This is a genomic window from Halorubrum sp. B52 (assembly GCF_059752555.1).
In genome coordinates this window covers 1,107,879-1,164,404 of record NZ_MWTG01000009.1, presented here as the reverse complement: position 1 = coordinate 1,164,404, position 56,526 = coordinate 1,107,879, and the positions used below count along the sequence as shown (strand labels likewise).

The 56,526-nt window shown below is 56.7% G+C and carries 56 protein-coding genes and 5 pseudogenes; 38 read left to right on the top strand and 23 right to left on the bottom strand.

Annotation, left to right across the window (positions count from 1 at the left end):
• Positions 1-33 precede the first annotated feature (33 nt).
• The 10 genes from B4V04_RS14475 (at position 34) to B4V04_RS14430 (ending at position 5,206) form a co-directional block, all read left to right on the top strand.
• Positions 34-468, top strand: a complete 435-nt coding sequence (locus B4V04_RS14475; RefSeq protein WP_123622905.1) for an SWIM zinc finger family protein — start codon at positions 34-36, stop codon at positions 466-468.
• 22 nt (positions 469-490) lie between these two features.
• Positions 491-742, top strand: coding sequence for a hypothetical protein (locus tag B4V04_RS14470; RefSeq protein WP_311173314.1), 252 nt, complete (start codon positions 491-493; stop codon positions 740-742).
• Positions 743-802: 60 nt separating this feature from the next.
• On the top strand, positions 803-1,267 hold the full coding sequence (locus B4V04_RS14465; RefSeq protein ID WP_123622907.1) for a hypothetical protein: 465 nt from the start codon (positions 803-805) through the stop codon (positions 1,265-1,267).
• The gene (locus B4V04_RS14460) at positions 1,264-1,533 is read left to right on the top strand and encodes a hypothetical protein (protein ID WP_311173313.1); all 270 of its coding nucleotides are present in this window, start codon (positions 1,264-1,266) and stop codon (positions 1,531-1,533) included. The genes B4V04_RS14465 and B4V04_RS14460 overlap by 4 nt, the downstream gene beginning before the upstream one ends.
• A 79-nt stretch (positions 1,534-1,612) precedes the next feature.
• On the top strand, positions 1,613-2,155 hold the full coding sequence (locus B4V04_RS14455; protein WP_498232419.1) for a hypothetical protein: 543 nt from the start codon (positions 1,613-1,615) through the stop codon (positions 2,153-2,155).
• A gap of 48 nt (positions 2,156-2,203) precedes the next feature.
• Positions 2,204-2,689 carry a hypothetical protein gene (locus B4V04_RS14450; protein WP_123622913.1) on the top strand — a complete coding sequence of 162 codons (486 nt, stop codon included), beginning with the start codon at positions 2,204-2,206 and terminating at the stop codon, positions 2,687-2,689.
• Positions 2,690-2,701: 12 nt separating this feature from the next.
• Complete coding sequence (locus B4V04_RS14445) at positions 2,702-3,088, top strand: hypothetical protein (RefSeq protein ID WP_123622915.1); 387 nt, start codon at positions 2,702-2,704, stop codon at positions 3,086-3,088.
• 70 nt (positions 3,089-3,158) lie between these two features.
• Complete coding sequence (locus B4V04_RS14440) at positions 3,159-3,557, top strand: hypothetical protein (RefSeq protein WP_311173311.1); 399 nt, start codon at positions 3,159-3,161, stop codon at positions 3,555-3,557.
• Positions 3,558-3,560: 3 nt separating this feature from the next.
• On the top strand, positions 3,561-3,983 hold the full coding sequence (locus tag B4V04_RS14435; RefSeq protein ID WP_311173310.1) for a GNAT family N-acetyltransferase: 423 nt from the start codon (positions 3,561-3,563) through the stop codon (positions 3,981-3,983).
• Between the two features lie 482 nt (positions 3,984-4,465).
• Positions 4,466-5,206, top strand: a complete 741-nt coding sequence (locus B4V04_RS14430) for a DNA methyltransferase (protein ID WP_498232418.1) — start codon at positions 4,466-4,468, stop codon at positions 5,204-5,206.
• Between the two features lie 7 nt (positions 5,207-5,213).
• On the opposite strand, the gene B4V04_RS14425 is transcribed toward B4V04_RS14430, so the two are convergent.
• Both B4V04_RS14425 and B4V04_RS14420 read right to left on the bottom strand, forming a co-directional pair.
• Positions 5,214-6,809 (bottom strand): AAA domain-containing protein, encoded by a 1,596-nt coding sequence (locus B4V04_RS14425; protein ID WP_498232417.1) that lies wholly within the window; start codon positions 6,807-6,809, stop codon positions 5,214-5,216.
• Positions 6,806-9,628, bottom strand: coding sequence for a hypothetical protein (locus B4V04_RS14420; protein ID WP_312620625.1), 2,823 nt, complete (start codon positions 9,626-9,628; stop codon positions 6,806-6,808). Before B4V04_RS14420 ends, B4V04_RS14425 begins: the two co-directional genes overlap by 4 nt.
• A gap of 299 nt (positions 9,629-9,927) precedes the next feature.
• Here B4V04_RS14420 and B4V04_RS14415 point away from each other — a divergent pair, with 299 nt between their 5' ends.
• The 3 genes from B4V04_RS14415 (at position 9,928) to B4V04_RS14405 (ending at position 12,431) form a co-directional block, all read left to right on the top strand.
• The gene (locus B4V04_RS14415; protein WP_498232416.1) at positions 9,928-11,010 is read left to right on the top strand and encodes a hypothetical protein; all 1,083 of its coding nucleotides are present in this window, start codon (positions 9,928-9,930) and stop codon (positions 11,008-11,010) included.
• Between the two features lie 56 nt (positions 11,011-11,066).
• The gene (locus B4V04_RS14410) at positions 11,067-11,831 is read left to right on the top strand and encodes a CPBP family intramembrane glutamic endopeptidase (protein WP_498232415.1); all 765 of its coding nucleotides are present in this window, start codon (positions 11,067-11,069) and stop codon (positions 11,829-11,831) included.
• Between the two features lie 87 nt (positions 11,832-11,918).
• Positions 11,919-12,431, top strand: coding sequence for a hypothetical protein (locus tag B4V04_RS14405; RefSeq protein ID WP_498232414.1), 513 nt, complete (start codon positions 11,919-11,921; stop codon positions 12,429-12,431).
• Between the two features lie 9 nt (positions 12,432-12,440).
• On the opposite strand, the gene B4V04_RS14400 is transcribed toward B4V04_RS14405, so the two are convergent.
• Positions 12,441-12,815, bottom strand: a complete 375-nt coding sequence (locus B4V04_RS14400; RefSeq protein ID WP_311173303.1) for a hypothetical protein — start codon at positions 12,813-12,815, stop codon at positions 12,441-12,443.
• Between the two features lie 105 nt (positions 12,816-12,920).
• Here B4V04_RS14400 and B4V04_RS14395 point away from each other — a divergent pair, with 105 nt between their 5' ends.
• The 3 genes from B4V04_RS14395 to B4V04_RS14385 all read left to right on the top strand — a co-directional run bounded on the left by B4V04_RS14395 (position 12,921) and on the right by B4V04_RS14385 (position 14,900).
• Complete coding sequence (locus tag B4V04_RS14395; protein ID WP_311173302.1) at positions 12,921-13,802, top strand: hypothetical protein; 882 nt, start codon at positions 12,921-12,923, stop codon at positions 13,800-13,802.
• Between the two features lie 5 nt (positions 13,803-13,807).
• Positions 13,808-14,161, top strand: a complete 354-nt coding sequence (locus B4V04_RS14390; RefSeq protein WP_498232413.1) for a hypothetical protein — start codon at positions 13,808-13,810, stop codon at positions 14,159-14,161.
• A 67-nt stretch (positions 14,162-14,228) separates the two neighbouring features.
• Positions 14,229-14,900 (top strand): hypothetical protein, encoded by a 672-nt coding sequence (locus tag B4V04_RS14385; protein WP_311173300.1) that lies wholly within the window; start codon positions 14,229-14,231, stop codon positions 14,898-14,900.
• A 67-nt stretch (positions 14,901-14,967) separates the two neighbouring features.
• Here the strand turns inward: B4V04_RS14385 and B4V04_RS14380 are convergent, their stop codons facing one another.
• Positions 14,968-15,780 carry a hypothetical protein gene (locus B4V04_RS14380; RefSeq protein ID WP_498232412.1) on the bottom strand — a complete coding sequence of 271 codons (813 nt, stop codon included), beginning with the start codon at positions 15,778-15,780 and terminating at the stop codon, positions 14,968-14,970.
• Positions 15,781-15,932: 152 nt separating this feature from the next.
• Here B4V04_RS14380 and B4V04_RS14375 point away from each other — a divergent pair, with 152 nt between their 5' ends.
• The 5 genes and pseudogenes from B4V04_RS14375 (at position 15,933) to B4V04_RS14355 (ending at position 18,443) form a co-directional block, all read left to right on the top strand.
• Positions 15,933-16,817, top strand: a complete 885-nt coding sequence (locus B4V04_RS14375; RefSeq protein WP_498232411.1) for a hypothetical protein — start codon at positions 15,933-15,935, stop codon at positions 16,815-16,817.
• A 143-nt stretch (positions 16,818-16,960) separates the two neighbouring features.
• A complete protein-coding gene (locus B4V04_RS14370; RefSeq protein ID WP_311173363.1) occupies positions 16,961-17,200 on the top strand; it encodes a hypothetical protein in 240 nt (79 codons plus the stop codon).
• Positions 17,161-17,445, top strand: a pseudogene (locus tag B4V04_RS14365) (transposase); the annotation flags it as partial. The gene B4V04_RS14370 and the pseudogene B4V04_RS14365, both read left to right, overlap by 40 nt.
• A gap of 86 nt (positions 17,446-17,531) precedes the next feature.
• On the top strand, positions 17,532-18,131 hold the full coding sequence (locus tag B4V04_RS14360) for a DUF7995 family protein (RefSeq protein ID WP_497257513.1): 600 nt from the start codon (positions 17,532-17,534) through the stop codon (positions 18,129-18,131).
• A gap of 6 nt (positions 18,132-18,137) precedes the next feature.
• On the top strand, positions 18,138-18,443 hold the full coding sequence (locus B4V04_RS14355; protein ID WP_497257515.1) for a hypothetical protein: 306 nt from the start codon (positions 18,138-18,140) through the stop codon (positions 18,441-18,443).
• A gap of 965 nt (positions 18,444-19,408) precedes the next feature.
• Here B4V04_RS14355 and B4V04_RS14350 read toward each other — a convergent pair.
• Positions 19,409-20,806: a Cdc6/Cdc18 family protein gene (locus tag B4V04_RS14350; RefSeq protein ID WP_123539434.1), complete on the bottom strand. Its 1,398-nt coding sequence runs from the start codon at positions 20,804-20,806 to the stop codon at positions 19,409-19,411.
• Positions 20,807-21,707: 901 nt separating this feature from the next.
• On the opposite strand from B4V04_RS14350, the gene B4V04_RS14345 reads away from it, so the two are divergent.
• A complete protein-coding gene (locus tag B4V04_RS14345; protein ID WP_498232410.1) occupies positions 21,708-22,472 on the top strand; it encodes an N-6 DNA methylase in 765 nt (254 codons plus the stop codon).
• Between the two features lie 170 nt (positions 22,473-22,642).
• On the opposite strand, the gene B4V04_RS14340 is transcribed toward B4V04_RS14345, so the two are convergent.
• The 4 genes from B4V04_RS14340 to B4V04_RS14325 form a co-directional block, all read right to left on the bottom strand.
• Positions 22,643-24,226 (bottom strand): transposase, encoded by a 1,584-nt coding sequence (locus B4V04_RS14340; RefSeq protein ID WP_123623101.1) that lies wholly within the window; start codon positions 24,224-24,226, stop codon positions 22,643-22,645.
• A 192-nt stretch (positions 24,227-24,418) separates the two neighbouring features.
• On the bottom strand, positions 24,419-24,919 hold the full coding sequence (locus tag B4V04_RS14335) for a hypothetical protein (protein WP_123623064.1): 501 nt from the start codon (positions 24,917-24,919) through the stop codon (positions 24,419-24,421).
• A gap of 89 nt (positions 24,920-25,008) precedes the next feature.
• Complete coding sequence (locus B4V04_RS14330) at positions 25,009-25,635, bottom strand: hypothetical protein (RefSeq protein WP_123623067.1); 627 nt, start codon at positions 25,633-25,635, stop codon at positions 25,009-25,011.
• Complete coding sequence (locus tag B4V04_RS14325; protein ID WP_164471140.1) at positions 25,635-26,522, bottom strand: twin-arginine translocation signal domain-containing protein; 888 nt, start codon at positions 26,520-26,522, stop codon at positions 25,635-25,637. The genes B4V04_RS14330 and B4V04_RS14325 overlap by 1 nt, the downstream gene beginning before the upstream one ends.
• Before the next feature lie 344 nt (positions 26,523-26,866).
• Between B4V04_RS14325 and B4V04_RS14320 the strand changes: the two genes are divergently transcribed.
• Positions 26,867-27,649 (top strand): helix-turn-helix transcriptional regulator, encoded by a 783-nt coding sequence (locus B4V04_RS14320; protein ID WP_123622727.1) that lies wholly within the window; start codon positions 26,867-26,869, stop codon positions 27,647-27,649.
• 464 nt (positions 27,650-28,113) lie between these two features.
• On the opposite strand, the gene B4V04_RS14315 is transcribed toward B4V04_RS14320, so the two are convergent.
• Positions 28,114-28,578 carry a hypothetical protein gene (locus tag B4V04_RS14315; protein WP_498232409.1) on the bottom strand — a complete coding sequence of 155 codons (465 nt, stop codon included), beginning with the start codon at positions 28,576-28,578 and terminating at the stop codon, positions 28,114-28,116.
• Positions 28,579-28,707: 129 nt separating this feature from the next.
• Positions 28,708-29,786 (bottom strand): annotated as a pseudogene (locus B4V04_RS14310) (pyridoxal-phosphate dependent enzyme).
• Positions 29,787-30,004: 218 nt separating this feature from the next.
• Between B4V04_RS14310 and B4V04_RS14305 the strand changes: the two are divergent.
• The 4 genes from B4V04_RS14305 (at position 30,005) to B4V04_RS14290 (ending at position 34,261) form a co-directional block, all read left to right on the top strand.
• Entirely contained in the window at positions 30,005-30,289 is a 285-nt protein-coding gene (locus B4V04_RS14305; protein WP_498232408.1) for a hypothetical protein, read from the top strand.
• A gap of 690 nt (positions 30,290-30,979) precedes the next feature.
• Entirely contained in the window at positions 30,980-31,786 is an 807-nt protein-coding gene (locus B4V04_RS14300; RefSeq protein ID WP_498232407.1) for a DNA polymerase domain-containing protein, read from the top strand.
• Positions 31,787-32,184: 398 nt separating this feature from the next.
• A complete protein-coding gene (locus tag B4V04_RS14295) occupies positions 32,185-32,856 on the top strand; it encodes a hypothetical protein (RefSeq protein WP_498232406.1) in 672 nt (223 codons plus the stop codon).
• Positions 32,857-32,863: 7 nt separating this feature from the next.
• Complete coding sequence (locus B4V04_RS14290; RefSeq protein ID WP_498232405.1) at positions 32,864-34,261, top strand: sodium:solute symporter family protein; 1,398 nt, start codon at positions 32,864-32,866, stop codon at positions 34,259-34,261.
• Positions 34,262-34,315: 54 nt separating this feature from the next.
• Here B4V04_RS14290 and B4V04_RS14285 read toward each other — a convergent pair whose 3' ends face one another.
• The 10 genes from B4V04_RS14285 to B4V04_RS14240 form a co-directional block, all read right to left on the bottom strand.
• Positions 34,316-34,948: an SAM-dependent methyltransferase gene (locus tag B4V04_RS14285; protein ID WP_498232404.1), complete on the bottom strand. Its 633-nt coding sequence runs from the start codon at positions 34,946-34,948 to the stop codon at positions 34,316-34,318.
• A gap of 93 nt (positions 34,949-35,041) precedes the next feature.
• A complete protein-coding gene (locus B4V04_RS14280) occupies positions 35,042-35,293 on the bottom strand; it encodes a methyltransferase family protein (RefSeq protein WP_498232403.1) in 252 nt (83 codons plus the stop codon).
• Positions 35,294-35,623: 330 nt separating this feature from the next.
• Positions 35,624-36,256, bottom strand: coding sequence for a helix-turn-helix domain-containing protein (locus B4V04_RS14275; protein WP_498232402.1), 633 nt, complete (start codon positions 36,254-36,256; stop codon positions 35,624-35,626).
• 230 nt (positions 36,257-36,486) lie between these two features.
• Positions 36,487-37,197, bottom strand: coding sequence for a class I SAM-dependent methyltransferase (locus B4V04_RS14270; protein ID WP_498232401.1), 711 nt, complete (start codon positions 37,195-37,197; stop codon positions 36,487-36,489).
• 71 nt (positions 37,198-37,268) lie between these two features.
• Complete coding sequence (merB, locus tag B4V04_RS14265) at positions 37,269-37,949, bottom strand: organomercurial lyase (protein ID WP_498232400.1); 681 nt, start codon at positions 37,947-37,949, stop codon at positions 37,269-37,271.
• Positions 37,950-38,119: 170 nt separating this feature from the next.
• Entirely contained in the window at positions 38,120-38,263 is a 144-nt protein-coding gene (locus tag B4V04_RS14260) for a DUF7347 domain-containing protein (protein ID WP_498232399.1), read from the bottom strand.
• A gap of 225 nt (positions 38,264-38,488) precedes the next feature.
• Positions 38,489-38,917 (bottom strand): cupredoxin domain-containing protein, encoded by a 429-nt coding sequence (locus B4V04_RS14255; RefSeq protein ID WP_498232398.1) that lies wholly within the window; start codon positions 38,915-38,917, stop codon positions 38,489-38,491.
• Between the two features lie 24 nt (positions 38,918-38,941).
• The gene (locus tag B4V04_RS14250; RefSeq protein WP_498232397.1) at positions 38,942-40,192 is read right to left on the bottom strand and encodes a ZIP family metal transporter; all 1,251 of its coding nucleotides are present in this window, start codon (positions 40,190-40,192) and stop codon (positions 38,942-38,944) included.
• Complete coding sequence (locus B4V04_RS14245; protein ID WP_498232396.1) at positions 40,193-41,452, bottom strand: multicopper oxidase domain-containing protein; 1,260 nt, start codon at positions 41,450-41,452, stop codon at positions 40,193-40,195. It abuts the gene before it with no gap.
• Between the two features lie 141 nt (positions 41,453-41,593).
• Positions 41,594-41,908, bottom strand: coding sequence for a metal-dependent transcriptional regulator (locus B4V04_RS14240; RefSeq protein WP_498232395.1), 315 nt, complete (start codon positions 41,906-41,908; stop codon positions 41,594-41,596).
• An 11-nt stretch (positions 41,909-41,919) separates the two neighbouring features.
• On the opposite strand from B4V04_RS14240, the pseudogene B4V04_RS14235 reads away from it, so the two are divergent.
• Positions 41,920-42,695: pseudogene (locus tag B4V04_RS14235) on the top strand (HAD-IC family P-type ATPase); the annotation flags it as partial.
• 86 nt (positions 42,696-42,781) lie between these two features.
• On the opposite strand, the gene B4V04_RS14230 reads toward B4V04_RS14235, so the two are convergent.
• Positions 42,782-43,057: a helix-turn-helix transcriptional regulator gene (locus B4V04_RS14230; RefSeq protein WP_498232394.1), complete on the bottom strand. Its 276-nt coding sequence runs from the start codon at positions 43,055-43,057 to the stop codon at positions 42,782-42,784.
• 179 nt (positions 43,058-43,236) lie between these two features.
• A pseudogene (locus tag B4V04_RS14225) lies at positions 43,237-43,417 on the bottom strand (IS5/IS1182 family transposase); the annotation flags it as partial.
• Positions 43,418-43,633: 216 nt separating this feature from the next.
• Between B4V04_RS14225 and B4V04_RS14220 the strand changes: the two are divergent.
• The 10 genes and pseudogenes from B4V04_RS14220 to B4V04_RS14175 form a co-directional block, all read left to right on the top strand.
• The gene (locus B4V04_RS14220) at positions 43,634-46,897 is read left to right on the top strand and encodes a GAF domain-containing protein (RefSeq protein WP_498232393.1); all 3,264 of its coding nucleotides are present in this window, start codon (positions 43,634-43,636) and stop codon (positions 46,895-46,897) included.
• An 81-nt stretch (positions 46,898-46,978) separates the two neighbouring features.
• Complete coding sequence (locus B4V04_RS14215) at positions 46,979-47,866, top strand: sensor histidine kinase (protein WP_498232392.1); 888 nt, start codon at positions 46,979-46,981, stop codon at positions 47,864-47,866.
• Between the two features lie 722 nt (positions 47,867-48,588).
• Positions 48,589-48,805, top strand: a pseudogene (locus B4V04_RS14210) (hypothetical protein); the annotation flags it as partial.
• A gap of 11 nt (positions 48,806-48,816) precedes the next feature.
• Complete coding sequence (locus B4V04_RS14205; RefSeq protein ID WP_498232391.1) at positions 48,817-49,239, top strand: DUF7985 family protein; 423 nt, start codon at positions 48,817-48,819, stop codon at positions 49,237-49,239.
• Positions 49,240-49,267: 28 nt separating this feature from the next.
• Positions 49,268-51,004 carry a DUF8186 domain-containing protein gene (locus B4V04_RS14200; protein ID WP_498232390.1) on the top strand — a complete coding sequence of 579 codons (1,737 nt, stop codon included), beginning with the start codon at positions 49,268-49,270 and terminating at the stop codon, positions 51,002-51,004.
• Positions 51,005-51,007: 3 nt separating this feature from the next.
• A complete protein-coding gene (locus tag B4V04_RS14195; protein WP_498232389.1) occupies positions 51,008-51,844 on the top strand; it encodes a hypothetical protein in 837 nt (278 codons plus the stop codon).
• A gap of 2 nt (positions 51,845-51,846) precedes the next feature.
• Positions 51,847-52,962, top strand: a complete 1,116-nt coding sequence (locus B4V04_RS14190) for a TrbL/VirB6 family protein (RefSeq protein WP_498232388.1) — start codon at positions 51,847-51,849, stop codon at positions 52,960-52,962.
• Between the two features lie 2 nt (positions 52,963-52,964).
• Positions 52,965-54,086, top strand: a complete 1,122-nt coding sequence (locus tag B4V04_RS14185; protein ID WP_498232387.1) for a TraC-like domain-containing protein — start codon at positions 52,965-52,967, stop codon at positions 54,084-54,086.
• Positions 54,079-56,286: a VirB4 family type IV secretion system protein gene (locus B4V04_RS14180; protein WP_498232386.1), complete on the top strand. Its 2,208-nt coding sequence runs from the start codon at positions 54,079-54,081 to the stop codon at positions 56,284-56,286. Before B4V04_RS14185 ends, B4V04_RS14180 begins: the two co-directional genes overlap by 8 nt.
• Positions 56,252-56,526 (top strand): hypothetical protein (locus B4V04_RS14175; protein ID WP_498232385.1); only part of this gene is annotated, 275 nt, incomplete at its 3' end. The genes B4V04_RS14180 and B4V04_RS14175, both read left to right, overlap by 35 nt.

The following is a 56,526-nucleotide window of genomic DNA, read 5'->3' as shown; positions in this document are numbered from 1 at the left end:
GACCGACGTGACGAACGCGCTCGTAACGAAACGATGGATGTCGCGCTCCTCAAGCAGGGCGGCATCTACTCAGTCACTGGCGAGTCCGGGGAGACCTACACTGTCGACCTCATTGACGAAACGTGTACTTGTCCGGATTACCAAGACCGCGATCCAGAGGGCGGCTGTAAGCACGTCCGACGCGTCGCTATCGAAGTCAACGAAGAGACGGTCCCCCGCCCCGACGGGAAACTCCCGACATCGGCACTCACCACATCAATCCAAGAGGACGACGACAACGACGTCCGTGAGGACGCTGACTATCAGCAGGCAGAAGCCGCTATCATCGACGCCATCCAAGACCGCGAGGAAGAAATCGCCCGGCTTCAGTCAGAGATTGAGGCACTCGAATTCGTCACCGACACGCTCGATGCCATCCGCAACCCTGGCGAGGACTTTAGTCTCGACGCGATTCGCGACCAGCGATAAATAACTTACAGCTCCACACGCTATGAATTCGTCCACTCACCACGATCGAACAGTAACCATCGACATACAGATTCCCCTTGGTGCAACAGAGGACCTCGACGAATCAATTCCAGCCGACATCTACGCCGACTGGCTTCAAGAACGCCTCAATGAGGGACTTTCCGATCTCTCTGCCACCCCTGACCATCCCGGTGTTCTCGAGGTCGACGTCGACGCCATCACGGTAACCGAAGTCACGAGGCACGAATCGGGCCCCGCTTACCGCCCCAAGTAACTACTATTTCGAGCCCAATTTTTCTTCTCCGTTACAGGCGCGAAGAGGTTTCAATAACAAATGACAGACAGCACTCGAGACGAGGACTCCGTTGCCTCACTCCTCGTCCCTGACGACACCTCACAAGCCGCACTCATCGAACTTTTCGACACGCTGGAACGTGCCGGCTTTGGTATCGCCCTCCGCGATGGCTACGACTCCCAAGACGCCATCGCGTACGACCTCACCAAGACCAGCTCGCTCAACGATATTGTTCCGTCTCCCGGCTCGCCCGAAGACTACGACGCGGCCTATCGAGAGATGCAAACAGGCATCCTCAGTGGCCCAGCCTTTGAAGCCGCTATCGCCGTTCTCGCAGCCCATACGGCAGTCGCAACGCAACACCTCATCGACGGCGAGCGCGCAGATCCAGACATCGACGATCTAGATGAACGCTCACTCGAGTCGGCAATCTCTGAAACCGAGACGCAGATCACTGATGCCCTGTACGAACGGGCCCTAGAGAACGTGGAGGTCGACGTATGACGTCTGAAAAGAACACGCCGGTTCCGATGACCTGCCCGGAGTGCGGCGGCCGGTCGTTCTCTTGGATCATCGAAGAAGTCCAGTTCGGCGACATCCAGAAGTACGAGGACGGTACTTTCGAAGAGGTCGGTATGAAGCGCGGTGAGGTTGTCGGAAGTGACGTTGAAAATGAGGGCGTCTACTGTACGAACTGCGATGAGCGCCGCGATCGCGACGAGCTCGTTCCGGACGACGAGGTGACCGCCATCAACCAAGAGAGCGCGTGATTATCCCTTTCATCCCGTCGCCGGAGTAGTCCTGACTCACCAACACCCCCGGACTTCCGTCGTAACCTGATCTGATACTATGTCCAACGCATCCACCACGCCATCCGACGACACCGATTCGGCCGCACCGTTCGCCACTCTCAGCCGGCTTGCGTACGCCCACGTAACGCACGCCCCACTCCACGAACGCTATATGCCCTCGGGCAACTTCGAGGCTGTCGGCAAGCCCGGCGAATTCGGTCCGGTAGACCCCGAGACTGGGGCTGAATATCGCGCTCTCGGTGGCCTCAATCATCAGTACAACCGCGACTACAAGGTCGGTAGCTCATATCCAAAGACTGTCTTCGTTTACGCCGAGGATGCCTCCGGTGAATCCCTCTCCCACAATGCACTCGAAGCCATCCTTGATGATCGGAATCTCTGGTCGGATGCACTCACAACCGTCCTCCTCCCGAAAGGTATCGAAGAAGACCAAGCAACCTGGTACTCCGCGTTCCAATTCCGTCCCCCGGAGCGCGCACCGAGCCTCCGCCGGGTCAAGCGCCAGCTCGACCACGTCTTCGACGACGCAGAGATCTATCGCGAAGGCCCGTTCCTCGATGCTCGAATCTGGCACGAGTAGTCGCACCACCTGTTGTTTTTCGCCCCCATCAGAAGTGAGGTGCACAAAATGCGATCGTTCCTTCCACCGTCAGAATTCGATCTCTCGGATCTCCCCGAGAGGCTCGATGTCGAACAGCAACTCAAAAACCGACAGGGAGTCCATATGGCGTTTGCGACGACAGCCCTCACGGTCGACATACTCGGTCGTGATCAAGGCGAACGCCACGATGCCCTGAAGGGACTCATCCAAGCGTGGGACTACATCGCCCGCCAACACGGCGAGGACGTCCACGTCGAGTACACCGGGAAGCCGTGGCAGTCACTCAACATCGACGTCGTCGACCGCACCGACGAGCCCGCAGCAGGAGGCGAGATCAAGCAATACGGTGTGCTCAACACGGAACGAGACGTCCTCCTCAAGCTTGGTCAGTTCGGCCCGACACTCACAACGAACCGTGAGAAGGCGGCCAAGCAGGCACGGGCGGACAGCCACCTCGAACTCGTCGAGGTCAAGAGTATTCCGTTCGATCAAAAGAACCCACTCTCGCACTAACCAAAGGAGAATATGACCTCAGAACCCCAGCGCCAGCTTCCCACCGAAACGTCCGACGCCGTCTCCGCACACATCGCCGCTAGTGAAGAGGCCAGTGACCTCACCTTCCAAGACGCCATCGAGGCGCTCCGAGAAGGGATCGATGGCTACGGGGACCGGGTTCACGCAACGGCCGAAGTCCTCCGTGCCGTCGACGACCTCGGAGTCCCGAACAACATTCTAACCCACCCCCGTGTCGAACAAGGTATCTGGCGATACAGCCACGACGCAGACACCGTCCGCCGCGAGATCGAGATCACCATCGAGCGCGAGGCAGACGACGACGTCACCGTCGACGAGATTGTCGCCGCTTATCGCGTCGCCGCCGCCCGTCTCGACACGCCTATCGACGTGGACTAACCCACCACGTCCTAATCCGCTAGTAGCCCCGCGGGGTGTCAAACCCAGCAGCTCCCTTCTCAAGCCTTCCATGACCGTCATCGTCATCAACATCAAAGAAGAGCGAATCGACTCCGAAGATCAATCTCCCTCAGACGTTCTTGAGTCACTCCTCATCCCCACCAAATCGCCGGACGATGATACTGTCGGTTCCGAATACGTCCAGAAACTCCTCCGACAGCTTCCGTCCGACGCACTCAAAATCCGGCAATCAATTCATGAACCGGACTGGGGATTCGGAGAGCCCTGTCCCGTCTGTGGGACCGAAGCCCTGAGCGCTATGACGGTCAGCGAAGACATTTACAACTCGAGTCACGGCGAGTTCGAGTTCGTCGAGACTGGCGACGCGAACGGTCCCGTCCTCTCGGTTATCTGCCCCGAGTGCCGGACGTACCTCTCGCACGTCCCATACCAAAATCTGACCACTTGACCGATGGCATCCATCGACACCGATCCCGATATTACCGTCGGATACTCACGGCTCTCGCCAAACGCCGTGTGGTGCTTCTTCGACGAGATCGACGATGTCCCGAATCTGACCGCCGCCGAAGAACAGGGAGAGGCGTGGGAGGCCCTTCTCGACGGCGACCGCATCGGAACGGCAGTCGTCGGTACCGTCGGAACGTCGTTCCTGAGTCGAATCATCATCACACCGAACGCGCGACGGATGAGCGTCGCGACCGCAATCTTCGACCGCCTCCAAGACGTGTATTGGTGCCTCCGCTGCCGCGTTCACAAGGATAATCAAGCTGGCATCAGGCTCGTCGAATCCACCGGATTCCACCGGAAACGGAAGGGTCGCTACGGCGAACTTTGGTGGTACGATACACAACTCGACAACGTCGACGACAAGTAACCCCTGGGTGGCTTTCTCCCGTCCCAGGACCGTGCAGACGTATGAATCCAGAACTCGTCCATCCATGTGGGAACATCACGGCCGTACTCCCGCTGCTTGACCCAGCCCAGCAGCGCCGCTATCAAGACGCCCTCAAGCGACGGGCCCGCGGCCACCTTCCACAGCGGTTCGACGCTTGCGCCGGCCGCGACGAGGCTCGCACATACTACGAGGGAAAGCCGACACCCCCATCCGGACGGCTAAGTGTGCCTCACCGTTACGGATGCCGATGAAACCCCCGTTGGGCTGGTACTCCCCACTTCCGCTCGAGACGCGTTTAGGGTACACTCTGAGGCGTTACAGAGGTCCCAGTCACTTATCCAGGGGGGGGTGACCATCACCTAGTTGGGGTTACCAACGTCTGTCCCGATTCCGTGTTTGCGCTGGGACCAACGAAGGAGACCACCAACGACTATAACTCGTCGCGATGTTTCGACAAGTAAATGCCGAACAATCTTGAAAATGAGTCAGCGGAAGAGTCATCCGCAGACTCAGAGGATATCGTACTCTCCTCGTATGTTGCGTATAATCGGAAGGTCTTTCCAAAAATAGTTGACCTCCACGTTGAGGACGGGGCAACTATTGCTGACGTGACTTATGGACGCGGGAACTTCTGGACCGACGTGCCGGACGAGAAGTACAAAGTATACAAGACAGATATCGACCCTGAAAAATCACCAGATAGTGAAGAGGGAGTCGATTGCCGTGACCTCCCCTACGAAGATGGTGAAATCGACTGTGTAGTGCTAGACCCTCCCTATGCAGAAGGATTCTTCCGGCGAAATAAAGACCACCTTGCAGGGAATGGCTCACATTCCAATTTCCGATCGAATTACTCTACAGGTGATGTGCATACCGGGGGGTCGAAGTATCACCAAGCAGTCTTAGACCTCTACTTTGAAGCGGGGAGGGAAGCCAAACGAGTACTTAATGATGACGGTGTTTTTGTGGTGAAAGTTGGAGATGAGGTGAGCTCAAACACTCAATACTTGACACACATCCAGATAACAAACTTTTACGAGAGAGAGCTGAGGTTCTACACGAAGGATTTGTTCGTCGTAGAACGTCACAACAAACCCTCTGTTTCCGGAATGCACAATCAAGTTCACGCACGCAAGAACCACTCTTTCTTTATGGTCTATAAAATGGATGGAGAGCCACAGAATATCCTCGAAACAAGTTGAAGACAGTTCAGCGGACCGTGAAGATCTCCATCCCGGTATCGAGGGGCATCGGGCTTACCGGGATCTGGAGTAAGTCGGTCACGTCCCCTCGTAGTGTTGCTTCCCCGTCGCTGGAATTACTCACTTCAGAGAACAACATCTTCCAAAGACGCGCATTGTCGTAGTCGTCAGAGTGCGATGGGATAAACTCAATCAGTCGTTCGCTCACGATAACGATGAGCTTCTTTTTCATTCGGCTCAACGCGACATTGAGTCGGTTCGGACTGAGAATGAACTCCGCTTCTCTTCGGATGTAGTCAGGGTCGCTTACTGTACTCGATAAGATGATCACGTCGCGTTCACTCCCCTGAAATCTATCGACTGTATCAACCACACCTTCGCTAACTTTGCTTCCCAACGAGTCAATCAGACGACCCCGTTGGGCGTTGTGAGGAGTGATTATCCCGATATTTTCCTTTGAACGGTCAATCGGGGTGATTAGGCTATTTACAATACCCGCCTCAAGTGCGTTAGATTGCTGACTCTCGCTGTCTTGATGGACGACAATCGAAATTGGACAATCTGGATTGAGTACTGTGTCGATCGCCTCATTTCCCGTCTTGTTGACCGCAAGAGGGTCCCGGTGGGCTCGAAGATGAGGATCATCCTCGGTGAAGGAACGATATCTCACCCCATCACGTTCGTACACCAGCTTTCGCAAAATGCGAGCTACTTCCTCATCACATCGGTAGGTGATCTCCAGCCGATCTATCGGATACTCTACCGAAGTCGGCACCTCAACCTCGTCGAACTGCTCATCATCGCCAAACTGGTTCTCCCCACTCAGCAGCCGAAATAGGTCCATTACCGAAAGATACGGAACCAACTCTCGAATGGTTCGGCGGTCTTCTCGTTCCCAATCGTGCTTCTGGATGGGCGATAGTTGTCTGTGATCGCCTACGACTAGAGTCCTTGCTCCGTCTTTGGTAGATGACCCTGACATCAAGAAGTCAGTGACGGTCATCATACTGGCTTCATCAACCGCAAATAGGTCGAAGGTGGGTCGTATCGTCTCGTCAAATGCTTTCTTGATTATTCGATTTCCACCGCTCGGAGTTCCAAAAATGACGAAGCTGTCTGACCCTGCCCCCCAGTTGCTCAGTTGTTGTTGCCCCTCTAAGTCCCTTTTCAGGTCCTCAACCTTCGACTTCTCCGTATTGTAGTTGACCCGTTCAACATCAGTTTTAGTGGGGACAGAGTAGCCACGGTCACGCGATAAAGCGCGAATCAGGCGGAGCGAGTCTAGCTCGTCACACCCCTCTTCAGCCATAAGCGTATACTTGAAATCATCAACCTTCTTCAATATCGCGTTAACTGCTCGATGTGAGGGGGCTACAACTAACGCGCGAATGCTTCCTCCATCGTTCATCTGGTCATATGAGGCACGCAGGAGCCCATGGGCAAGCGCCAAGGATTTTCCTGTTCCCGGGGGACCCTGAAGGATAGCAAAGTCATCCTCTTGGCGAGTGATGAATCTTTCTTGGCGGTCGTTTGGATAATCAAGTGAAGAACTACTCTCGACAAAGTCGAGGTATCCACGGTTTGGCTCTCCGTCATTGCTCATACATCATCACCCCGAATGAGGCCGTCCAAGAGGTGATAATAATGGTATCTCGGATTTTGACTGGGGCGATTTGATTGCAGTTCTTCTAGCACGTCGTGGGCGTGTGTTGAGGTCCAGTCGTCGGTCTGTCTATCCAAAATGTACCTATCTCCGGGTTTGAGGTGAACACAGCGGACGCCATAGCTATAGCCCGCATCTGCTTCGTTTTGTACCCACACGTCGTGCCTGTGAACGTACTCAAACGTGTCTGGATTCGTGTTTGGTATGAAATTGCCATCTGTGTTGAATTCACTACAGCGGAGTGTGATGCTGCGGTCACCCGTATTCACGCTCTGGACTTCAACGGGGAGCCCCGACTCGATATCCGCTGGCTTCTTCTTGTCATCCTTATGGACTTGTTGAGAGACGTCCCACGTGACAGGATTTGCAACACGATGAGACCCCGAAGATTCGTTTTCAGCCCCCTTCAAACGGCAAGTATACGCAACTTTTGAGGGGTCACTGAATTCATCAGGTTCGTACACAAGTCGTCCTGTTACAACAAGGTCGTCGCCATCTATTTCAGTCTCTTCCACTTCCACGATTGCCGCATGGCCCTTCTGTACACGCTCACGTGGTGCTTTTGCGTATTCTCGATACTTTTCTTGACGGTCAGCGTAGTGCTCTAGGTCGAGATAGTCGTTGAGAGACCGAGCCAAGTCGATGTCTCCCAAATTAAACTCAGGAAGTTCTGGGAGGTCGATTTGTTCTTTGCCGAGGAAGGGATTCTGATGGGACGCAGTACACGACTCCAGATGGTGAAGTGCGTGGGACATTTTTTCTCCCAAGAGACCCACATCTTCCGGTGTGATTCTCTCGTCTTGCTTGTCAGCATCGTGGTATCTGTACTTCTGAATTTCCCACCTATCACGCCCTGAATCTGCCCAGTCTAGGTTTAGCTTCCCTTTTGCGGCCCAGATATACTCCAGAGGGATTTGATTGTCGAAACGTGCTTTGAGCGGGTAGAAATCGTCTGGATTCTGGATATCCGATTTACTGTGTAGTCTACCATTGCTGTCGGCTTCTACTGGCAGTTTGAAATTGAACAGGTTGTACTTGAATGCATCATAGCAGTTGAAGGTCAATCCCCCACCGGACCGTGTCACCTCCCAGTTTGACTTCTTGAATAGACCGTCACAGCCGCAGTCACAATACTGCGAAGTCGCTTGGTCAAGAATCGGTAGAATACCACTTCCGGGATACCGGAGAGCGAATCGATCCTGAAGTTCGTCCTGTACTATACTGACCATCGGTTGGTCGATCGCCTTTCGATACCCTAGGAGGTCCCGAACCGCATCGAACGAGTCCTTGTCATATCGAGGCATCTGACGGAGAATGCCATCTACCAGAGCATCCCGCTCCATCCGGCTGAAGAAATATACATGCAACGCTGACCGTGTATCTCCTTCAGCCACGTGTTCTATGGCCGGGAATAGTTTGGAGAAGAAGTCCTCGAGCAAGTCGCCTTCAACCTCTAGAACCTCTTCTCGCTGGTCGTTATCTGGTAATCGGTCTACTACGGAACTAAATGAAAGTGCTCCAATGGCTGAATTGTTTCTGACAACTCGCCCAGCAAGCATAGCCAAGGAGTCGCGCATGAAGTCCTCCCGTACATAGAGATACACTCTGATGAGTTCGTCGGGATCGTAGTCCATCTTCTCTCGGGCATTTGGTGACGCGCTGGTTGATGGAAGGGTACTGTCACCTGACCCCTGAATCGGCGTGGCGTATAACGGCCCAGTTCGTGCCTGAGAGTCGTTCTGTGCTGCTTGTCTGGTTTGTATCCCACCCAACATAGCCTGTGCCCTCTGAACCATCCGGTCGACTTTCCCGCCAATTGTAGGTTCACTCAAAAGCTGCTTGACGGTATTCTCGTCGCGTGAAGGAAGTTCGTCGTAGACGTAGGGTTTCGGGTCTTCAATTTTCTCTTTCAGACCCGCGAGGTCCTCAATATCCTCGATATCATGTTTGTTGAGGATTCGCTGTTCACCCTCCGTGAGACCGAGTAGCGCCAAGTCCAGATTGTCCAGCGCATATTTGAAACAATCCTCATTATACAGACAGGTGTTGCACTTACCAGTCAGAGAGAAGTTAACTTCGGCCTGTTTGTAAACAGAGTCTATCGTGCCATCCTCACGCAGAAGCCTTCGCACGTCTTCTCTGACGACTTCGGGTTCGGCAATAGTTTGAATTGATTCTGGGTCAGTGAAGTCTAATGAATCGCTTTCCCGATGGACTATGCTGATTCGAACCTCTAACTCCTCTACGAGCGGCTGTAGGATGTCTTCAAAAATTAGTGCGTAGATACCCGCCTGAATCTGGTGATATGGCTGTACATCACTAGAAGCCTTGATTTCGAAGATATGCGCGATTATACCGCTATCGGGCGATTCCCAGAGAGCCAGCATATCCCCGCGTCCCTTGATTCCCCATACGTCGATGTAACCGCGGGCAGGTGGTTGCTCAATAACAACAGGGTTCTGGACAGTCGCCTTGTCAACAAGACTGTCTAATTCTGTACGTACTTCCTGTTTTCCTATGTCTGGTTTATCGCTTACGTCCCAGTCAGAACCATCGTAAAGGCCGACTGAGTCTTGTTTGATATTTTCGGTAATATCATCCTCGAACCGGTTGCCAATTTCACTAAGGAACACGCCCAATTCGTCCTCATTCCCGGTGATTTTGCCGAGACTTTGTTGGAGGTAGCGAGGGCACTGTTCAAACCCAATAAAGAGGCCAATATCCCCCGGACTGAGAACAGGACGTGAAGATCCAGACATCAATAGTCGATTGGTAGCATACCCGGTATGATAATATTACCCCTGTCTATCATATTCACCAATTCCATCTCTCTTGGCAAGCCAATGGACTAGTCATAGAGATGTTCTCGCTCTAAAAGCTCAGAACTCCCAGTTTTCGTCTGTCCAATTACGGAATAGAAATCCTATGAAATGCCCCACGTCAACCAAAGAGATCACGCCTCAGCTTGGACAAAAAGTAGCTCAAGGCATATACGCGGAAGTGTGTCGCACCACCAGAAGTAGATTTCTTCGTCGCTGATAGACAGCGAGCGCCTCTTATGACCGACTCGACCAGAACTCCTCAAGCGCAGCTCACCGAGCTCGACTACAAGGGACACGTCCTCGAACAACCTCATACGGAACGAGTAACGGCTTCCGTAGAGACAGCCGAAGACCTCTACGCGACAGACGAAGGCGACCTTCTCTGGATCGATGGCACCGAATACGCGGTTGTCAAGCGAAACTTCGGGATCTTCCACAGACCGCTCTCAGTCGTCGCCGAAGACGGCACACAAGGGCGGCTCATCGGAGGCACCATCAACCAGCAGTCGTCGATAGCCGGCATCGCATGGATACACGACCTCCCCGGAGACGACGAGTGCGCCCCGCAGCCGAGTGACTTGCTTGCGCGGTTCGACCGGGTCTACCGCCTCGAGGAAGACCGCCTCGACTGTCTCCACGCCTGGACGCCCGATAGCGACCATCGCGTCTGTCCAGCGTGTGAAGAACGCAGTGGCGAACCGATACGTATCGAACAGCAGGCCGGCAAGACTGTCGAACTCCGACAGTGTACGAACACCGACTGCCAACACATCTATCGGTACGTTCGACCCTTCCCCGAACCGGATACCGCAGCCCTCCTCATTTCTACGGGCACAGTGGACTCTCCCGTGCTCGGATCGGGATACACGACGAGTGAAACCGTCGACGAGTATGAACTCTCAGGAGTCTTCCGCTGTACCGAGCAGGACGATTTCAAGTTTCCCGTCGAGACGAACCGTGGTCGCGACGACGGCTTTTACTCAGGCTCTGAAGTCGCCGCGTTCTGCAACCCAAAGCTCGATCACGACGATCCCGACGACCGCTTCGGTACCGTCACCGTCGACACCAACGACCGCACTGGGGGAACAGTCATTCGATGGCGCGACGCACCAGGAAGTCAAGCGAAGATGACCGTCGAGTTTCAGGAGCTCGTCGGCGGAACGAGCTCGCCCACGCCGGACTACGACCGCGCTCTCGACTGGAACCTCAACCGAGACGCATTCACCGCAATTGTCGATCAGACTGGCCCAACCTATACCGACACGTATCCTGACATTTCCTCTCAACAGAGCGCACCCAACGATCACACAACTGCCTGAATCACCGACCGTTAATACCAGCGAGCCTGCAACCGATACACACTACGCGAACAGCGATGGCCACAGATAGTACATTCGAGGAGGACGTCATCTACCTCTGGCGAACGCTCCGCTCTGTCGTCCTCGTACTTGTCTTCATCTTCGGCGCGATCATTACCAGTCTCATCGTCGGCTATGTGGGCATCGTCGTTCTCGATCAGGCCTACCCAGTTGCCCAGCAGTCAGAGACGGCACGCTTCCTCGCTTCCGCCGCGTTTAGTGAACTCGGATACGCGATCTTTGTCGGTGGTCTCCTCTACTGGAAAACGGACCTCCTCCCCGCGGGCCTCCGCTTCCGTCGTCCGACCCGCCGCGACGCCCGCTGGATACTCGGCAGCATTCTCGTGATGATTGTCACAGAATACGTACTCACATCCCTCTTCACGTTTTTCAACGCTCCAACCGCACAGAACGCGACTGTGATCGAGGCCACCAAACACGCCTCCCTCCCTATGTTCGGCGGGCTCATCGTCGTATCCCTTCTCATCACTGGACCCTGCGAAGAAATCCTGTTTCGCGGCCTCATTCAAGGGTATCTCCGCAGGTACTTCTCTGCCATCGGAGCAATACTCCTCGCCAGCTTCTTTTTCACGAGCGTGCATCTCTTCGCCCTGCAGGGTTCTTTGAGCGGCATCCGAAACGTCCTCCTCTCACTCTTTGCGCTATCACTCATCCTGGGCTTCGCCTACGAGCGTACCGACTCACTCTTCGTCCCGATCCTCATTCACGGTAGCTATAACGCTATCCTCTTCGCCAGTCTCGGTCTCACTAGCCTCTACTAACGGCCGTCCCGATCTCACCCAAGCCATCCCGCTGTTCACACCTATTCTACCGGTATTTTTTAATATCGGATATGCGACGAGTGGGCTATGCGTTTCGCATTAGCAGAAGCGAACTGGGGAGACGACGACGGCACCACGTCGCTCGCAATCGTCACGCCAACAGGCCTCGATCGGCCCTCGGAGTACGGCCGGGCCGCAACGGGCTATCAAACCGCTGAAATCGGCTACGAATTCGACTCCACATACGATCCAACCGTCAACGACCACCCCGATCCGACTCCCGTCATCTTCTACCCCAACGAACTCCGCGACATCATTACGGAAGTCCGGAATACGCTCCCTATTGATCCATTCTCACCCGCGAACTTCGATGTTCTCGTCGACTGGGCTGACGACCAGGAGGGTGGAGAAGGACTTCTCGCGGAGATCGGTACAAACAAAAAGGGAAAATGGTGTAAGCAGCTCAAAATGCTCCGAAACGACGGCGGCCACCCCTATCTCAAAGTCCAGCGCGGCGCCCACCACACTTGGCTCCGCGGATCGCCGACCCTCGGTCGCAAAGAGTTCGATGGTGTCTTCGGAAACGTCACCGTCATCTAACCACCAGGATCAGTCCCCCTTCGGATTGACAGGCGCGATATACTCGTTCTTCCAAGTGTCACCGTCCCGCCATTGCCAATAATAATACCTGTATCCCTGTTTCGGCTCCTTCACCGTGATGTAGGCCCCTGTAGCGGGGACATCATCGTAGTCGTCGGGATCCATCGAGACACCCTGCTCCTCGAGATCTTCGACGACATCATCGTCGACGGCATCCTCGGGAGCGGTATCTGGAGACGCAGGTGGTTGCTCCCGCTTCCAATCGGCGAGAGCTTGTGCGTAGTCAGCCAAATCCTCCAGCTCCTCGACCGATAATTCGTCTACCGCGTCTCGAACGTGTGCCGGAAGGTTAGGTCCAGAAGGTCTCTCAGTGTCGCCCGTCATTAGTTACCCCACAGAGGGGCATAGCCATAACTTTTGTGGGGTAACTCGTGGTGAGCACTCTCCGGTTGGTTTCTCGCCCCCCACAGGTGGTGGAGGTAACTACGCATGTCTACCCACCAGATCACCCCGGCGGACGAGCACCTCCCACCCCTCGAACTTCCCCCAGGCGCGCTCGACGCATCGCACCCTGACTATGAGAACACCACGGGTAGTGACCCACCGGAGATCGAGCCTATCGAGCACCGCATTCGTCTCGACATCATCGAGGCTGGCGGGCTCTTGTCTCACGACACCCACGCCCCCACCCCGCTCGCCCGGCAGTACATCCAGAAAACACTTGTCGATACTTACGAGAGCGAACGCCGGTTCTTCCCCTCCTACGACCGCCTCGATGACTTCCTGGACGAGGCTCCTGCCTTCCTCACAGGTGAGCTCGAACCACATTACCGTGAGCTCGAACAGATTCGTGCCGATCGCCGAAAGTGGTACACGGAGCTCATTCCGAAAAACCTCGACACTATTCAAGGAACAGCCGATTCCCTTCTTCCCCTCCACGCAAACACTTTCCACGGAGTCGTCATCGTCGACGGGAACACCGATCCAATCGGGTATGCCGACGGACACGATCTCGATGTAGACGATGTCATTCGGGAAGCCCAGCTCGATAACCACATCCTGCCCTCCGAATACGGGATCACTCTCCCGGCGCCGCTCCTCGTCGGGGAATTCGCCAGCGGGTCCACTTACGCGTTCCTTCCCTGGTCGGACGCCGTCGTCTGTGGTTGTCCCTATAAGCAGACGAACAAGTGGGCGGTGATGTGCAAACACGAACTGGCGGCTGCATCCTGTCTCGCCACCGCTCACGAAGGAGACGTCGATGCCAAGTACGTTCTCCCGATCGACGTCGGTGTTGACATCCCGCAGCGCGCCCGCCGGTTCGTCAGCCCGACCGTCGCAGCCACTCACACGCCCCGGAAGCAACGGTGATCACGATGACGCCTTCCATCACAGACCCGGGGAGCCACCCCCAGCTGCAGTGGCTCATTCGCGGGTCGCCCGCGATTACGCTCACTGAAGCTCTCCACAACGCCATCCCTGTCGAGGTCCTCGACAACACCGTTGTCGACGCTGACGCCTACTATCACGTCGCGACAGACACCATCATCGTCGTCCAATTCGATACGGTCCAAACCATCCTCGAACGGGACGGTGCTCCTCTCCGCTGCCCACACGACAACGACCCGGCTTCTTGTCCGTCGTGTGCTACTCAAGGAGACACGACCGATTGCGATTCACTCGATAGCACCGACCACCATCCACACGATCCGTCACCAGCCTGTTCGTGAGTTCCGATATCTCTCATATTTCACCCGTTCGACAGGAGGCTACTCGAGCACCCCACTCCTCCTAACTATGCAGATCGACACAAGCACCCTCACCCAGATCCAGACGTATCGCGTAACCGCAGACCCGGTCATCGCGAGTGACCACGCTGCCGGCACCGCCAACCTTACTGACGGTATCTACGAGGAGCGCCGCGCACTCGTCAAGGACACACCTCCAGGTGAACGTGTGCCCGTCGCAACGTGGGGCGAGCTCACAGTACTCTGTTCGACGGCCTCCCTCACCCACGCGGCATTCACGAACACGGAGTTCGTCAGCCTCTATCAGTACGCCTTCCGCCAGTACCTCGACGGAATCGGTGACGATGACCAAGATGCGGACGCGATGCTTCCCTCAAACTTCACGATCCTCCCCGCAGACGACGAAATTCGCGATCAAGCCCGTAACCTCCGCGAAGTGCTCAAGCGCGACCGCGACCGCTGGTTTACCGAGCACGTCGATGATCTTGACGTCGAAACCGGTGACGTCCCCAAGGCGTTCTGGCTACACGATTCCACGACGACGGCAGCGGAACGTCTTGCCGAGGGGTTCGCGGCCGGTGAGATCTCCGACCAGCTTCTCCAGAGTCTCCCCTGTCTTCCTGGACAGGCTCCCGGGGAGAATCCCGATACAGCCGAGAGTACAGCAACACAGATGATCAACGAGAGCGATTCAGCACAGGCCGGTCTCGATATGTTCTAACTGACTCTGTGAGATCACCAGATTGTGACAAGTGTTCCACCGCCGTCGATACATACAGCGGGTTGACTTACTCCTCAGCCAGCGTGGTCTCTTCCATCATAGACACTAACGTCGACTGTAAGCTACTCTCATTCTCAACGATCTCTTCACCGAGGAGCCCAGTTGACACGCTTTCGTCCGGCACCATACCACCGACGAGCAGAAACTCTTCTCCAGAGCTTTCGAGGGAAAGGAGACCTCGGAAATCGATGTTTTCCAATTCGTCGTTGTCACCAGCTTCCCACTCTACCTCAAATGTGAAGCCGAAGTGGCGGTACTGGGGTTTCTCATACCCGAATTCCCTGATACAGCTTATGGACCAATCTTTCTGTAACCCATCCTGTATAGACGGCTCACCCCCATAACCATGCAACTCGCGCGTTTGTTGTGTATATACCTCCTGGGCGAAATTAGTGGTTGTCTCACTATAGGGGTTCTCTCCGCAAGTATTCTCTCGAAGAATCGTCATCGGGTTATTGACCGATACAGAAAATGGGACTGGACCACCACCGATTGTAATTCGTGATGAGGTATCCTCTTCATCATTCTGAATCATCTGTGTAGGGGTTGCACGAATAGCTAGGAAGGACGCAATAGACGGTACATTTGACGCGAATTCGTCAGCGGTTCCCCCAAGCTCTGCTTGCTCTGCTCGAACCCCCTCCCAATCGAAGCTATACGCTTCTTCGGATATTTCCTCGTCATCCCACTGATCGCCAAACTCGGGGAGAGTTATTCCGTTAATTGTGTTTTCATTAGCAGATGTTACCGCACTGCCAACCGACGAGAAACCAAATGTGAGCACCGCAGTCGAACTCAGGAGAAAGTCTCTTCGGTCCATACCAGATTATATTGATTAAGGAACATACGTTTATCGCCAATACAAACAGTTTGTGGATGTGTTTGATATGCTGGAAGGGGGAAATGTAGACTATATAACAGCTGTTTTCACTATGAAGAACACCAATTTATTGACCGCAGCCGAAAAAGAATGTGTCATCAGCTGATGATTTCAACAAACCCGATTATTTAGGCCTTGAGGGGATGTTTCGTTCTATGACGTGGTTTGGTGATTTTCGGAGCGAAGTAAGAGAGAAAGCACGGGTTTCGGATTTGGTTTTGATTTCTTCGGTGCCAATCCTTCTCTTGCTGATCTTCCTGCTTCCTGAATCAATTCAGAACGCTTTGATCCTGGACTACGGTGATTACTCTATTTTCAACCTCTGGAGCTCTGCCTTTGTACATCGAGGATTCGATCACTTCAGCAATAATTTAGCGGCTTACTGCGTCCTGATCGGCCCAATATATCTGCTCTTTGTGCTGGCGAATGAACGGAAGCTGTTCCGATACACGTTTCTGTCACTTCTCTTCATCCTGCCGTTCGTGATAGCCCTAATCAACATAGCCGTCCTTGGCTCTGGAACCGGAGCAGGCTTCTCCGGAATCGGCTCCGCATTCTTTGGCCTTCTCCCCGTCTCGCTATTCCTATTCATCCACAATAAAGTCTCAGAGAAGATAGAACCAACCCACGGAGTCGTACTGTTTCTAATAGCCGCCGGAATCATCGCACTAACCTACTCCAGCGTTACTGCAGCAGCCGGAATCCTGCTGATCGCAGTACTCCTTACCATCTACGACATATACCAGATAGGTCTTGACGAAGCAAAGAATGCTGCTGTCGAGCTAACTTCGATGGAGGGATATTTTGAACTGGTTATGATCACCAGTCTCCTGTTCCTGATCTCTCCAGTACTGCTCTTTCCTCAAGATATTGCCCAAGGCGATGGCGCAGTGAACATTCTATCCCACTACTTAGGGCTTGTCTTCGGATTCTTCGGACCCACGACCTACCTAGTCTATCGAAGACGTCGACAGTAGCTATCTGACGGAACCAAAGTACGAAGATGACCGGTATCAATCAAAAGGCCTCATACAAAACCGTGTGACTCCTCGTTAGCAAATCCACTTTTACAGGTGTTGGCAGTTCTATTTAACAATCGAGTTTTATTTGTTAAGGTAGGATGGCTGGAGAGACCGATTCAGAGCTCATCGAGAAAATCAGGGCTGTTGTCGATCGAGTCTATAGTGAGCAGTTAAGCGACGGCGTGAATGCAGTTGAGAGCCTCCGATTGGTGGGGAACCCTGAGCCTGATGTTGGGATCTTCCAGTATGAACCGAGACAGGTAACATGGGCAGTAAATCCCTTCGCGGGCAACATCGATATATCCTCGCGTTGTGTGAAGAATTCCAAGGAAATTTGATCATTATTCTTGACGGCGCGCCGTACTTCAGGGCGTCGGCCGTCACGGACCTGGCGGCCCGTGACGACCTCGAATTCGTTCAGTTACCAGCGTACACACCCGAGCTAAATCCAGTCGAAGAGTGTTGGCGACAGCTGAAACAGACGCTCAGCAACCGGTTGTTCGACTCACTTGATGAACTTACGTCGGCGATCGACCACGCTCTTGAACAGCTTTCTGCCCCAGATATACGTAATTACTTCTAACGATTACTATAGTTTACCCCCACAATACGACACGCTCTCACCGTGTATTTCTCACCCTCCACTAAGAGTGGAGGTTCCATCGATAGATGCACCAGCTTATCCGCGTACTTGTTCCCGGTACCACTCAAGACGACGCCCTCGCCCGCGCTCACAGCGCCCTCGACAAACTCGTCGGTGTCGGCGTCGATACTGCCAGTGTCTACGACTACTACGGGACGTTCGATCAATCGGACTCACGTTACAAGCCGCACGTCGCGAACGTCATCAGTGATGGCAGCTCTGAGACTGTCGACGAGACAACGGTCGCTCCAGCGTTCCCACTCGACAGCGACGAGGGGCAAGCACTCCTCGATGACGCGCTCGAGGAACAAACAGAGGAGTTCCGAGATACGTTGTCGAGATTCCAGTCGAAAGTCGAAGATCTCTCCGTTGAGGACGTGATGAACAACGTCGACGGAGTACGATTCCACCTGGGACAGCTCGCCGAATGTCGAGGACCGTCAGTGTACATCTATAACGAATACGGAGGCGGTCTCGTATCACCGACGGCCGTCGACAAATACGTCGATCGCCTACACAACGCCTCGTCCGGTACTGTCGGCGGCGACGGTGACGCCGCAGCGGCCACAAAAGAAGATGAGCAGATGTCCCGGGGATGGCTCGTCCCCGCCGACGTCCATTTCTAGCGCGTTATGCCGAGTGAGTCACACCTCTTCGAAACGCTTAACGACCCGAATCGGATAGCCTTCCGGGTAGAGCTCCCTGACGGGAAATCAACAGCGTTCGCGACGACTGGACGGACCGACGTTGCAGTCGGCGAGCGGTACTGGAATTCCTACGACGGCGAACTATACCGCGTCACGATCGTCGACGACACGACGGTTGAAGCAGTCCTCGAATTCGGCTGTGGAGATATCCCCCGATCAGTCTCCTTCGACTGTGAGTGGTTTACCCCAGACGGTCACTCCCTCCACCACATCGCTCCGGAGACCGAGTAACCGCCATCACTCTGTCGACCCATCAGTATGTCATCACTTGCTTTTCCCGTTCGTGACGGGTCAAAACCAGCACCTCTTGACCATTCCTCGCTGGCCAGCAACAAACCAACCGAGCTCGCATCGACGATTCGCGCCGGCGATCACATCTTTGAGCGAACCGTCATCGACTCTCGAAGTCGATTCCCCATTCCCGAGGTGAAGGCTGTTTACCGACGTCGCGTCATCACTAACGTTCAGCTCACTCGAGGAGGCCGTTCATTGGTCGTTCACTTCCAGGAACGGCTCCCTGCCGATGAGTCGATGGTCGCAGCGCTCCATTCGAGTGATCCTGAGTGGCGTACATACCCACCAGCGGGAATCCCGGATTTCCCACAGATGGACGTCGAACCTGGTGAAAAACCGGACTGGAGGGTCTCCCATTGGGAACCCAAGCGTGTCACGCCACCGCCTCTCGAGGACGTCACCGACCTCACAGTCCACCGCGTTTGTGGACGAGGGAGTCGGCAATTCGTCAATCACCTTCTTATCGGTGGTCCGGACGGCCGCATCGACCACCGCCTCGGCGGTGTCGCGAAATGGAAGGCCGGATTCATCGCTACCCACGAGGGGCATTCGTACTCAGTGGCGGTACTCGCACAGCCGTACACATACAGTTACGACGGGGCTCGTGAAGAGCTGTATGTTACACGGCTTGCGAATCACCCGAATCGCCCACCGAATACGTCGAGTTGGATGCTTGCGCGTCTTCGAGACTGGGTACGTGAGAATACCGACCGAAAGCGGCTCGTCGCGATCGCCGGCGTCGACGACAACACTGGAGTCTGCTACCGAGCCGCTGGGTTCGAACTCGATCGGATCAAACCCGTCTCTAGTACTGATTGGGAGAACCGTGAAGGACGTACTGTGCCCCGTCGCGACGAGTGGACTAAACGAAGGTACATCTCATCAGTATAACATCTAATTAGTCAGGCGAACCGTTTCAGCGAGGATTTAGAGATATCTCCGAATCGAGAATCCTCCATTACGATATCAAGGATAGCCTCAGGATTGTGGAGTAACCGATGAGAGTTGTGGCGGCCACCGCCTTTTCCCATATTTACCTCCTTAGTTTCGATTACCTGGCTGAGCTGCATCTCATCAAGAATATCCCGGAACCGCCGTATCCCAATCGTGTCCATATCTATCGCGTTAGTGATCTGCTGGTACGCATCGTAGAGTTCACCTGTGATGATGTAATCATCACGCGAGTAAAGTGACTTAGCAGCGATCGAGAGACAAGCCGCTTTCATTTGAGTGGGGGTTCCCTGGAGGAAGTCGCGGAATCGATCCTTTTCAAGTGCGTCTTGGGCTCTTCGCACGTGGTCTTCTTCGACCATGTCAGCTCCCTCACGATCGGCTAGCTCTCCTGCGGTCCTGAATAACCGCATTGCTTTCCGTGCATCTCCGTGTTCCTGGGCTGAGAAAGCCGCGACAAGAGGAATGACCTCATCAGTAAGAACACCATCACGAAATGCGTCATCACGCCCGCGAAGAATCTCTTGAATCTGATTTGCATTATATGGGTCGAAATTGAGTTCTTGAGTCTGGAAGGCACTCTTGGTGCGTGGGTTCAACTCGTCGAAGAAGTTGATTTGATTGCTTATTGCTATAATTCCGATTTGACACGACGTATCATTTGATTCGACTGCCTTCGCGAGACTCATCAGAACGTGGTCGCTCTTGAGAAGGTCGACTTCGTCGAGAATGATGATAGCCGAATCGTAGTGATCGAGAATCTGCCAGAGGCGTTTGTAGAACTTGTCTTTCGGTAGCCCGGTATCGGGCATTTTCACGACGTCCTCATCCTCGTCATAGATATCCTCGTCGTTCAGCTGTTGGCCGATTGTCGAGATGACTTGGACTTCAGTTGAGGATTTCGAGCAGTCTAGATACGTATGGCCTATTCGGATATCATCAACTGCCGCATTGACAGCTCGACGAGTGACGTATCGGGAGACAAGAGATTTTCCCGTTCCTGTTTTCCCAGTAATTGAGATGTGATTTGGGGCACCACCATAGACAGCGTCGTTCAGACAGCTGCTGATAGTGGAAATATAATCGTCACGTCCGACAATTCGATCGCCATCAGGTACCCAACCGACACGGACCATCTCCTTATTTTGGAAAACTCCCTTCCGTTTAGAAAAGAGCGGGTCGTCAACCTTGAATTGTTGACCGTCCCCGTCGCTTGATGGCGGTTTTCCATTCTCGTCTGGACTCCCCTTCGGTTCCGATGTTTGGACGCGAGATTGGTCGTCTTGACCGTCTGAAGACGTAGAATCCAAATCTCGACTTTCATCGGAAGTCGAGGTGCCGTTTGACATAGAGGCACCGACGAAACCCGATTACTTAAAAGTATTCCCACCTCGACTTCCGACGTAAATCTACCACGAAAGAAGGTCTACTGGAAGGACTATCTCGATCTTCGAACAATCACGGAACCCAACACACACACCCCTTCGGTTCCGTCGTTACCGATGAACGTGTACCCCCCACGGGAAGGATACGTACAATCGCGGTTTAGTGGATAGAACGCGTCTCTACGGCGTTTCTGGACGTTCCACCCCGTTACTGATTTTCATCTCGAACCTACCAGTCGCTCCGCTTCCTCCTCTCTAGTATTTCGTCCCGCGGAGTTATTCAAGCTGTATTGTAATAAATCTAGGGTTAACTAACTCAACTTTTACATATTCTTATCGTGGGACAGAATACAGACGGCTTCTGCTATTCTCAGTCTAGTTACCGCTTTTCACGGCCGCTAACGTCGGAACCGGTGGGGTGTGTCTGGTCATCGTGATCTTGAGCTGCGTTGCCCTTGTCTATCTAACGACGGAACCGAAGGGGTGTGGGTCCGTCATCGAGTAGTGATAGGATTTTCCCGAGACCAATTCTCGTCTCTAATCTGTCCGTGGTATCCTGAAGTATTCATTCTTGACGAGGGTTCTGGAGCTATTCTTCCGTCTTTTGGTTCCACTCATCCCGCTCTTACTTTCATCTAAAGAGAGTAAATTCGCACGCTAACGCCGGAACTGGTGGGGTGTCCCCTCCCGAGATCTGGAGACTTCATACGATTTGTCCCTCGTTTACGACGGAAGTCTAGGGGTGACCCCATTGCGATAACGCCGGAACCGGTGGGGTGATTTTCGCCTCTCCTTACGCCGGAACTGGTGGGGTGTCCCCTCTCTGGATTTTTCCCTCCCCATGTTGAACTGAGGCGATTCGTCGATGGCTTCCATCCCTGACCCGAGTACATACGAACCAATCACCGAGCATCTCGATGAAGTCCACCAGAAAACGGGCCTTCGCACATACGACATCTTCACGAACTGGCTAAACTTCATCGTCACCGCTCTTAGTCGAAACGACGACGACTACCTTGAACTCGTTCACGACCTCACAGATCGTCTCCACGATGACGACGATCTCACCAGAGATGTTCTCGAGACCTATGGGACTGCACTCGGAGCCCTCGTCAATACAATGGAAGAAACGACCGTTCCGGGATACACGCACTCGGCGGAACTCCTCGGCGGGATTTACGAACACTACGGAGCTAACAGTGATGCCTTCGGCCAGCACTTCACACCCCAGAATGTCGCCATCGCGAAGGCTCAGATGCTCTTCAGCACCCCCGAGAGTATTCGTGATGCCACTCCGGAGGACCCTATCACGATCAGCGATCCGGCGTGCGGGAGTGGTCGACTCCCATTCCACGCTGTCCAGCAGCTCCGTCACATCTCCCCTAACACGCCCACCGTCGTCGTTGCACGCGACATTGACAAGACGTGCGTTTATATGGCCGTCATCAACTTTGCACTCCACGCCATCCCCGCGTATGTCGTCCACGGAAACTCTCTCACCTACGAGACGTGGCACGTTTGGCGAATAAACCATCCCACGCGAATCCTTACCGACTCAACCGTCAACGGAGCTATCACCGAACTCGACCCTGACAACGCACCCATCATAACGCACAGTTTCGGAGGATAGGCCAGTTTTGGAGTAAATCTGCGTTGGCTCGTGGTTTTCTCGGCGGTCAACGGCCGATATCGAATCGATATAGGCGTAATTCTCGGATAAGCGTGAGAAATTGCGTGGATTCTGGAGATGCAAAGCAGCGTTGCCACTCCCGAACAGCGGACTCAGCGGGAGTCAACCGGTTAGTCGGGCGGGATCAACGCCGAGACGACGATCTCGACGCATTCGCCCGCGGTCAACACGGGCGCATACTCCATCTCGCCATCGACCCCCGCTTTCAGCAGGAAGTCCGTGAGTCGCCAGATATTGTACAAGAGTACCGCGAACACGAAGTAGAACAAGCGAACGCGGTAGTCCTTCGAGGACGTCTTCGCGAGGAAGTCTCCCTTGATGCTCTTGTACTCGTTTTCGATCTGCCAGCGACGACTGTACCGGCGACAGAACGTCTCGGCCTCATCCGGCCCGACTCGGAGATTCGTCGCGAAAACGGTCGTCCCCTCGCCGCTCGTCGACGGCGCGTACAAGAATCGCATCGGGTGTGAGCCTGCTTCGACGTGCACGGACGCCGATTCTACAGCTACATCTTGGTCGTCTTCGTCCATTCGCTCGATTACTTCGCGTTCGGAGCTGGTGACCCGTTTCGGGATGAGGTAGTTCACACCGAGGTTCGAGAGGGTCTGGAAGACACGCATCGAATCAAATTCACGGTCACAGAGGACCGTCTCGATCGGAACGTGTTCCTTCGCCCGTTGAACGAGTCGCCGCACGGTACGATGGATCTGATTCGGCGGGTTCTTATCCCACGCTGAACTCTCGCGCACTGGCTCGACCGCAAGGACAAGTGGGATGTTCCGCCCGATGATCGAGAGGGTCGCAAACTTGAACGCCCGCCCCTCGCCGTCTTTCGTGCCGCTCACCATTGGCATCTCCTCGACATCCCCGTAGTAGGGAACAGTCGTGATGTCGATCGCAGCGGTCACTGGCCGGCGGAACGAGGATTCGGAGGCGATGACCGAGAGTAAGCGATCAGTCGTTTCATTAAACCCATCCACAAGTTCTTCAGGTTCGAATTGTTTGACAGCGCGGAGGTGAGTGTCCCCATGCGGCCCATACTCCTCACCGCGTCGATACTGAAAGCGTGCGGCTCCTTGTGCGGTGCCGCACCGAACCATCCCCATGAAGGTCTGCAACTCGAAGAACTGTGTGTCCTCGTAGGACGCGTTCGCACCACGCCCAGAGTCGAAGTAGCCAAAAGCGTGATCGCGCGCGAGCCGTGTCGTCTGAAGAATTTCGTCCTGGGAGAACAACTCTTCTTTTACTGAGTCTTCCTCTACTGGAGCTTCTTCGACGATCTCCTTCTTAGGGCGCACTTCGTGCGCAGGGATGTCGAAATCATGGACTTCTTTGACGACGAAGTGAGCTGCAGTCTGCACGAACTCCTGGACAGCGTCGTCGAATCGATTCCGCCACGCTCGCGAGAACGCTGATTCGCCGGGCACGCGACTGAAGCCCAAGCTGGAAGCGACTTCGGGGTGCCGCGTCAGCCGTCGAGTGAATGCGGCGTACGACTCACCCGTAATCTCCATGAAAACGAACGAGAGAACCATCGCACGAAAGGAGAGCGGGCCAGGGTGCCACGCCGGATAGCCATCTTCAACTGAATCAATCGAATGGTCTAGGTTCTCGAACGCGGTGACGAGGTCGGACTCATGGAGATCGTTTCGAATGGCTATCCCGAGCTGGTACGCTTCACACAGATAGCGCATTCGCGGACTCTCACGAGAATGCGAACCGCTAGAACCACTCATGCGAGGTACTGAGAAAGATTACAAAATCAACGCTTCGAGAGCTTGGTAAGGGTTTGCGGGTGGTCTGTAACTGAGCGTTTCAGGTCATCACATACCTATGGGCGAGACGGATTGCAGAAATGAAAAAGAATCATTCGTGTGATGGTACCCTCAGCAAGTGATGTTCGGGTTGAACTTGGCAAACTGTCCGTTAGGATTCTCGGAGAATAACCAACCGTGGAGTCCGTAATGGCGTGGTTGGTCTGGGTAGTGGCCTTCCATTGGCCCCTTGAGGGTCATCCGATCTTCCTCACCGAACAGTTCCGGAGGCTCATCGGTCGATTCAGCCGGTACAAACCACTCTGCACCGGCCAGTTCAAGTTCTCCGCTGGTAGTCTTTTGGTAAAAGAGAACTTGAGGTTGGTCGTAGGAGAGCTCCGTAAATTCAGGATTGACAAACGGTTTTCCTAATTTGTCTATACACACATCTAAATTCTGATAACCATCATCTAACGCTTTCTGGGAAGACTGGTACTTCTCCAGAACAGATTTGGTGGTCTTGATGTTCACACCTGAACCGCTTTGGGCATTACTATTCGAAGCATCAGTACATCCAGCAAGGCTAGCAGCAACTGTACTTCCGATAACACGTAGGACGTTTCGACGCTTCATGATTAGAGTATCGTATCGCTGTTCAAAATAATGTTGGAAACCACAAGAGCGGTTTTAGTGATGAAAAGATGAGGGGCGTTACTGGTAAATTAGCACTCATTAGTCATGTAGTCGTTGATCGTTGACACCGCACAATTAGAATACGTAGACACGGATTCTTGTGGAGAACCGGAGTCCTCACACTGAGGGCCTTCGTTGTCAAACATGTAGGTCACGAGGCCGTCCACAGTGTTCACGGAATCTTCCGGGTGTTTTGCACCGTAGATATGTCCCGGTTCCATGCCGAGGTAATGTCGGATACCGATTCCGTTGGTGTCGAAGGAAGGAAGATGACCGCCGGTCGCAGCCTCGTAATCAACGAGAGCCGTTTTGTTGTCCTCGGTCCATCCATTAATGCCACCGACGAAGGCACACCCATAGTAATCGCCATCCCAGTAGTGATCTAGGACGACACACCCATCGTTACTTCCGTAGTAGTCGAAGTTGTTCTTGAGCCACTCGTCAGCCTCCACGAGCCGGTCACCCGACTGTCCGCAGGTAGTGGTAGCGCTGACTGGAACCTCGAGGTTCCACGTGTTTGCTACGGGATCGGTACTGACCTCGTTCCAGACGTTGTTCTTGAACCACGCAGCTTCTTGATCAAGCTTTGACTCAGCGTTACTTCCGTAGTGATTGTAGAAGTCATCCGTGCCGAAGAAATCCCAGATGCAGGTCATTATTGGCACCTCCTCTGACCGAAGAGCGGACCATGGTCGTAATTACGATGCACGACGAACAGATCGCTGTTTGGGACGGATTCGACTTTCATATTGTCTGCTGCGATGTTTCCTTTGAGAATCCCGAGTATCGGATACTCCGGGATGTCCGGTATGACGGCTACCTTCGGCGCTCCGAACAGATCAAGAGTTCCGTTATTTCGAACGGTAAGCTCGGGAGTTACTGTGGTCTTTTCGGTCCCAACGACAGGACGGACTGTGTAAGTCCCCTCATGGCCGGGACGTTTGATCTCTCGTTCTACCGGATCCCCGTATTTCTTGACTGTCACAGTCTGTTCAGAAAGTCCCTGAGTTGCTTCCGACTCCGGGGAAACACGTAGGACTGGATTGCCATCCTGGGACACGACTGCGGTCCCTCCCTCCATCTTGACGTCGAATGTGAATGGAGTGTAACCTTCGACGGGCTGAAGCTGAGTTACGCTTTTGCCGTCGTAGTCGCTCTGCTGGTAGAGCATCTCTGTCTGTTGGAACCCAGTCTGATCAGAGAACCGGGTGATATTCAACGGACTTCGGAGGAGGGCGTTGTGGGGGCCTCGAAGCTCCGCTGGATCGACTCTCAGAAGGAAAAGCCGATTCTTGTGCGTGTACGTGTTTGGAACCGCATTCGCAGGACTAACTCTCGGGATTCGATCTGATGCCGCAGGGTGGTTGATCTTTAGGTCAACCACCGTTTTCTTGCCTTGCTTAAGATCGGATTTACTCCGATCACCCTCCCGAAGGTCGAACATCGGTAAGGTAGCGAACGCGCCGGCCATCCCGGACTTCTTGAGAAAATCACGGCGTGTGTTTTCTCTATTGCCTTTCATTGGTGTAGATTGCTGTGTCATGTCTGTGTCTCCTTTCCCGGTTATGAGTTGGTGTCGGACCCAACTGTGGGCGGACTTCAGTTTCGTTGTTTGAGGGTTGTGCGTGCACGTGGTTGTCATCTGGCATGTGGACACACCACACCCGGCACATAACCGGCGGTTGTATTCATCTCACCGACTGATGAATTCTTCATGAGATGAGGGGTGCCCCCAGTTGATTGTACCCCCTCCCAATCCATACCCCCCTCCCCCACAGGTTGACCCCCACCCCCACACCGTGAGTAAACCCCCGCATCTGCTACTAATGAATCAACCTACTCAGCTATAGGGAGAATTTAACCGTCGCCTATGTGTAAATAGTTAACATGGCTCTCTCATCCGGCGACGATCTCGACGCCGTCCTCACCGAGCGCCACTCCTACCTCCGCGTACTCATCGAACACCCACGCTCGAAACGCGATTTAGAAGACGCGGTGGATGTCTCGCGCTCCACGCTGGACCGTGCCCTGCGCGACCTCGCTGCTGCTGATCTCGCCCGGTATGAAGACGGCGTCTGGATGCCTACGCTTCTCGGGTGGTGTAGCTACCGAGCGCAGGAAGCGTATCGTGACCAGCTCTCTACACTCGCCGAAGCCGCCCCAATCCTCAACCACCTCTCGATCGACGAGCCGATTGGCTGTGCGTTCCTCGATGGCGCTGACGTCTACGAGGCCGACCCATCGATGCCGGACGCAGTCATACAGACACTTCTCGATTCGGTTGAGCACGCAACGGAGGTGTATGTCGCTACTCCAGTCGTCGTGACTGGCTTCGCCGAGGAATTCTACGAATGCGTGAAGATTAGCGAACGCTACTCGCTCGAGATGATCCTGCCAACCCAGGTGTTCGAACAGGTCCATACCGCGTTTCCGACGCTCACGAACGAGTTGATGAACGACGGGAACGTGCACCTGTATCGAGCATCGATCCCGTTTTCGTTCGGGCTCTGGATTGCGGATGCGGACGAGGTTGGAATCGTGGTCTTCACTGAGCAAGGGCTGGGTGGCATTTTGGTGAACGATACCGACGACGCGCTCGACTGGGCGACAGACCAGTATGAACGCGCGAAACAGGAGGCTGAGCCGGTCTTCCTCCGAGGCCGCCTCTGAATAGGAGAAAATCACCCCTCCAATTTTTGATTCAGTTCTCGATATTTTGAATAGAAGGTACGCATCAAATCCATCCTCCGAGATTGTGCACGCCCCAGACATTCCGCGTTTACGAAACTACAAATTGGGATTTGAGTTGGCAACCTCTCTATAACGCTCGTGCACTACCACAGATTTGAGAGGATTTGATCCGATCACTACTATTGTATCGGAAATTCCGGAAGTTGGGTTGTTCCAACTCCCGAATTGTTTTGGTTGAAATGTCCATACGGTACGGTATGGGTCGAGGAAGGCGAACTGCTAATTATGCGGTTGGAACAGCAACGAATCCTACTTCGATTGGGCTCTGTTGAAATCCTATTCTTCAGACATATTCTCGTCTGAAACAGCTGGTCGCTGAAGAGTGCGTATCGATCTCTATCCACTCTGTAGTCAAGCACCCCGATTATAGCTGCAGTCAGAACTCACCGAGCGACAAGAATTTGATCAAAGGCAGTCATCAGTTCGATAGGATAGTACTTGTTCCCCACTTGGATGACAATCGATAGTGGTCGATCATCGTGTGTCTCTCGATACGGGTCAGTCCCGTACTCCTTGAGATTTCCGAGAAGACGACCAAAGGCAGATCCACCCGCATCATCACAGGTTTTTGCGGATCCGTGTTGAGCGGCAAAACGAACGATGAGTTTCGAGTCTGAGGAGAACCGTTCGTATTCGGCCACAGCGACGGTTTCGCCCATGGACTCTGTTCGCTCCGAAAGCTCCAACGAACCTTTCGGGACGCACTCAACGTTCTTATTAAGCCAAGGAGGTGGGTTCTCAACTGGCGGTAGTTCGTTATTGGAACCTATTCGGTCTGTTACTGGTGATAGATAGCCGGCAACTGCTACTGTAAGGCCTGAAGCTAGAATAGAACGACGGGAGGGCATACCCAAATCATTCGTCAAGATGAACATATGTCTTGGGGGCCCTGTTGATATCATATTCTTCAGATATGTTCTCGTCTGAAACAGCTGGTCGCTGAAGAGTGCGAACGTATCGGTGAGCGTCCCGTCTGGTTACGTCTTTAATCCGTGCCCCGTGAGTGGCATCACCACGTCCGCATCTGGCCCGAGCGTTCCGCGTTCTCGATACGCCGCCAGTGACGCAGGCGCGATCGCACAGGTCGGCTCCACGTAGAACCCGTGCGAGTGGAGCCGGTCTAACTCCGTTTGCACCGCGTCTTCCGTGATCGCAATCGCATCACCGTCGGTCTCAGCGATCGCATCCAGGAGTTGGCGTTTCCGTGTCGGCTCTCGTATGTGGACGCCGTCAGCGACCTCGTTCACGCTCTCGGGGACCGCGTTGAGTTCGCTCGCAATCGGGGCGTATCCGCGGCCTGCGCGCCGAGCAGACGCGGCATCGTATCGATCCACCCCGCTTCGGACAACGCCTTGAATCCACGGTACGCGCCCAGGAACAGTGTTCCGTGACCGAGCGGCATCACGATCGCGTCAGGGACGTTCCAGTCGCGTTGGAGCGCGACTTCGTACGCGAACGTCGCCGTCCCGGCGGAGAACGCCGGACTCCACGAGTGACTCGCGTACCACGCATCGCCCGATTCGACGGCCTCGATGCATGCGTCGGTCGCAGCTTGGCGTCCGCCTTCGATCCGAACGGGCGTCGCACCGACCCGTTCGATTCCGCGGAGCTTTCCGTCTCTGACAGAGGCTGGAACGTAAATTTCGGCGTCGAGTCCGGCGCGAGCCGCGTACGTTGCGATGGCAGCCCCTCCGTTCCCTGATGAATCTTCGACGACTCGATCCGCGCCACACGCGATCGCATGGCTGATCGTCGTGGTCGCCCCCCGATCCTTGAAGCTGCCCGTCGGGGAGACGTATTCGAGTTTGAACTGCGCGTCCCACGTCGACGACGAAACCAGCGGCGTCATTCCCTCGCCGAGAGAGGGACCTTTCTCGACCGGAATGAACGCGTCGAACGACCAGAGTCCGTCTCGGGTATCGAACTGACCGGGGTCCGGCCGGCCGAATTCCGGAAGCGGTTGGTGAGCGAAATCGAGGACGTCGCCGCACTCACACCGCCACTGATCGGTGTACGTCCGCCCGCACGACGAACAGACGAGTTCTGGGGTATCCATGGACTCCCTTGGTCACATATCACAGAGAAAGGTTTCGGTGGTAGCAACGCGGCTCTCACTGCGCGGCGGTCGTTGAGTGCCCTGTATCGACCGCTCAGAGTGATCGGCCGGTGTTGTGACTGAGACATGCGAGCTACTTCGCGACAATCGAGGGCGTCACCCCCGTACAGGCACTGCTGCTCGATCACGTCCTCCGCGGTGACGGCCGGGCATACTGGGTGGACGGCGCGAACCGAGCGAACACGACGCGGCTGCGCGAACTAGCACCAGCCGACCGGGTGCTCGATCGAATCGACGTTGCTCGGGGGTTCACGGTCCACCAACACACGTCGCTACTCGATCGGCTCGCCGGGCGGCTCGACTCCCGTGACTCGCCGTCGCTCGTCGTCGCGATCGGCCTCGACGGGATGTACCGTGGCGCCGATATCGAGGGCGAGCTCGCGACCCAGATGTTCATTCGCGCGATCGCGTCGATCGGGACGTCCACGAGGAGTATCAGCTGACGCTCTTGGTCGGTGACGCCCCGGGCGGCCTCTACGGGCAGACGGGCGGACCGAACCCGACACCGCCGCCCCGCGAGGGGCTCTCGAACGCGCTGCGTGAGCTCCGATCGTTTCTGGACGGACAACAGGCAGTCGCCGAACTCAGTGTGGAGTCGCACCGGCAGACGTTCCGGACGGACGCCTGCTCCTCCGCGTCGACACAACGTCGATCGAGGCCGTCCGGACGATCGCAAAGCGGGTCCGGCAGTTCGATCAGCCGGATACGTTTACCTGCTACAACGTCGATCTGACACGACAACTGCGGTTCTGCCTCGAAACAGACACGCCGGGAGGTCCCGATCGGGAGGTACGCGACCTCCGAACGCTTCGGCTGGAGTTTCCCAGCCACAAATCCGGATCGAGTCCCTGCCGAAGCTCGGCGTCGACGGCGAGCGTGTCGGATCGTCACTGCGTGAGGTCGTCTCCGACGTCCAAACGGCGCTTGACGAGTGCGATCCCGACGTACACCTCCTACGGCAACGTGGGTCACTCTCCGGCCCGGTACACGGTCCCCGGACGCGTCATCATCGATGAGTCAACTCGTCTTTCTATCACGAGTCTGGGCTGGAGGGATGTCTTGACCTCGTTGCACGCTTCGGGTTGCCGCTGCAAGAACTCGGCTGGGCGTCTATCGGTCAGATTTTGACGGCCATGCAGATTCGGGAGGCCCGACAGCGGGACGTTCTCGTTCCGTGGCGAGCGTGGCGGCCGGAACTGTTCAATTCGGCGTCGACGCTCGATGAAGCCGATCGCGGTGGGACGACTTTCGCTCCTGACGTCGGTCTTCACGAAGACGTTCATGAGCTCGACTTCGCATCACTGTACCCGAATATCATCCGAACGCGGAACATCTCACCCGAGACCGTCCGGTGCGGGTGCTGTGAGACCTCGGACGTGCTGGGACTCGGCTACTCGATCTGTGGACGGGATGGGTATCTGCCCAACGTACTCGGCCCGCTCATCGACGCCCGGAGTGAGATTAAAGCGCAGATCCCCGATGCCGAGGGAGACGAATTGGAACGGCTGGAGGCCGCTTCCTCGGCCTTCAAGTGGATACTCGTTTCGTGCTTCGGATATCAGGGATGCAGCAACGCCAAATTCGGGCGGATCGAGTGTCACGAAGCGATCAACTCCTTCGCCCATGAGATCCTCCTTGACGCGAAGGTCGCACTGGAAGACGCGGGATGGCGGGTTGTCCACGGTATCGTCGACTCGATCTGGATGACGCCCGCTGAAGGTCGCGATCAGCGCCCACTAGAAGAGGTTGCCAGCGAGGTGAGCGTTGAGGTTTGCATCGAGTTGGAGCACGAGTATGCGTTCGAGTGGGTGGTGCTCTGTCCAATGAGGAATTCGGAGTCTGGATCCTTGACACGCTACTTCGGGAAGCGCCGCGGTGAGGAGTATCCCGAGGCCGGGCTTGGCGACGCGATCAAGACACGGAGAATCGAGGAACGCTAGCGGTCGACGCCGGCGTGGGTCGAGGACGTACAGAGTAAGGCATTCCGTGTCTTCGACGAGACCAGGTCGCCGGAGGCGGTGTGTGACATGCTCCGGCAGCAGCTCCAAGCGTTACGAGATGACGACGTCGATTTGATTATTCTCCGGGTGGTGTGGCCTTCATTAGAATCGATGAGCAGGTTGTTAAGAATTAGCATGAGCGGCCGAAATTTCGTATCCTCTGTATAAATTGTGTGTTGGGATTCACTAGGGACTCGGGGTCGCAGAGCAGGAATCGGCGAACGCCTTGATCCGCGATGAATATCTCGGCCGGATTGGGCGGGGTGATAAACGTATCCAGCGGGCTGGGAGTCAGTCCGATTCATCGTCCCTCTCTTGGTGGTTATGAGGTGATACGTATGGAAAATCAGTCGTCAGAAACAGTCGTTGAAAACGAGATCGAAACGAACCACCTCCCGTGGAAATGGCTCGAACAACGACCCGCTCGGGCGTTCACGCTCGGTGGGGCACTCCTAGTTGCGAGCGTCCTAGTCCCGATCGCGCTCGCTTCGGTTACGGAGTGGTCATGGGCGACGGGGCTCATCCTCGTCGGAATGAGTGTGGTTGCGATCGGCGTGGGACTCCTTGGGACGGTCCCACAGGTACGCGATCAGGCGCCCTGGCTAGCGTGGACCGGTGCCCTGTGTGCGACGGTCGCGGGAGTGGCAGCTGTCGGATTGGTCGTACTGGTCGGAACGGCGGTTACCGCTGCCGTCACTCTCGATATGGCCCTTCCGAAGCCGATGGGTGTGTTCCAGGTCCTAGCGCTTACGATGGCGGGCGGACTGACGCTGGGATTCGTACTGCTCGGTGCCGCACGGGTACGGACCGGCGGCGCCTCGGACACCCTTGGAAGCCTGCTAGTCATGGGCGGTGTCATACTCCTAGTGCCGGTCCTCGGTGAACTCTTCCGGATGGTCGTCGGGATCGGCACGCCGCCGTGGATCCTCTTCGGTGCTCTCGTAGTACTGGCTCTTGACACGCTGGCAGTCGGATACAACTTCCGGACCGCATCGTTGCCCCCTCGGTGACAGGATCATGATGATGGTTATCGATTCCGTGGTCATCGTCGGGTACGCCCTGTTGATGGTGACCGTCGGCAGCTATTTCGTCCGACGACAGGAGAGTTCGGAGACGTTCTTTCTCGCCGACCGAACACTTGGTCCGTTTCAGGTGTTTGGAACGACGTTCTCGACGTTTTTCGGGACGGGTCTGGTCTTCACGCTCGCGTCGTTCGGCTACCGCTACGGCGTCGGCGCGTTCGTCCTGCCCGGTGCGGCAGTCATCGGATTCCTGCTTCTCGCTCGAGCAGCCCCCCAAATCAAGAAGATGAGTGATCGACAGGGAGCCGTCACACTTCCCGCGCTGTTGGGGCAGCACTGGAGCACCCGAACGAGGGCACTCGCCGCAGTGATTACTGTCGGGTTGTTCACGGCGACGCTCGCGGCCAACTTCCTTGCTGTAGGCACTGTCCTCAACGCTCTGGTCGGACTTCCGCTCGACGTGGGAATCGTCGCTTTCGGGGTACCGGTCATCACGTACACAGCACTCGGCGGGTTCCAGGGTATCGTGTGGACTGACATCCTGCAGACGGTCGTGATTCTCGGTTCTGTGGTCGTGGCCTTGCCCGTGTTCGTGATCTCGGCGCAGGGGCCTGCTCTCGTTGATTCGCTCCCAGCCTCACATCTCGATCCGTCGTCGCTTCCGGTCCAAATCCTCGTGGCATACCTCCTCGTCGGTGTGTTCGCGTTCTTCGGGAGTCAGGATCTCTTCCAGCGGATCTACGCTGCACGAGACGGTGAAGAGGCGCGACGCGGATTGCTACTCTTCACCGGAGCACTCGTCCTGATGGGAATCACTGCTGTTGGTCTCGGGATCGCTGCGCGTGCGGTCGTTCCCGATAGCACCGCCGGAACAGCCTTAGTGTCCCTTACCGGTACCGTCGTCCCGGCCGGTCTCGTCAGCCTCGTCCTTCTCGGGTTTCTCGCGCTGGCGAACTCTGACGCGGATTCTCAGCTGTTGACGAGCACCTCGAACGTCACGCACGATCTCGTCTCCGCGCTCGGCGTCGAACTCCCACCGGAGCGGCAAGTGTGGCTCGACCGGGCCGCGCTCATAGGCATCGGGACGAGTGCGCTCCTGGTCGCTGTAGCAGCGCCGACTCTGACAGCCCTGTTCAACGCAGTCGGATCGTGGTTCGCGATGCTGGGATTTGTCATCTTCGCGGCGTTGTTCTGGCAGCGGACGACCGGCACGGCGGCGTTCGCTGGACTTGCGGTCGGTTTCGTGCTCCCGATCGTGTTCGTTCTCACGACCGGGAACCTCCAGGCTGCGACGGTTGTCGGATTCGTCCCGACGGTCGTAATCGTGGGAGCTATCTCGATCCTCTCCGACACGGACTTGGGGTACGTCGTGCCCCAAATCTTCCGTAGGTGACTCTATTGACGTCGTGTGACCACTCTCCTTACCGATGTTTCACCCACTACGCTGCTACGTTCGTTCAGCGAGAAGCAGCGTCATATTCCGACCGGTGAAGTCGTGCCGCCCGGTCCGTCTGAAGCCCGCATCATCGAGCCACTCGGACACCCTGTCGGTATGATACGTACGGCCACCGAGCGAGACGAGATAGGTCAGGTCGAGAAACCGGGTCCCGGTATTGGCGATCGAGACCCTTGCCCCGTCGCCGAACTGGTCCAGAATGGCGAGCTGGCCCCCGGGCGCCACCGCATCGGATAGTATGTCGAAGAGCTCTCGGTTGGTCTCCCGGCTGTTACCGTGGACGACGTTGAAGGCCAGTACGGCGTCGTAGGTCGATTCGAACGTGTCAGTCTCGTAATCGCCGTCTTCGAAGATGATTCGATCGCCGAGTCCTGCCGCGTCGACGTTTCGATCTGCGATATCCCGGACGGCGGGGTCGTCGAAAATAGTCGCTGAGACCGACGGATAGCGGTCACACACCGCGTTGCTGTAGAGTCCGTGGCCGCCACCGACGTCGAGTACGGTTCCATCGTCGGGGACGTCCAGCTGTGCGGCGATGTCGTCGCCGATCAGTTCGGCCGTCAGCTCGAAGGCGGCCTCGGCGGTCGGCCACAGGTCGGGATGGTCGTCGAGCCACTCGTACACCGAGACTGGCGGCTCGCCCTCCCGGATCGCATCCGCCGCGTGTTTGCGCCAGAACGGATACAGGATCTCTCGCCAGAACCTGAAGTACCTGGCCTAGCTCGTGTCCGCGGATTCGAGCAGCCACGTCTCGGTCATCGCCGTCAGCGAGTACCTGTCGTTCCGTTCGGTGACGTAGCCGGTGTGCTCGAGGAAGTCGAGGAGTATACGTAATCCCGTCTCGTCTATGTCGAGCCGGTCGGCGAGCTGTGTGGACGTCGTGGCCTCGTTGTCGAGGACTGCGAACACGCCCAAGTCTAGTGCGAGCATCGCTGCCTCAAGATTCATTCCACCGAAGAGGTCGAGCATCGGCCCAGGCCCGCGATTCAACCGGAGCATGTACGTCCGTTCCATTAGGTTCGGAATGACTGGCATTGGTCTGAGTCACCTGTCTTGAGTCGGATATCAGAGTCCGAGATGTGAGTGTGATTTGCCGCTTCACTCTCCGTTGTCAGTGTGCGTTTCTATCATTGCGACCCGTTCAGCAAATCGGCACTTCCTGACATACTGGACGTATTTAAGCATACGTCACGTTGACTGTGAACCGAATAGTAGCGAAATTCCACCAACAACGGGGGTATCGTGCCTCCGAGGGTTGGCCCTTTCGAACCCTCCAAGCACGAAGTTCGGCCGGCGGATTCAGAGGAGTTGGCCGAGCAGGTTGCGCTCGGCCCGCTGGAGGTGTTCGTTGACGGTCGAGGATTCGAGGTCTATCTCCGCCGCGATATCGTCGGCTGAGACTTTTTTGGGGATCTCGTAGTAGCCCATTTCCCAGGCCGTCTCAATGACCTCTCGCTGGCGAGCGGTCAGTTCGTCCAGTGGATACTCCGGGCCCTCGTAACCGCCGATGCGCTGGAGGCTCGGCGAGACGCCTGCTTGCTTGTACTCGCCGATTTGCCCCGAGATCGCCTCGTGCGGGCCGACCAGCGACATCGTAGCACCCCCGTCTTTGACCTCCGGGTCGCACGTTCCGAAGAGGTCTGCCGCCATCTCTTCGAGACTCTCCGGCAGGTCAGGCGCGGTAAACGAGAGGACGTACACGTGAGAGTCGTTTCGCTCGGCCACGTGGTTCCACTCGTCGACACAATCGAGCTTTGTCAATCGTTCCTCGTCGATTTTCTTCTCAACTTCGACCTGCAGGACGGCGCCGTTTCCACGGCAGGAAAGTTCCTCTACATTGAGGAGTCCAGCCTCCTGAGCCAGTGATAGGAGTCCGTCGACACCCATCGCTTCCAAGTCCGTGTCGGAGACGCTGACTTCAGCTTCGCGCATATCGTTCGATTGAGCGAGCAGTGCCTACTGTCTTGTGCCCAGTATACTGGGAGGTGAATTCGGAATGCCAACGCGTGTGCCGAGCATGATCGCCAACTGATTGGTTGGACGGAGTTGCCTTCGGCACAGACGAGTGAAGCGAGCAGTAGGCAGGTGAAGGGTGCTTGTGTACACTCCATGAAACTGCCAGTCTACGGTCTCAATTGACGTCGCGTTGAGTGAGCCAGCCCTCACTCCGGGCGAGCTGTGATGGCGGTGATGACCCCGAGCAACGCGGTTGACGACTCGACGACCCCAAGCGGGGACCGTGCAACGTTTTCGAGGGGATTCTGGTTCCACCGACAACTGTGTTTCTCGAAGTGCGCGTCGGCCCGCCAGTCCTGGAACCGAGCGATCGGTCCGACGCTGCTACGACCGTGTTCGAGCAGCAGGATCCGACCGTCAGGCGCACAGACCCGCGCCATCTCGGAGAGTGCCTCGACCGGATCGGGGAAGGTACATGTTGACAGCGACGAGATGACCGTCTCGAAACTGTCGTCAGGAAACGCCAGATCTTGGGCGTCCATCTCGTGGAGCGTGGTCCCGCGCGGCCGATCGTCGAGACGTTGGGCTGCCTTGGCCAGCATTTCGGGACTGATATCGATACCGACGTACTCGCTATCCGGGGGAAGGTAACGGGCGTTCGTCCCGACGCCACAGGCGACGTCGAGGACGCGGCCGTTTGCGTCACCGAACAGTCGCCGTCGATACCGGCCTGTGAGAAGCCGGTTTAGCCAGCTCATCCGGTCGATCGTCGCCGCTTGGTCGCGGTAGGTCTCCCGCACGTCAGCGATGGACTGTGGCGGGTGGTCAGCGAGGACCCGCGTATCAACGGGTTGTGAACTGTCGTCCGTCGACGAGGTTGGCGTCGCGCCCTCGTCGGAGGTTGTGTCGACCATCATCTGTTTATCCGGGACGGAGCACCGAGGGAGTAACGCCGATAATACTAGGAGTGTTTACAAACGGCATCGTCTCAGGCGACGAGAGCCCTGGCCACGTCCGTGGCTCCTGCCAGCGGTAGTGCGACCGTGGTCGCGGGGACCGTCTCCGCCCACTGTTCGTACGCCGTGTGGTCGGGGAAGGCCCTGACGTAGGGACATATCGCGGCATAGCCGTCCTGTAATGTCGGACTGCCACTGGACCGCTCATATGCATCGAGTTCTATCCCGAACGAGAAGACCGTCTCTTTCGGCGTGATCAAGAGTTCGACGCTGCCGACTGCCTGTGCTTCGACGACCGTTCCATCTGGGCTCACCGTGCGAATATCGACCGGCCGTTCCTCGATTGCGGCCAGAATGACCGCGTCGTAGAAACACTGGAAGTAGTACCGCTCTTTGCCGACCTCGCCCCAATGTTCTGACTCCGTATCCGTGTGGCACAATTGTTCGCTGTCTATTGCTCCACCACCTGTGTGACTACGAATCCCGCTCGTCCACTCCCTGAGCGTGTCGATCGAATCCGACCCGACGAAGTGTCCGAGCGCCGACCGCAACTCATCAGGCAGTTGCGCGTCCAACACGTCACCTTCGTCGATCAAGTTATCAGTATTATTTTCACGATCCGTTGCACGCGGATCGGTACCACTGCAACCCTCCGTGTCGGCCTGCGTTTTGGTGTTGTTTTCTGAGTCCCCCATCGTCTCGTCTTGTATCAAGACGATACGCCGGCGTTGCACTTGCTCCCAGCAACGTGGGGATGTTTATCATAAGATGCTGCTACCCCGTCTCAGATATCGATCGATATGATAACGCCAACGAAGCGATCACAACCGTTCTCGTGGAGTATTCATCCGTCGTCAGAACCGGTTAGAAAATGATCTGATTCCTACAGGTGGTACGAAAAACGTCCGCTATCTCGAATGTCGACCGTCTTATCGAGGGTCGAAAACGAAAGGGGTTCTTCCCTGTGATTGTCAGCCTGAACAGCTGCTTTGAGAATTGCGGGCCGATACTCGTTTGGCAATAACAAGAACGTCTCGACTGATGGTTATCCACCAGCGCAGTTATCACTCCTGCAGATGGTACTCGCGTCTTGCCCATTGGGACCTCGGGAAGCTTTAGAGTGTCCCGATTTTTTATGTGTGATGACTGGATCGATATGTACCACTCTATGACCCACTAGGTAATCGCAGTCGTGCCCAACAATCTGTAGCCCCTGGTCAGTACCGGTCTTGTTCGGGCGTTCGGATCATAGTCACCGTTCCTTCACTCGAATCATGCCGCGCATCCCAGAGCTCTCATGTGGGATACAGTAGTACTCGTACGTTCCGGGGTGATCGAACGTGTGCTCGTACTCCTCGCCGGGTGCGATGAGCCCCTTGCTGATCCAATTTTTCGCGGCACGCTCTGATTCGAAGCCGCCACTTGCGAAGTACGTGGCCTCGTCTGGTATCCCGTCTGCATACGCTGTGACCGTGTGCTGAATGTCGCTCTCGTTCGTCCACCTTACTGTCTCTCCAGACTCGATCGTCGCGGTCTTCGGCGCGAACGTGTGGTTGTCGGGCATCGTGACGGTCTGGATCGACGATGCCTGCCCGCGCAAACAGCCAGCGGTGCTGAGCGTCGCCAGGGTCGCAGCGCCGAGGCCCAACACTGTGCGCCGACTGTAGAGCTCACGTGCCATTGTCCCAGGATTGGGTGGTGCCTATTAGAGCACCACGAAGAGGTCGGTCACGTACATGACACCGAGACCGAGCAGGAACGCGAGCAGATTCGTGGCGCTGGCCACGCGACCGCCCGCATCACGAACCATCCCCGCGATCTCCCAGTTGACCTGTAGGATCGCGCCGACTCCGATCGCGAGGAAGAAGGCGCCAATCGTCGGCGAGTACGCGAGACTGCCGATCCAGCCACCGAGAATGACGGGTGCGCCGGCGATGACGCCGAGCGCGGCGAAGTGCTTGAGCGCCGGGCGTTCTCCGCGGGCGACCGGTGCGACGACGGCCGGGCCTTCCGTCACGTTGTGGAGCATGAACCCGATCACGAGGAACGCCCCGAGCGACACACGCCCGAGTGCGAACGAACTCCCGATCGCCAGCCCCTCCGCGAGGTTGTGCAGGCCGATCCCGACCGCGACCAGATAGGCGATCCAGAGACCGCTGCTTGCTCGGCTATCACCAGCGGCGACACGGCCCTCACGCCAGGCGCTGAGCGCCTGAACCAGGAGAAGTGTGCCGAAGATTCCGAAGACGATCAAGAGGTTGCCCTCGTACGCACCTGGAATTTGCTCGGCGAGTTCGAACGCCTCGAACCCGGCGTCGAACGCCAAGAAGCCCAAGACGCCGGCCGCGAACACGAGCACGGCGTGCAGCCACCGGTCGCTCATCGTCTTGATGTAGGGGAACCACAGCATCCCGAGTGCGACCGGGATGACGCCGACGAACAGCCCGATGATTGCAAGCGTTCCGAGCAGACTGAGGCTGAAGCCGGGTGACTGACTCGGCGCGACGATCGTGTTGTGGAAAGTCGCTCCGTCAGAGAGGACGAGCGCGACCTCGAGATCCCACCCCGGATTCCAGTGATACGGGATCACGACCTGTGCGCTTTCCATCGGGGCGAGCGTCTGGTCACCACCAGCGCCGTCGATCTGGAAGTTCCAGTAGGCCTCGTCGACGAGGACCTGTGATATCGTCACGGAGTCGGGGCCGTTGTTCGTCACGTGCAACACGACCGTGTCGTCGCTCGGAAGCGTCGTGTGCGTGACCGTTACGTCCGGAAGCGGGGCGCCGCTCTGAACGCCGGCGAGCGGTGACGTGAACGCGAACACCCCCAAGACGAGCACGAGCAACACAATCGGGAGTAACGCGCTGACCCATCGCGGGAGTCCGAACGGCTGTGTGCTCTCGTTGTCGGCTGATACGCCACCGTCCGTCGTCGGGGGGTGTGTCTTGTCTGCCATTTAGACCACCTCGAAGAAGCTCATCCAGCCGAGTTCGGCGAACTCCGACTGATGGGCGTGGAACATGTACAGCCCGGGCTCGTGATCCGAGTAGTCGATCTCGATGATTCCGCGCTGTGCCTGCGTCTGCATGATCGTGTCCACGGTCTTTCGCGTCGGCGTCAGCGTCGTCCCATGGTCGTAGTAGTCGAAGAACTGCGAGTGCGTGTGGAACGAGTTGATGAGGTCGAACTCAGTGGCGTTGGCGAGATACACGCGCTGGCGCTCGTTCTTGTCGATCTGGACGGGGTGTTTCGTCTCGCCCGCCGTCCAGTTCCCGTTGCCGTCGGTGCTACCGACCCCGTAGCCGAACGCCCGCGTGTTCACCGCGTAGACCTCGTTGCCGCCGTCGAAGTTGGTGTCGAACGAGTTCATCACCATCACCATCTCGTTGACGGCGTCGTTTTCGGCGTACTCGTGGTTCCGGCTCTTCGCCTCGTCGACGAGCCGCGTCCGGAGGTCGTCGGTGATCGGACCGGGGTAGTTGACGTAGTCGCGTGGGTTCTCCCTGACGCGCTCGGGGTCCGGATCGACGATGATCGTGCCGTAGAGTCCCCGGTGGATGTGCTCTTTCAGCGGGAGCGAATGGCAGTGATAGAAGTGCGTGCCGGCGGGCTGGGCGATCCACTCGTAGGTGAACGACTCGCCCGTATCGAGCACACCAGGCCCGTTCTGAGGGATTCCATCCATCCGCGGGTTGAGATTCTTCAGGTGCGGATGAATCGTGTGCGCGTGTCGTCCCAGATTCGTGAATTTGATCCGGAGGAGGTCGCCCTCGACGGCGCGGATGGTGGGTCCTGGAACCTGACCGTTGTACGCCCACGCCTGGAATTCGATGCCCGGCGCGATGGTGATTGTCGTGTCGACGGCAGTCAGATCGAACTCGCGAACGGTTCGGCCATCCTCCTCGTAGACCTGCTGGGGAACGTTATCCTGGCCGCTATCTCCGGTGTTGAATGCGGTGAGGAACTCGTGTGGATCGAAATCCAGGTCTTGATATTCGCCCACCGCACCGAAGTTCCCGTGTGTCTTTTTGTCTTCGTGGCCGGGCGACGCACCTGCTCGCGTACTGCCGAGTCCGACTGCAGCGCTCCCGGCGACACCGAGACTGCCGAGTACCGTCCGACGACTCACGCTCGTGTCACCGGTGAGTGCGTCGACCAGTCGCTGTTCGAGCCGTTCTGTGACCTCCGCTGCACTGTCGTAATCTATCGATGGCATGATCTCCTCCGCTGAGTGAGCCTTCGAATACCCATACACGCCAGTTGTCCCACCCAATATATAAATTAGACGCATCTAAACTTAAAGTGAGACTAAACTAATAGCGACGGTGGTGGGCGTTTGAGTGGCTTAGTTCGTACTCTACGTGAGGGACCGGGTCGATACAGAACGTACCACTTCATCGGGTAGTGCAACTGATTCGTCCCAATTTTCTGGATCAACTGTGAGATCGCCCAGTTGCTCTGCAATTCGGTCGGCGAACTGACTGCTGATCTGATGTTCGAGGCGATTTGCTTGGTCGTGTACCCCCGCCCAATCGTATTCGAGATGGTCCGTCAGCTTTCGTTCTAAGAGCCGGTGATGGCGAATGATTTCGAGAGCAATAGGAACTCCAGTCTCGGTGAGTGTGACTCCCTGATAGGGTTCGTAGTGCATGAGTCCCGCTTCATCCTTCACTTAACACCGCGGTCCGTGCGGCCGTCAATGGGGATGAGGTGTACGTCGGCGGCCAGAATCTGCTGACTCAACTCAAGAGTGAGGTGCCGGTTGGTCTCCAACGCTTCGCGGATGACGCCGATCAGAACGCACAGACTGTGGTGTACCCCGTTCGTGACGGAAAACTGATCGCAGCCCTCGCGATGACCGATATGATCCGCGAGGAGAGTTTTCGCATCGTCGATGCCCTCCACGATCTGGGGACTGGGGTGGCGATGCTGACTGGCGACTCCCAGGACATCGCTGACGGCGTCGCCGACGAACTCGGCAGCGATACAGTGTTCGCATAGGTTCTCCCCCAAGACAAAGACGAGAAAGTCCAGGAGCTCCAGGACCAGGGCAAGCTCGTGGGAATGGTCGGCGACGGCGTCAACGACGCCCCGGCGCTGACGCGGGCCGACATCGGTATCGTCATCGGGAGCGGCACCGACGTTGCCGTCCAGTCGGCGGACGTCATCCTCGTCCAGAACAACCCCATGGATGTCGTTCGACTGGGCTGAGCAAGGCGAGCTACCGGAAGATGCAGGAGACTATCGTATGGGCGGCGGGGTACAACGTCTTCGCGATTCCGCCTGCAGTGGGCGTGGCACCAATCGGGATTCTGCTGTCTCCCGCCGTGGGCGTCCCCCTGATTTCGCTGAGTACGGTGATCGTCACGATCAACACACAGCTGCTTCGGCGCGTGGACCTGTCTATTTCCGAGCTTCTGGGTGGGACACCATCGACGGAGGCACAGCCTGCTGACTGAACCCCGTTCTGGCTATTTCAAGAAGAATTCCGTCGGGGTGATCATCGCTTCCGACAGACCGGTTGGTGCTGCGTAGGAGCCGCTTCTTAGTTCGCCAGATACTGGTTTTCCCACTCACGCCGTGCCTCTATCTTACGCTGACCGCGCTGTGTGACTGTGTATACGTTCGTTCGCTTGTCGAATTCACCCTTCTCGAGTAGTCCTTTGTCGACGAGATCGTCGAGATTCGGATAGAGGCGGCCGTTGTTGATCTCTTGTTCGTAGTAGTCGTCGAGTTCGTCTTTAATTGCGAGCCCGTGTGGTTCCCTCAGACCGGCAGTTACGTACAATATGTCTCGCTGGAACCCAGTTAGATTGTGCATCTGTCTGTTCCTTATTTTTGAAGGGTGGCATATGTTCTCTCTGGTACTCTGAAACGATTTTAGCGTTACTGGGCCGGAATATCACGTGTAAAACTTCGAACTTGGTCCTGTTGGAATCCTATTCTTCAGACAGATTTTTGTGCGAAACAACTGTTCGCTGAAGTGTGTGTATAGACCGTTCAGAGTGGCCGGTCGAGATTAAGAACGAAACAAGCAATGGTGTTCACGGAACTGTTTCCACCAGCGTCGTAATCGGACGAACGCATCGTATTTTCGTTTGAGCGTTGAGTTAACGGTCACGGTCTGACTTGCTTTCCCGTAGAGATTAGCGTCTAAGCGTGCGTTCCACACTTTGTTCATTGAAGACGGGTCGCAGCCCAAGTGCTCCGAGATATCTTCTGCTCAACAGGCGGCCGTCAGCCAACTAACACGATGATGGCCAATTTATTTGACAACCCGCGAGATAGAGTTTGTATGCCAGTCACGTTTCAGGTTAGTCTGCTGTCCGCTCGATGAGCCACTCGCCGCTACCCAGACGGACCACCCCCACCAATGAATCGTAACAGATCACACGAAATGGCAGTCGTGGTCCTCACGCTGCTCCCAGCCCTCCTGGTTGGAGCCTATCTCTCTCAGTGGCTCTTCCTTCGTGAAGAGACCGCCTCGCTGTTGGCTCTCGCCGAAGGAGTCGTGTTCGTTGGGGCGTTGTGTGTGCCCCCCTTTATCGCATTTCGTCTCCGGAACGCGTCGTTTGGACGGCCTGAGTACCGAACGGTCACGATCACAACTGTCGTCACCGCGCTCTTGGTACTCGGTATCGTCGCGCTATATCATATTGAACTCCGCGTCGAGGGACATCTCCTGCCCGTCGCTGAGGTCGTCGAAGGAGTACTGTTCGGTGGGGCCATTGGGACGGCTATCGGCGCTGTTGCGGGCCTGTATCGAGCACGAACGATGCGTCGCGAGCAGCAATTGACAGATGAGCGAGAGACGCTCGCGTCTCGGACCGCGCTGTTGTCGACGCTTACACAGAACCTTCCCGCCGGGATTCTCGTCGAGGACGCCGACCGGCAAGTGCTGTTTTCGAATCAGGCGTTCTGTGAGATGTTCAAGATCGAAGCCGCGCCGGAAGCGCTCGTTGGCACTGACTGTATGGCGGCTGCCGAGAATATTAAAGAGCAGTTCGTCGATTCTGAGCGGTTCATCGAACGGACAAACGACGTCGTTGAGACCGAGGCGTCGAGCCAGCGCGATGTGTTCGATCTCGTCGACGGCCGGACGCTGGAACGACGGATAACGGCCGTTGAACTGGGAGAAACCAATTCGGGGAATCTCTGGGTGTATCGTGACGTGACCGAGCAGAAGCGGTACGAGCGACGGTTGAGTGCCCTCCACGAGAGTACTCGGGAGCTGATGAGCGCCCAATCTCCCGAGACGATTGCGACCGAGGCAAGCGAGGCTGCGAGCGATATCCTCCAGTTGCCGCTCAACGGGATACATCTGTACGACGAGACTGTCGAGGGACTTGTTCCAGTCGCGTGGTCGGACGCAACGGAAACGGCGGTCGGGGAACCACCCGTATTCACATCTGGAGACGGGATCGCTTGGCGAACGTTTGAGGCCCAAGAGACAACCGTCCATCGAGACGTTCGAGAGGCGGACGATGTCTACAATCCGGACACGCCGATCAAGAGCGAGATGTACTTGCCACTCGGCGAGTACGGCGTGTTCCTGATCGGGTCGACCGAAGCCGATGCCTTCGAACAGACGGATATCGCGCTCGCCAAAATACTGGCGACGAACCTCGAGGCGGCGCTGGCTCGTGCCGAGCGTGAAGCGAAGCTTCGTGACCGCGAAGCACAGCTCAGCCGGGAGCGCGACCGCCTGGCGACGCTGTTCGAGACGATTCCGGACCCTGCTGTAACCGTCGATCTTCAAAACGGCGAGCCGATCGTTCAAACCGTCAACGAGGCATTCGAAGCTGTCTTTGGCTACGCTTCCGGTGAGGTAGTTGGGACGCCGATCAACGAGTTGATCGTCCCACCGGAGTTCGAAGCCGAAGCCGCCAACATCGACGATCGAGCGGTCGCGAACGAACAGCTCGTTCGGGAAGTCCGCCGACAGACGGCCGACGGGGAGATCCGGGATTTCTTGTTTCGAAATATCCCGATCGAGTCCGAGCCCAGCACTGCCTATGGGATCTACACCGACATCACCGATCGAAAACGGCGTGAACGGACGCTCGAAGCGCTGAACAACATCACCCGACAGCAGCTCCAGGCGTCCTCCCAGGAACGCATCTGTGAGCTGACGGTGACCGCCGTACAGAACACCTTAGATCGCCCGCTGAGCGTCGTTCACCTGCTCGACGACGAGGGGCGTGCTCTCCGTCCGGTTGCGATGACGACCGCTGTGACGGATCACCTTGACGAAGGTGACCTCGGGTATACGGCGGGGGACAACATTGTCTGGAACGCGTTCGATACCGGTGAAACACGTGTGCTCGACGATGTCGAGACAGTTTCAGAACCGATGCTCGACGATCCCAACACGCCGGTTCGCAGTGCCATCATTATCCCGCTCGGCACCCACGGCGTGTTACTTATCGGCTCGGTACGGGCGGCTGCCTTCGATGATGATGACGTCTACCTGAGTGAGCTTCTCGCAGCGACGACGACTATCGCGCTGGACCGAACGATCCACGAGCAGCAACTGGCACGACTCCATGAGGCGACCCGCGACCTGATGACAATCTCAGATGAGCAGACGATCGCTGAGCGCACCCTTGAGGCGGCTACCGAAATTCTGGGATACTCGTTAGTTTCGGTTCGCTACCACGATACCGACCGAGATGTGCTGGTTCCCGTTGCCCTCACGGACGTTGGCCGGTCGACGCTTGGCGAGCCGGACATCTTCGAACGTGGTGAAAGCCTCGCGTGGGAGCCACTCGAAACCGGCGAGCCGCAACTCGTCGACGACGTGACCACCCACGAAATATCGGTGAATGCGGGATCCGGCGTCCGGAGCCTGCTGATCCTTCCCATTGGCGAGTACGGAACGCTCAACATCGCCGCGACGGCGCCAGCGGCGTTCGACGACGAGGACATCTCACTGGCGCGAATCTTGGCCGCCAACGTCGAAACGGCCCTCGACAGGGCGGACGACGAGCGTGCGCTCCGGGCCCGCGAACAGGAGCTCCGCCGCCAGAACGAACGCCTCGAAGAGTTCGCAGGGGTTCTCTCGCATGACCTGCGGAACCCGCTAACCATCGCGAATGGGCGACTCGAGCTCCTCGATATCGCAGAGGAAAACGACCACGTCGCTGCGATTCGACGGGCACACGATCGGATGGAAGCGCTCATCGAGGACGTGCTGACGCTGGCCCGACAGGGTCAAACTGTCGGCGAGACGTCGCCGCTGTCGGTCAAGCAGGTCGCGACTGAGGCGTGGCAAACCGTCGAGACGGCCAACGCCACCCTCGAGATAGACGCAGACGTGGTCATCGGCGCTGATCCGGGCCGAATACAGCAGTTGTTTGAGAATTTATTCAGAAACGCCATCGAACACGGGAGAGACGACGTGACAGTTCGCGTCGGGGCGCTCCCGGACGCCGGCGGTTTCGTCGTCACGGATGACGGTCCGGGGATCCCGCCCGCCGAGTGGGATCAGGTTTTCGATCAGGGGTATACGACGGCGACAGACGGCACCGGATTCGGGTTGTCGATCGTCCAACAGATCGTCGGGGCGCACGGATGGACAATTTCCGTGGATGAGTCTGCCGACGGCGGCGCCCGGTTCGAGATCGACACTGACCACGCGTCGGGTGGTCATGATGTGTGACCACCCGAGTCAACTACGGGGGCAGCCAACAGCACACGCTCCTGGTGCTGGAACTGGATTTCTCCCGAGGGGTGACTGAGGATGCGCATCGATGTGGATCTCTCGCCCCTACAGATAACACTCGTGTACGTCGTTTTCGCGATGTTCGCATTGTTGGTTTCTGACGTGCTGTTGGTCATCTGGATCGATGATCCGGTACTCCAGAGCCAGCTGCAGACGATGAAGGCTGGTCTCGAAATTGCGCTGACAGCAGTCCTGATTTATTTGTTAACCCGCCTGAGTCAGCAGTCGCTCGATCGGACGAACACACAGCTTGAACGACGCACGCAGGAGCTTCATATCCTACAACGGCTGTTCAGACACAACATCCGGAACGATATCAATATCATCAGGGGGCGAGCCGAATGGGCTCTCGATACTGCAGACGATGCAGAGGTCACCGACCAACTCGAGTCGGTCGTGACAGCCTCAAACCGGATCGTGACGTACGTCGAAAAGAGCAAGCGGATTTCGGACCTGCCGGATGAAGAGTCTCCTCTCGAAACACAAGATATGGTTGATATCGTCGACGACGCCCTCACTCAGCAGACAGTCTCCATCACAACCGTCGATATCGAAACGGAGACACCGTCGTCAGCACCCGTTGACGCGCATCGACTCCTCGAATTCGGCGTGTTCGAGGTGATCGATAACGCCATCAGACACAACGAATCGGAGGACCCCGAACTCACGATCACAGTCGAGGAGATGTCCAACTGGGTCGTGCTCCGCGTCGCGGATAATGGGCCGGGCATCCCCAAACACGAACGAACGGTCCTCCGCGAAGGTGGTGAAACACCGCTAGTTCACAGTAGTGGGATCGGCCTGTGGCTCGCATACTGGGTGACGACGCGATTTAATGGCGACTTCGAAATTACGGAAAATGAACCATGTGGGAGCGTTGTCACGATGCGTCTTCCACGCGCATGAGGCCGACTTGGCGCTAGCTGCGAGCCACGGTTCGGAATGAAGTCCCCCGGAGAAAGAAGATCCAGCATACGCGCTCGGGTGGCGACTACAGGCATCCCCTGGTGGACTGTATACCTGCCGACAAACATGGTAGCAAAACGATGACGGCGCTGTATCCCCGTCCTTCAGAACGGAGTTTTAGCGTATGTTCCGAACATAATACTAAATATCATAATTCTGTTATATGCGTTACTATTGTATGTCATTCCAAGAGTGGCGCGATACCCCGCAATCCTAGTTTTATATACTATCTCTCTACCTACACCAAAACTGGTGTCGTATCGGTGTTCTCTCGTAGGACAACGGCTGAGAGATATCCGGTTCCGATTAGGACTAAAACGTCGCATACGAGGCACAGACCCCGCTTGGGCGCTTGCAGATCGAGACACATGCGTTGTGACACCGAGACTGGGGCGAAACGACGACTGAAAGCATTATTCCGAAGACCTGGCCTGCAAGCCCCAAGAAGAGTTGATCAATCTGTTTCAGTCTAACCAAAATTACAATAGACTGACAATAGGTTCGCGTTGGTAATGTGTATGTACCAACAAATAGACAATAGTTAGTTGTAGTCATAGAATGGTTACATTATTGGTCTTCACCCAAAAACATATACATATAATCTCATTATCGTATCTGTGTGAGCTGGAGTATAACGGTGCAGAAACATACCCGCACGTCAGATTACAAGGTCAGTCACCATCGAGAACATCCATGACCTGTGCCTGCTGTGGAACAACCATATCAACGCCTCCGGCCTCTATCGCCACGGCCTTCGCGAGGAAATGGAAGTCGCGGTGTTGACCCCGACGATCTCCGTGGTCTCCTCAAACGGGATTGCAGGCAGGGTTACATGAAAAAGAAAGCGTCGACGAGATCAATCGGTACGCCGATGTGAAGATCAACCGGATATGTCACAAAACAATACACCCTCCGAGACGGCTTCGAATCGCGCTGAAAGCCAGCCGACGGCATCAAGTAGGCTTCCCAGGCAAGCTGTGTTCATCGTCGTCGTCCTGAGCCTGTTCGCTGTGGAACCCGCCGCCGCACAGACCAACGCGGTCTGTAGCGCGGACAACCTCCCCAGCATGATCGAGGGCTTCTTCCAGCTTACCACGGCGCTGGGAATTGTTGGCCTCGCGGTCGTGTGGCAGGCCGACTCCCTCATCGAGATGTTCACGATCACACCCGACCAGAAGAAGGGACTCAAGCGCCACAAGCGCTCCGCGATGAAGTCTGCGGTCGTTCTCGTCGCGCTCGGGCCACTCTACACCGTCGCTGGGTCATTGATGAACCTTCCACTAGCGCAGTGCGTCGACCTCGCCCCCTGGTAGACGACTATCACCCCCGCCGCGATCCCCCATGACACAACGAGAGCTCTCCGTGCTAATGGCCGCCCTGTTAGTGACGAGCCTAGTCACGGGTCTCGTTACTGCAAGCCCGCCACGGCCAGGCACGGAGGGGAATGAGCTCACTGAGAATGAATCAGCCACGCTGTGGTCTCGCGACGCGGACAACTACATCAGCCAGGAGGAGTACCAGCAGCGATACGGCGAGAGCCGGACCGCGATGCACCAACTCGCAAACGGGACGGACATCACGTTCACGCGCCCGCCGGCGACAGCTGCAACGTGGACGCGAAACGATTTCGCTGATCTCGAAGCCGGTGGGTCGGATACGTCTTTGCATCCGCGCCACGCATCGCTCGAAGACGGGGTGTTCATCGAGGACGCCCACGCCACAGTGTTCACAGTGCAGCCGTCGACGCGAGGTCACTTGGAGTCGGGTGACACGCCGCTCTATATCGCACCGAACGGCACGATGCGGGGGTTCGTTGACTATCGTGTTCGCGTCCCGAACGGAAGCTCTTCGGAGAACACGACGATCGAGTGGTCGCTTGCGAGCAACGAGGTCGAGAAGGTTCGGTTGCAGAAGGACGGTGAAACCATCGTCGAACGTGATGGCTCGCACACGCCGGCCCTCGACTACCAGATCGAGGATGACTGGAGTGCAAACCTCACGCTCGAAGCCGAGATCAGCATCCGGTTGAAGAAGACCGCGCGAATCGACCGAGGCGATGAGACTGATGTCGAGGTCACGTACCAAACCGAGTCGCTCAACGTTTCGGATTCGATCGCCGTCGAGATCTACGACCTCTCGGCGTACCCCTACTACGCCGAGTATCCCAATGGTGACGCCGGTGTGGCTATCTTCCAGTCCAGACCGTGGCAGGGGTACACGCTGACGGAGCATGGAAACGCACGAGTCCGTGGAGTCTGGCGGTTCTACACCGCTCGGAACACCAACTGGGATACACTCGTCAGGTCAAACAGGACCGACAGCGCCACCGTCGAGTCTGACGCGATTCCAGTCTATGTTCACGCGTACCCGTCGCGAATCGGCCCCCGTGCCGAACCAGTTCGTGATGGCCCAGAGATCATCGACACCTGGGGCACAGACCGACCGTCTCCGGACAGCACTCTTGGTGAGAACATCAACATCGACATCGTCAACCAGTCGTACACGACGACGTACGGTGTTGCGGTTCGCGCGGAGAACGTCGACCGCAATGCGCTCCAGGTGGCAGGGATCGTGCGGGGTGTGAACGCCTCGATTGTGGCACCTGACGCTGGCTCTGAGCGGCAGCTCCGGCGCAGTAATCTGACTGTTGAGGTGCTTCAGCAGAACGAAAGCCAGGCCACACTCCGCATCGAGCTCCGGGATAACGAGACCGGCGCACCAATCGTGCTCAGCGATCCCGACCGACGATATCCAATCGGCGGGAACACTCGCAATGGCTACATCACCGTCGCGGAGCAACGCGTCGAGACCAACGCTTCTGGGGTGGCGATCGTGACGATCGACGAGCCGGATATCTACACGGCTCGGTACCACCCAGGCTCGTGGCTCGGGCACAACTCCGCGTATGTGAGTGCGACGGCTACTGCTCGCTGGCATCCGCTCGGCACCATCGACGGTTGGTTCGCGTTCATTTTCGAAGTCAGCTGGCAACTCATCCCGTTTATTGTGATGTTCTACGCAGGCAAGCGGCTCCTCCGAATGCTAGGTCCAGAAGACATCTTTCAACGAAACCCATAGTCCATGGCTAGAAACCACCCACACATCAGTCGGCGAACCGCCCTCCGAACAGTCGCAGGTGCTGCGCTCGTAAGCGTCGCTGGCTGTCTGAATGACAATGGCGGTTCTGGGACACCTGGTGACGGAACGACCTCTCCAGATGGCAACGGCCCACTCACGCGTATCGCTGTCGAGGGGACAACACTCATCGTTGAACTCTCGGAAGAGGCCGATGTCGACCAGGTCAACCTTATCCAACCGAACAGCGAGTTATTCGGGAAACGTGACGTAGCCGCAGGTGCTCAGCAGGTCTCATTCGAGATTGGCACGGCGTATGCGCTCGGTGAGTACCGCGTACTCGCGTTGAAAGGCGAGGAGACAGTAGTTGAGACCACGACTGAACTCCGTCCAGAGATTCAGATACAGGATGTCGGACTCTATCGGAATAATCCAGATAAGCGGTGGGACGAAATCTATGGTGAGAGCGAGACTGACCGGATCAAGAATGGCGAGGCATTCGTCACGGTAGAGAACACAGGAAGCGGTCCGGAAGCGATAACTGAACTAATCTTCTCCGGGGACGTTCCCAATCCAATTGATAACCCCAGAGGCAGTGGAATGCACGAAACCGACCGGGTAGTAGTCTCCCCTGGTGAGACGGCCGACTTGTTCAGTAATTCGTTCCCGTTCGGTTCAGAGAGTGAAGACGGAATGGGGTGTTCCCCAGATGGTAACAGCGGACAGTTCACGGTTATCGTCAAGACTCAGGTCAGTGGCAATCGGGTCACGAGTACCTACAATGTCCAGTATTCCGGGTCTGACGAGATGACAGACTGTGAGGTCACGATCACGGAGGCCTGACGATGGTTGATCTCATTGACGTCGTTCTTGAGGGTATCAAAGGCGTCGTTGATTGGTTCATCGGCCTGTTCATGAACGGTCTCAGGTCGGGGTATGAGACTCTGACTGAGGGAATGTTCGGAACCCCGACCCCAGAGACGAACGGAGCATTTGTCTTCGGTGAACCAACCAACGCACCCTGGCCAGCGATTCACGATGCTCTCATCGGCGGCGAAATCATGCTACTTGCCCTCTTGCTCCTCGTGATGAGCGTACAGGGCCGTCACACGGTTCGGATCTTCAATATTGGAAGTACCTACGAAGCCCGAAAAACGAAGAAGACGGCCTGGGTCGGTGCTTTTCTAATCATTACGTGGTATTGGGTTGGAACTCTCGTACTCTACCTCGTCGACGGGTTCACTATTGCGCTAATGCCGGATCTTTCCTCCGTAGCCTCGGCAATGCTTCAGTTCTTGGGCGCAGCCATCACAAACCCCGGACTGGGGCTATTGTTCGCCGTGATTGGTGGAATCTCGATGTGGGCGCTGGAGGCGCTGTTCTACATCCGAATGATTCTGCTGTATGTCTACCTATACGGAATGCCGATTGCATTTGCACTGGCCTACGGAAATATTCCAGTCGTATCTGATATCGCGATGGGGTTCTGCAAACGGTTTGTCCCGTTGGCTGTCCTCCCGCTCCCGGCAGCGATGGTCCTCAAGGGGTACGACTTGATCTACGGCGGAGGGACGCTCACACCAGGAACAGCATTCCTCAAATATCTCGTTGCTGTGTCCCTCCCGCTGGTCGCCCTCTACATCACGTGGAAGACGTTCAAATACGCGACGCCGTTGACGGCCAAAGTCGTCGGCGGTGCAACGAAAGGCGTAGCACTCGTTGGCGGTGTCGCCGCTGGAGCCTACGTCGGTGGTGCCGGCGTCGCGACGACCGCCGCTCGGTGGGGGCCGAAAGCCGCCGCTGGCCATGCCGTCGCCCAAAAGGCAGGTGCCCGCGGTGGTCATGGAGGAGACGATGGCGTCCCGCCATCGTACCGTCGAACAGAGAATGACCCTGGTGGAGCGACAGCCGAATCGACGAGTGACGACCGTGGGATGGAGTTTGATCGAGGAATCCACTAACAATGTCAGCAGATCAAGACGCGGCCGCACGGCGCATCATGGATCAGTTCGGCGAGGAGAGTCGCATCCCGTATCTCAATATTGAGGAAGGGGACGTCGGCATGCTCATCGCCTTCCCCATTATTGGGCTGTTTATCGCTGGCCTCACCGGGATCGAGTCGCTTGCCCTCCCGTTCGTCGCTGGCGGGCTTGGCTTTGGCGTTGCCGTCATCTACGTCTCACCAACCCACCTGAACGCCTGGACGTGGACCAAAGACGTCTATCGGTACCTCAAACGACCTCAGGTCACGTTCAGTGCGCCCGCCGACGCCGACACGAGTACCAACGAGTCAGAGCGGAACGAAGGCGGACTCGCGAACTACACGCCATTCAAGCCGGACGAGCGGACACAGGACCTCACGAACATCAAGCGGGCGTGGCCGGGCGCTGGTGCCATCCAGCGTGAAGACGGCGCGATGGAGGCGTTCATCGAGATCGATCCGGCCAACATGGACTTCGCGATGTCCGACGACTGGGCGCAGCTGCAAGACGCCGGCGAAGAGTTCGCCAACAAAGAGCTGGATTCGAAGCTCAAACTCCACGCCACAACCCGTTCCTTCCCGGTCGAGCAGATCACCGAGACCATCGAAGATCGGCTCACGGACGAAGACGTCACGGAGAACCCGATTTTCCGGGAACTCCTCGAAGAGTACCGGGAGACACGGCCGAAGGAGATGCGTGACCGGGGCATTCAGCAGGTCCGGTACTACATCGGCGTTGAAGTCAGCCCGATAGAAGTGTACGACCGCTTCCGCGACGAGGGCACCCCCGCAGAGAAGCTGACCCAGTTCCCCGTGATCGGGTTCCTGTTCAACCCGTTCGTCACCCGGCGCGAGGACCTCACCGACGTCGAGCGCCGTGCCCAAATGTTCGAGAAACTCGACAGTCGCGTCAACGACGTTCGCTCCGAACTCATACAGCAGGCGTCGGGGTGGTCCGCACGCCGGCTCAGCACGGTCGAGCTGTTCGTCCTGAATATGGACTTCTGGAACGGCCGCGAACACGACTACGACGAGGCGGAGTGTGTCGTTCGCGACCAATCGATCATCGGCCACTCGCGCCGGGAGGACCCACACGATGCGTAACGTGATCCTCCAGATCAGTGGTGGTGCGCTTGACTCCGTCACCGGGTGGCTCCAGAATCTGACGCCAGCAGAGAGTGCAGTACTTGCTCTTGCAGTGGGTCTCGGCCTTGGCGTCGGCAGTAAGTACCTCTGGGACCGCTTCACTGCGGATGATGAACCTGACGTGGACTTCACCGATGTTCTCGATGAGGTGACACTCGAAGAAGGCGAGGCCGAACGCCAACTCCTCGACGACATCTCTGAGTCACACAAGACCGTCACCGCGCCCGGAGCTGTCGAGTGGGAGACACGATCTGCACAGGTCGGCGAGCAGTGGACGACGACGCTGTACATCGCTAACTATGCCGACTATCCCAACGACGGATATCTGAGTGACCTCTTCGAGATGAGCGATGTCCAGTTCGATCTGACGGCCCACATCACGCCGAAAAACCAGGAGCGAGCCCGGAACGAACTACAGGACATCGCGGATGACCTCCAAGTCGATGCTGACCTCGAACAGAGTATCCGGAGTGCCTATCTCCAAGAACGCGCCAACGAGGCCGCAGCGACGTACAAGGCCGTCGAGAACGGCGCGAACGTCTTCGACCAGGGGATGTTCATTACAGTCAGAGCCGACGAGAAAGACAAGCTCAGAGATGACGTCCAGACGGTCAAGAGTGCGCTCCGTGACGACCCGGCGAACCTCACGCCGAAGACCGCTATCTGCCGACAGGACCTCGCCCTCCAATCCGCTGCACCCATCGGCGACAACGAGTTCGGGCGGACGTCGATTGCGCTCGGCGGCGCCGTCGGCGCGTTACTCTCCTCCCCGCACAACGCGACGATTCTCGAGGAGGGTGGGGTCGAGTTCGGGATCCACAAGGACAACCAGAGTCCAGTCGTCATCGACCCGTTCGCCCGAGACAACGGGTACGCGATGTTCACCGTCGGCGACACCGGTTCGGGAAAGTCGTTCAGTTCGAAGCAGAATTTCATCCGGTCGATCGAGCAGAGCAAGGATCGCATCGGCATTATCCTCGAACCATTGAACAACTGGGCCGGCGTCTCAGAGGCGCTCGACGCCAAACGCATCACGGTCGGCGGGACGCTCGGGCTGAATCCGCTGGAAATTCGGAAGACGCCCGAGCACGTCCAGCGGGCGATGGGCGAGGACGCGAGCCCGTTCAACGAGAAGCTCGACGACGCGATGAGCTTCCTCACGAACTTCTTCGCCCTCCGGGGTATCTCACTGGGAGATCGGCGCACCACGCTCGAACTCGCCCTCAAACGTGCCTACCAGCGCAAGGACATCACCGACGACATCTCCACGCACAGCAATTCGAGTCCGACCATCCGTGAGATGATGGACGTCTTCGAGGATATGGTCGACGACCCCGAGGAGTTCGTCGTCCGGTCCGACGAGGAGGCGGGGAAGATCAAAGAGGACGCGACGTGGCTCCTCGATCAGCTTCGCCCCTTCGAGGAGGGAGGTCGACACGCAAACCTCGGCCAAGAATCGGACTTCGACATCCGGGATGAGAAGGTCATCTACCTCGATCTGGCCCAACAGGAGGGGAGCGTGGACAGCAGCACGGCGCTGACGATGCAGCTACTCATCTCTCTGGTGTACGAGCGGGCGAAGGTCTCAGACAAGGAGGTCGTGTTCTATATTGACGAGGCACGGTACATCATGCAGGACGCCGCGAGCCTTGCGTTCCTTGAGACGGTGTTCCGCCACCACCGTCACCACGACCTCTCGATTCGGCTGGTCACGCAGACGGTTGATGAGTTCTTCGAACACGCAGAATCCGAGGCGATCCTGGATCAGTGTGCAGTCAAGCAGTTCCACCGCCTCGACGGGATGGACGAAGAGTGGGCCGACGAGTTCGGCCTGAACTACGCGCAGATGCGGTTTGTCCAGGACGCCGTGCCGGGCAACGAGGACGCCGGCTTCTCCGAGGCACTGGTCGGCGTCGACGGCGAGTGGCGTGGGATCCAGGTCAAAGCGATGCCCAAGGAGAAGCAGGTCATCGACTTCGAGCCAACCGAGCAACGGCGAGCCTCACTTCCCGGGACTGGTGAGAATGCTGTGGACGCGGAGGTGCAGGCGTTCCAAGACGATATTGAAAGCCGAGCGACCAACAACGGACAACGCCCACCTGAGCGGACGCCAACAGAGACTGATGGCGGCGAAACGGGAGGTGACGACGATGCGTGAGTACCTTCGCGTGACGCCAACCTCCGAACGCCTCAATCCGGAGCGTCTACCGAAGGCACTGGAAAGCCTTCACAAACTCACTTCACCGGACTCGACGGGGCTAGCTGACAAACTCAATCCGCTACATAGCGACACACCGCTACGCTTCGAATTCCTCGCGCTGAGCGAGGGGAAAGATGACCCCGTCGAATTCTACTACGGTGCTGACGACCATCTGGATACCCTTGAAAAACGGCTCCG

What these genes read in the sequence shown, in the direction of transcription:
- B4V04_RS14475 (WP_123622905.1), top strand. Translation starts at nt 34, where the DNA reads ATGGATGTCGCGCTCCTCAAGCAGGGCGGCATCTACTCAGTCACTGGC.
- B4V04_RS14470 (WP_311173314.1), top strand. Translation starts at nt 491, where the DNA reads ATGAATTCGTCCACTCACCACGATCGAACAGTAACCATCGACATACAG.
- B4V04_RS14465 (WP_123622907.1), top strand. Translation starts at nt 803, where the DNA reads ATGACAGACAGCACTCGAGACGAGGACTCCGTTGCCTCACTCCTCGTC.
- B4V04_RS14460 (WP_311173313.1), top strand. Translation starts at nt 1,264, where the DNA reads ATGACGTCTGAAAAGAACACGCCGGTTCCGATGACCTGCCCGGAGTGC.
- B4V04_RS14455 (WP_498232419.1), top strand. Translation starts at nt 1,613, where the DNA reads ATGTCCAACGCATCCACCACGCCATCCGACGACACCGATTCGGCCGCA.
- B4V04_RS14450 (WP_123622913.1), top strand. Translation starts at nt 2,204, where the DNA reads ATGCGATCGTTCCTTCCACCGTCAGAATTCGATCTCTCGGATCTCCCC.
- B4V04_RS14445 (WP_123622915.1), top strand. Translation starts at nt 2,702, where the DNA reads ATGACCTCAGAACCCCAGCGCCAGCTTCCCACCGAAACGTCCGACGCC.
- B4V04_RS14440 (WP_311173311.1), top strand. Translation starts at nt 3,159, where the DNA reads ATGACCGTCATCGTCATCAACATCAAAGAAGAGCGAATCGACTCCGAA.
- B4V04_RS14435 (WP_311173310.1), top strand. Translation starts at nt 3,561, where the DNA reads ATGGCATCCATCGACACCGATCCCGATATTACCGTCGGATACTCACGG.
- B4V04_RS14430 (WP_498232418.1), top strand. Translation starts at nt 4,466, where the DNA reads ATGCCGAACAATCTTGAAAATGAGTCAGCGGAAGAGTCATCCGCAGAC.
- B4V04_RS14425 (WP_498232417.1), bottom strand. Translation starts at nt 6,809, where the DNA reads ATGAGCAATGACGGAGAGCCAAACCGTGGATACCTCGACTTTGTCGAG.
- B4V04_RS14420 (WP_312620625.1), bottom strand. Translation starts at nt 9,628, where the DNA reads ATGTCTGGATCTTCACGTCCTGTTCTCAGTCCGGGGGATATTGGCCTC.
- B4V04_RS14415 (WP_498232416.1), top strand. Translation starts at nt 9,928, where the DNA reads ATGACCGACTCGACCAGAACTCCTCAAGCGCAGCTCACCGAGCTCGAC.
- B4V04_RS14410 (WP_498232415.1), top strand. Translation starts at nt 11,067, where the DNA reads ATGGCCACAGATAGTACATTCGAGGAGGACGTCATCTACCTCTGGCGA.
- B4V04_RS14405 (WP_498232414.1), top strand. Translation starts at nt 11,919, where the DNA reads ATGCGTTTCGCATTAGCAGAAGCGAACTGGGGAGACGACGACGGCACC.
- B4V04_RS14400 (WP_311173303.1), bottom strand. Translation starts at nt 12,815, where the DNA reads ATGACGGGCGACACTGAGAGACCTTCTGGACCTAACCTTCCGGCACAC.
- B4V04_RS14395 (WP_311173302.1), top strand. Translation starts at nt 12,921, where the DNA reads ATGTCTACCCACCAGATCACCCCGGCGGACGAGCACCTCCCACCCCTC.
- B4V04_RS14390 (WP_498232413.1), top strand. Translation starts at nt 13,808, where the DNA reads ATGACGCCTTCCATCACAGACCCGGGGAGCCACCCCCAGCTGCAGTGG.
- B4V04_RS14385 (WP_311173300.1), top strand. Translation starts at nt 14,229, where the DNA reads ATGCAGATCGACACAAGCACCCTCACCCAGATCCAGACGTATCGCGTA.
- B4V04_RS14380 (WP_498232412.1), bottom strand. Translation starts at nt 15,780, where the DNA reads ATGGACCGAAGAGACTTTCTCCTGAGTTCGACTGCGGTGCTCACATTT.
- B4V04_RS14370 (WP_311173363.1), top strand. Translation starts at nt 16,961, where the DNA reads ATGGCTGGAGAGACCGATTCAGAGCTCATCGAGAAAATCAGGGCTGTT.
- B4V04_RS14360 (WP_497257513.1), top strand. Translation starts at nt 17,532, where the DNA reads ATGCACCAGCTTATCCGCGTACTTGTTCCCGGTACCACTCAAGACGAC.
- B4V04_RS14355 (WP_497257515.1), top strand. Translation starts at nt 18,138, where the DNA reads ATGCCGAGTGAGTCACACCTCTTCGAAACGCTTAACGACCCGAATCGG.
- B4V04_RS14350 (WP_123539434.1), bottom strand. Translation starts at nt 20,806, where the DNA reads ATGTCAAACGGCACCTCGACTTCCGATGAAAGTCGAGATTTGGATTCT.
- B4V04_RS14345 (WP_498232410.1), top strand. Translation starts at nt 21,708, where the DNA reads ATGGCTTCCATCCCTGACCCGAGTACATACGAACCAATCACCGAGCAT.
- B4V04_RS14340 (WP_123623101.1), bottom strand. Translation starts at nt 24,226, where the DNA reads ATGCGCTATCTGTGTGAAGCGTACCAGCTCGGGATAGCCATTCGAAAC.
- B4V04_RS14335 (WP_123623064.1), bottom strand. Translation starts at nt 24,919, where the DNA reads ATGAAGCGTCGAAACGTCCTACGTGTTATCGGAAGTACAGTTGCTGCT.
- B4V04_RS14330 (WP_123623067.1), bottom strand. Translation starts at nt 25,635, where the DNA reads ATGACCTGCATCTGGGATTTCTTCGGCACGGATGACTTCTACAATCAC.
- B4V04_RS14325 (WP_164471140.1), bottom strand. Translation starts at nt 26,522, where the DNA reads ATGACACAGCAATCTACACCAATGAAAGGCAATAGAGAAAACACACGC.
- B4V04_RS14320 (WP_123622727.1), top strand. Translation starts at nt 26,867, where the DNA reads ATGGCTCTCTCATCCGGCGACGATCTCGACGCCGTCCTCACCGAGCGC.
- B4V04_RS14315 (WP_498232409.1), bottom strand. Translation starts at nt 28,578, where the DNA reads ATGCCCTCCCGTCGTTCTATTCTAGCTTCAGGCCTTACAGTAGCAGTT.
- B4V04_RS14300 (WP_498232407.1), top strand. Translation starts at nt 30,980, where the DNA reads ATGCAGATTCGGGAGGCCCGACAGCGGGACGTTCTCGTTCCGTGGCGA.
- B4V04_RS14295 (WP_498232406.1), top strand. Translation starts at nt 32,185, where the DNA reads ATGGAAAATCAGTCGTCAGAAACAGTCGTTGAAAACGAGATCGAAACG.
- B4V04_RS14290 (WP_498232405.1), top strand. Translation starts at nt 32,864, where the DNA reads ATGATGATGGTTATCGATTCCGTGGTCATCGTCGGGTACGCCCTGTTG.
- B4V04_RS14280 (WP_498232403.1), bottom strand. Translation starts at nt 35,293, where the DNA reads ATGCTCGACCTCTTCGGTGGAATGAATCTTGAGGCAGCGATGCTCGCA.
- B4V04_RS14275 (WP_498232402.1), bottom strand. Translation starts at nt 36,256, where the DNA reads ATGCGCGAAGCTGAAGTCAGCGTCTCCGACACGGACTTGGAAGCGATG.
- B4V04_RS14270 (WP_498232401.1), bottom strand. Translation starts at nt 37,197, where the DNA reads ATGATGGTCGACACAACCTCCGACGAGGGCGCGACGCCAACCTCGTCG.
- B4V04_RS14255 (WP_498232398.1), bottom strand. Translation starts at nt 38,917, where the DNA reads ATGGCACGTGAGCTCTACAGTCGGCGCACAGTGTTGGGCCTCGGCGCT.
- B4V04_RS14250 (WP_498232397.1), bottom strand. Translation starts at nt 40,192, where the DNA reads ATGGCAGACAAGACACACCCCCCGACGACGGACGGTGGCGTATCAGCC.
- B4V04_RS14245 (WP_498232396.1), bottom strand. Translation starts at nt 41,452, where the DNA reads ATGCCATCGATAGATTACGACAGTGCAGCGGAGGTCACAGAACGGCTC.
- B4V04_RS14230 (WP_498232394.1), bottom strand. Translation starts at nt 43,057, where the DNA reads ATGCACAATCTAACTGGGTTCCAGCGAGACATATTGTACGTAACTGCC.
- B4V04_RS14220 (WP_498232393.1), top strand. Translation starts at nt 43,634, where the DNA reads ATGGCAGTCGTGGTCCTCACGCTGCTCCCAGCCCTCCTGGTTGGAGCC.
- B4V04_RS14215 (WP_498232392.1), top strand. Translation starts at nt 46,979, where the DNA reads ATGCGCATCGATGTGGATCTCTCGCCCCTACAGATAACACTCGTGTAC.
- B4V04_RS14205 (WP_498232391.1), top strand. Translation starts at nt 48,817, where the DNA reads ATGTCACAAAACAATACACCCTCCGAGACGGCTTCGAATCGCGCTGAA.
- B4V04_RS14200 (WP_498232390.1), top strand. Translation starts at nt 49,268, where the DNA reads ATGACACAACGAGAGCTCTCCGTGCTAATGGCCGCCCTGTTAGTGACG.
- B4V04_RS14195 (WP_498232389.1), top strand. Translation starts at nt 51,008, where the DNA reads ATGGCTAGAAACCACCCACACATCAGTCGGCGAACCGCCCTCCGAACA.
- B4V04_RS14190 (WP_498232388.1), top strand. Translation starts at nt 51,847, where the DNA reads ATGGTTGATCTCATTGACGTCGTTCTTGAGGGTATCAAAGGCGTCGTT.
- B4V04_RS14185 (WP_498232387.1), top strand. Translation starts at nt 52,965, where the DNA reads ATGTCAGCAGATCAAGACGCGGCCGCACGGCGCATCATGGATCAGTTC.
- B4V04_RS14180 (WP_498232386.1), top strand. Translation starts at nt 54,079, where the DNA reads ATGCGTAACGTGATCCTCCAGATCAGTGGTGGTGCGCTTGACTCCGTC.